Here is a 56,678-nt window from a genome sequence, read left to right as displayed (position 1 = left end):
CGTTTTTGATCAGGTTTACCAGAATCAGCAGCACCCGGTGCCGGTCCAGCGACAGCAGTGGCAAGTCGGCAATGTCCTTGACCACCGTCACCTCCTGATTCATCCGTGAGCCGGCACTCATGCGCCAGGCATCATCGATTAATTCCGAGACCGGTATTGTCTCGATGACACTGACGGCAACGGCATAGGACTGCTGGGCAGCGACAATGGTCTTGATGTGGTCAATGCCTTTGGTGAGTTGCTCGAGCTCTTCGATGATGCCCTGCTGCTCTGCCGCCACCGCCTGCGCCAGCTTGAGCAGGTAGTCGGGCAGCATCTTTCCCCTCTGGTCCTGGGTGAGAAAATCGCTCAGCTCATGGATGTGTTCGTTCATCATCTGCGCCACCTTGCCCAGGCCCTGGGCCTTGGAGGTGCGCATCTGGCTGCTGACCAACTCGGCCGAAACGTTCACGCTGTTGAGGACGTTGCCGACATTGTGCAGCACCGTCGTGGCGATCTCGGCCATGCCCGCCTGACGGGATTTCGCATTCAGTTCGGATTGCACCTGGCTCATGCGTAGCGCCGCGCGTACGCGAGCCTTGAGCTCCAATGGCGAGAAAGGTTTGGCGATATAGTCATCGGCGCCACTCTCCAGCCCGGAGATGCAAGCCTCGCTGCCGCCGCGGGCGGTCAACAGGATGACGGGCAGATGGGCAAAACCGGCGCTCGCCTTGATTCTGGCGGTCAGGCCAAAGCCGTCAAGCTCCGGCATCATCACATCCGAGAGAACGACATTGATCGGTTGACGCTGCAGCATGGCCCAGGCCTGCTCTCCATCAGCGGCGGTGACGACGCTGTAGTCGTCGCGCAAAAGCTCGCTGAGGTAGCCAAGCATTTCCGGGCTGTCATCGACCACCAGGACCCTGGACTGCGAGGTGCGTTCCGGGTGCTGCTCGTTGTCTGCATCGCCCATGGACGCCTGGTCGTTGCTACTGCCACGGCGGCCGTCGTCGAACAGCAAGTGGCGCTGCTCGGTTGTGATCATTGCGGTGGATGACGATCCCTCATGCAGATGACCGGCTTCGGTCGGCACCGTGTTTTGCTCGGTTCCTCGAGGAAATCGAACAAGGAAGCACGACCCCTTTCCAGGCTCACTGTTGACGCTGACTTCGCCCCCCATCAGTTCGACCAGATCCTTGACCAGGGCCAGGCCGATGCCTGTACCGCTGTAATGCCGCGTGGCGGAATTGTCGATCTGGGAAAAACGCTGGAACAGCAGGGGTAATTTGTCAGGCGCGATGCCAATGCCCGAGTCTTGCACCGCGAGCTCAAATCGGTCGTCATCAAGCGCAGTGACTGCCAGATGCACCGTACCGCCAGCAGAGGTGAACTTGATGGCATTACTCACCAGGTTGAGCAGAATCTTCTCAAAGTGTCGGGGGTCCAGGAACACGGTGCCGAGGGCAGGATCGATGCTGCAGGTCAACGTGCAGCCTTTGCCCTTGGCCACCATGGCGGCGTCCTCGGCCAGCACACCCACCGCCTTGTTCAAATCAACGGGCGCCGGACACAGCTCAAACTTGCCTGCTTCGGCCTTGGAGAAGTCAAGGATATCGTTCACGCGGTTCATCAGGCGCAGTGCGTTTCGTTGTGCGCGCTCGATTTGCACGCGCCAGTCCGCCGGCGGCGTGATCGCCACCGAGAGCTGCTCCAACGGGGCGAGAATAAGGGTCAAAGGGGTGCGCAGTTCGTGGCTGACCGTGGCGACGAAATCACTCTTTGCCTGGTTGGCCGTCTCGGCCTGGTTGCGCGCCTGAATAAGTGCAACCGCCTGCGCCTCCAGCACCTCGGTCTGTCGGTGCAGCGTGTCGGTCCGCTCGGCGACCATTCTCTCCAGAGAGGCCTGCACCTGCTGTCTTTCGGCTTCGGCCTCGGCCTCCAGCACCCGGATGCGCAAGGCATTCTCCTGGAACACCCGGACGGCGCGAGTCATGATCCCAATCTCATCGCCGCGTCCAGCACTGGCGATTTCGGCGGTCAAGTCACCGGCAGCCAGCCGGCGCATGACCGAAGCCAGGGCGACGATGGGCTGCGCGACAAACCGCGAGGTGCTCCAGGCGATGGCTCCGGCCAGCAGGATGGCGACGGCGCCAGCGACTATTGTCGCCAGCATGCCGCGATCCTTGTGGACCAAGGCGTCTGAACGCGCTTCGCCTGCGAAGCGCGCAACCAACAGGCCAGCGCTGCGTGCCTCGATACGAACCTGGTCGCGCGCGTCGCCCAAGGCGTTGCTCGCCTGATGGAACCCGGCAAATGCCGCCCGGTAGCCAGCAATCTGATCGCTGACCGTCAGGGGCGTAGCGCTGGCCTGCTGCCCCACAGACGAAGGCAGAACCCGGGCGAGACGGGAGAGTTCATCGAGGATGACGCCTACAGAACTGGCGACCTCGGCCGACGGCGCCAGGCGAAACGACAAGGTCTGCGCCTCCAGGGTGGCAACACGTTCGGCGAAACGCTTGGACAACGCGGCGGCGTTTTGCAGCAAACCGATGGCGGCCTGAATGTCACTGGCGTCATGGGCAATGTGCTCGTCCACTTCAGCCAACATGACTTCAAGGCGCTCTGCCACGCCTCCAACAGCCCCCAGATGCCGCAAAGCCTCGCCGCCCCGGAGCCTGGGAGACTCGCCAAGCTGCTCGAGCGCCAGGCTGGCTGCTGCCACCGCCGTCGCCAACTGTTCCAGGGTCTCCACCTGTTGCGGCGCCCCCATTAACTCACGCAATTGCTCGACCACAGGCGGCAGCGCCGCACAGGCGTTGCGCGCCGCAGTGGCGGCCGCATCATCACCGGTCACCAGCACCTGGGCCACATTGGCGGTAATGATACGTTCGCCGTTGCGCAGGATATCCAGGATGCGATGGGCGCTCTGGGCGTTGCTCACTCGCGCCTGGTGGTCGGCGGCGCGGGAGTCCAGGCCCTTCAGCCCAGCGGCGATGCCCTGCTCAACGAGGGCCGTCGCCTCTCGCATCCGAGCGTAATGGGCGGTCATATTCTCGGTTTCGCCATCCATGGTCAGCGTCGCCACCCGCAAGGACGCGATCGCGGCAGCGAGCCTATCCAGGCTGCCCTTGAGCGATTGCGCCTCTGCCGCCGGGATGGCGTTAAGGCCGTTGATAGCCGTCGCGACCAAGCCTTCGGCCTGGGACACGCTGTCCTGGTCGCGGGTGGCAATGAAGTTTTCCACCCGCCCGGTAGCCCCGTTGACCGAGGCCAGAATTTCCGCGGAATGGCTGGCGGAATCCACCGCACGAACCATGCCTCGCAGGCCGTAGAGGTTCACGAGCGATACCGCCAGCATCAGCAACACCAGTGCGGCAACCGCCAGGCCGATCCTGACGGCAATAGGCCTGGCCGTGGCTGATTTGAATGTCAACATGGGGCCTCGCCTCCTAGCCCGCCGCTACTGTTTCGTCACCTCCGGCAAAGGCGCCGGCGGCGCCGTATGGTTGATGGCCGCATCGATCATCGCCGCAACGGAAGCCTGGCCGTAGAACGGATTGGCGGCACCGCCCACCGGCATAGTGGCAAGCCAGGCGTCCAGGTCTTTGGCATCAATACGTACCAGCGGCACTTCGACGAACTTCGGCACCTGCTTGCCCGCCAGTATCTGCTGGGCCACCCAGAACCCCATCTGGGAGACGCTCGGGGAGGCAGAGACAGAGACGGTCTCGTAGCCATTGGCATCGCGTTCCTGTTTCCACAGGGCAAGTTCGTCCTGACGGTTCCCCATCACGATGATCGGTAAAGGGCGACCCGCCGCCTTGAACGCCATGGCCGCACCATATCCGTCGCCACCCTGGGTAGCCACGGCATCAATGGTGGGCAGCGACGGCAGCGCCAGCGTGACTTCCCTGCGGGCGACAGAAGCCGTCCAGTTCCCGTATACGGTCTTGACGAATTTCAGGCCCGGATAGTCGCTGGCGGCCTTGCGAATGCCATCGCTGATGTTTTTATCCGTGGCATCGCCAGCGATGCCGCGGATCTCCAGTAATGTCCCGTTGCCCTTCAGGCGCTCGGCGATGTAGTCCATTTCCACACGGCCCATGGCGGACCAGTTGTAATCCACGGTATAGACACAGGGCTCGGTGACCAGGCTGGCCATGACGACCACCACGATGCCGGCGTTGCAGGCATCGCGGATCACCCCGTTGAGGGCCGTGTCGGAGGCAGCGAGGATCACGATGGCATCGACGCCCTTGACGATCATGTCCTGGATATGAGCCGCCTGTTCCGAAGCCGAGTTATTGGCGCTGACGACGGGAGCCTCACGGATCAAGCCCTCCTTTTGCGCCTGGAGCGCAATTTCCTGCCAGTTGCGCACCATCACCTTGCGAAAATCGCTACCTGCGTAGGAATTGCTGAAGGCAATGCTGTAGCTCGCGGTAGGGCCGCTGGCGATGCCGTCGGCGGCAGCCTGGGCCGGATTGGCGGCAACTATCGCCAGCCCCGCCACGCAGCCGGCGAAGCGCCCCAAGGTCTTGTGGATCGACTGGGTGTTCATGCTGTTCTCCATCGTGCTTGGCATTTACCAACAGTCATCCACCCGTACCGGCTTACAGCCTGGATCGACGGCGTGTTCTGGTTGGAGCCGTTGGCCCCTACATTGGAGATTTTCGAGCAGGTGAGGTTTGAGGCAGGCATTGAACGTTTCCCTGTATGCCGCGTGCGGGTTGTTGCGTGAGCCGTTGAAAACGCCTGAAGCCCGCCCACCGGCTGTCTTGCCGATACAAGGCTGCTGGCCAACGTCAATGATTTTGCCAGGGTCGGTGCCCTTGGCGGCCGAACATTGAAACCCGTAGATGGCTCGCATTGGCAATGAGCATAGTATCAAAGTGCCCGCTTTGCTCGCGGTCTGTGAACGGATGCGGCGTTCCGAGCCATAGTTTTGTGTTTGACTGCCGCCCCACTCAACCCTGCCTGCTGTTCTACGCTTGTTGCTCGACCCACTTATCGGAGACCCGACATGAACCCACACACCACCGCCCTGGTCCTGATCGAATACCAGAACGATTTCACCACCCAAGGCGGCGTGTTCCATGACGCCGTCAAAGACGTCATGCACACGTCCAATATGCTCGCGAACACCGCCACCACGGTTGAACAGGCGCGCGCGCTCGGCGTGAAGATCATCCACCTGCCGATCCAGTTCGCCGAGGGCTACCCGGAGCTGACCACCCGCGACTACGGGATTCTCAAGGGCGTTGCCGATGGCAGCGCCTTTCGCACCGGCAGTTGGGGTGCCGACATCAGCGAGGCGATTACCCGGGAAGCCGGCGACATCCTCGTGGAGGGCAAGCGCGGGCTGGACGGTTTCGCCACCACGGGCCTGGACCTGGTGCTGCGCAACAACGGCATCCAGACCCTGGTGGTGGCGGGCTTCCTGACCAATTGCTGTGTCGAAGGCACGGTACGATCAGGTTATGAGAAGGGCTATAACGTGGTGACCCTGATCGATTGCACCGCGACCTTCACCGACGAACAACAACAGGCCGCAGAACGCTTCACGCTGCCGATGTTTTCCAGGACGTTGCAACACACCGAGTTTCTCGACGGGCTGAACGCCCGGTAGCCATCGCCCAGAAGGCGGCTTTACAGCCGCCTTCGGATTCCCAGCCACCTGCGACACCCCGGCCGGGTTCGTTGATCTGAAACACCTCAGTTGTCAGGGTGCTCGCTCGCCACTGAATCGGCAGCGTCCACATCAGACATATCCTCCTCAAGGGGTGCATCGTCGTCCGGCGGCAGCGGGATCTTATCCTCATCACGCTTCGGGTCGTGCCCTGTCTCGTTGTCCGTGCCGCGCGTAACAGCCTGCTGTGAAATGTTGCCCGGGGCATTCTCATTGATTTCCATGCTGGCTCTCCGTTCTTGGGCTCGGGATATCCGTGCTTAAGGTTGAGAAACACCATGCCCCCCAGAGTGCCGGGCAACAGACGAATGGACGCGCCCAAACTGGCACAAGGTGACACTGCCGGTGCGTGTTTCGATCCATTCGACGCCGTGGGTATTTGCTGGATGGCGCTGACGGCGGGGCGATTATCGATGCGATTGAAAGGTGATAGTGCTCGGAGGTCCTTCGTTCATTTGTCCAGATTCATTGGTTCATGCATCCGTTCGCCTATTATTGCGCGCAGCCATGCGGCATGAAATTCCATGTCTTCCAGAGAAGTCCCCTCAGCCAATCGATATTCGAACTCCTTGCCCCTCGGCCCTTGATACACGACGCTGAAATGTCCATGGCGGTCATAACTGGCGAGCAGGTAAGGGCTGATACAAATGATATCGCTAAAGGGCACCTGCACTTCGGCGGGTTTACGGCCGCGACGGGTGACGGTGAGAGTAAGCAGTTGCCGGTTTTCGTCAAAGGTGAAGGCCAGCACTCTGGACGCAGAGAACATCCACGCGAAAACCAGCCCCATGAGCACAACAAAACCAAGCATGAACAGGATGAGAGGCGACGTGGTGAGACTCGCCCCATCGCTGGACGATGCGCCTTGCATCGCTTCTAGGCCGAAAAAGATCAGCACCATCACCCCTATGACCGGCAGGAACATAAGCAGCACAACGCAGAAACCCAAAATGGCCGCCCCAGTGCTGCCGAGGGTGGGTAAGTCCGGATTGCCATGCCACATAGGTGGGTGAACGCGCGGTTTTTCAGTGCTTGACCCGGCTGCAGGCGTTGCGATGGGGTGAACTGAAGTTTGATGAGTCATCCAGCAGGCTCCGGGGGTGCTGCGTAGACAGTAGCACTATCGCCAGACAGTCTGGTCCGGTACCCACCGATAAACGTCACATGGCTCGCACTGCCGGCCGGCAGACTGGGGAAAGCCCTCCCGCAAATGCTCAAATCGCTGCCCGCAACTCACGGGGTGACAGGCCATAGTGTGAGCGAAAGCGCACGGCAAAACGTGAGGCCGAGGCGTAGCCGCAGGCGCCGGCAATTTCACCGATCGGGCGAGACGTTGTTTGCAGCCGTTGTAATGCTGTCGCCAGTCGAACGCCCTCCAGAATATTCCTGAAACTATTCCCTTCGTTCGCCAGTTGGCGACGCAAGGTCGACTCCCCCAGGTTCATGTGCTGTGCGATGCTCGCAACCGTCCAGTCTCTCTCCGGGCTGGCCATTACCAGCTGCTGCACCCGCTCGCACAATGGATCGTTGCGCCCCATCAGCAGAGGTCCGGCCTGGCCGCCAAGGCTTAGGCTCAGCAGCACCGCTTCCCCATAATGTGTGCAGAGTGCCTGCGGGGCGTTTGCATTGATGGCGACCAGCAACTGCTCCCATGCCTGGGTCGTGTGCCTGTCCAGGGGAACGCATAGATCGCTCTTCAGTGCACCGCGACCACTCTTGATCTGCTGGCTATATCGGCTGCTGAATTGACGCAATGTCGAGACGGGAAAGGTCACCGCATCGGCGATGTAGTGACCCTGAGGGCCGGGTAAGTTTGAGATACCCAGCTCGCGCCCGGCCGGCATCAGAATCAGATGCCGAGGCCCTGCGCGCATTTCCCGGTCATCCCATTGCAACAGTTTTTCCCCCTGCCGCACTCGACACAAGGTGGTCACGAACACCGGCACCCTGGGCAAGGTAAGGGCATGTCGCGCCCGTATGACACAGGCATCGATAATATTTTCCCGGTGCTGTATGCCGTCACAAGGGCGCATGGTTCTTAACGTCCGTAAGTTGAAGTAATGGTCGCTTTGGCCAGGACGTTGGCGTTGAGCATGTAACCGACCAAGGCTCCGCTGGCCTGGTTGTCGAGCGGTAGCTTATCGACTTTCAAGGCCCACACGGTGAATTGATAGCGATGGGGTTTATCGCCGACAGGAGGGCAAGCGCCACCGAACCCCGGCTGGCCATAATCGGTTCGCCCTTGTACTGCACCCGCAGGCAGGTTTGCCCCCACGCCGCTGGGCAAACTATGGGTGGAGGCTGGCAGGTTGACCACCGTCCAATGCCACCAACCGCTGCCGGTTGGGGCATCGGGATCGTAAACGGTGATCGCGTAGCTTTTAGTCCCTGCGGGGGCGTTTTTCCACGAAAGCTCAGGAGACGTGTTGCCACCTTCGCAACCGAAGCCCTGGAACACTTCGCGACGGGTCAGCGGGCGGTTGTCAGCAATATCCCGGCTGGTCAGTGAGAAATCCGCAGCGTAGCCACTGAGTGTGACGGCCATGGAGAGTGCAGGCAGGATTAATCTGATGTTCATTGCGGCTCCAGCTGAGTCTTGAAGTGAAGCTCGAGTCTAGGTTGAACAAAACCGGGAGACTGTGCCGAAATGCTCGATAACAGTGCCGAAATGCTCGATTGTCCGGACGAACGATGGTTCTCGACGTGCCCGACAGCCTTCAGATGCTCAAGAGCTCGCTGACGGGGAGTCGATGAGTGGTCTTCATCTCTCGCAGGGAGAGGTTCGAGCGAATACTTGAAACCCCAGGGAGCTTCCTCAGCACTGTTTCGACAAAGCGGCTATAGCTGTCCAGGTCCCGTGCAACCACCTCAAGTAGAAAGTCCGCCTCCCCCGTTGTGTTATGGCAACTCAATACCTGCGGGGCCGCCTGGATAATCTTTTCAAACGTTGCCGTGGCTTCTTCGCTGTGATCCGTGCAGGAGATCTGGACAAACGCCTTCAGGCCCAGCCCGAGTTTCTTTCGATTGAGAATGGCTTGGTATCCCTCGATCACCCCGCATTCTTCCAGCCGTCTTTGCTTGCGCCAACAGGACGCTTCGCTGAGGGACAGCTGCTCGGCCAGCTTGACATTCGACAGCTTGCCGTCCCGCTGCAAACGCTCCGATATTGCAATGTCCGCTTTATCGAGCTGCTCAACCATGAAATAACCCCTCAAATTCAGGCTTAAAAATGAAGGTTAATTTCAATTCTTGCGCTCGGTCAATTGCAACTTGAAAGGTAATTTCAAGGCGCTCATTCATAATGGCAATGCCTGAATCGCCCCTCCAAGCCGAGGTAATTTGAATGAAAGCAGTCGTCTACGAAGCCTTTTCCAAACCGCCGCGCCTGATGAACGTGGCCGATCCATCCCCGGAACGTCATGGCGTGGTGATCCAGGTGCTTGGCACCGGGGTGTGCCGCAGCGACTGGCATGGCTGGAAAGGTCATGACCCCGACATTGAACTGCCCCATGTACCGGGTCATGAGCTGGCGGGCATCGTGGCCGAGGTGGGCCACGGCGTCACGCGGTGGAAGGTCGGCGACCGGGTGACCGTGCCGTTCGTGGGTGGCTGTGGTGCCTGTGCGCAGTGCAACAGCGGCAATCAGCAGGTGTGCCACACGCAATTCCAGCCAGGCTTCACTCATTGGGGGTCTTTTGCCGAGTACGTCGGCATCCACCAGGCCGATCTGAACCTGGTCGCGCTGCCTGAGAGCATGGACTTCGCTACCGCCGCAAGCCTGGGTTGTCGCTTCGCCACCTCGTTCCGTGCAGTCGTCGACCAAGGCAACGTCAGCGCCGGTCAGTGGGTCGCGGTTCACGGCTGCGGAGGTGTAGGCCTGTCTGCGGTGATGATCGCCCAGGCCATTGGCGCGAACGTGATCGCCATCGATATTTCCCAGGAAAAACTCGATCTGGCGCGTGCCCTCGGCGCTGTCGCCACCATTAATGCCCAGTACGTCGCAGACGTCACCGAAGCCGTGCTGGAAATCACCCAGGGCGGTGCCCACGTCTCGCTGGACGCCTTGGGCCACCCAACCACCTGTTTCAACTCCATCAACAACCTGCGCCGTCGCGGCAAGCACGTCCAGGTCGGGCTGATGCTCGCTGATCACGCCACGCCGGCGATCCCCATGAGCAAGGTTATCGCCCATGAGCTTGAGATCTACGGTAGCCACGGCATGCAGGCGCATCGCTATGGCGCCATGATCGAGATGATCACCTCAGGCAAGCTGGCGCCTGAAAAACTCGTGGGTAAAACCATCAGCCTGGAACAGTCCATCGACGCGTTGACGAACATGGACCGCTTCGAGACGGCAGGGGTAACCGTCATAACCGCGTTTTAACCCATGACGCCACCCTGAGCCGCACTGAACAATAGTTTAGAAATCTCTGAACTATCTATTTGCACTTCCCTATTCTTTCCGCCAAGCGCCCCTCCCTACTATTGGCGGCAACAAAGGAGCCTTTCCACAGAGATGGGGCCCGAAGATTGCCTTTTCTGATTGTCACTGCCGTTTTTTGTGCGTTTCGGTCCACGCCGAAACGCCGCTGTGTCAATCATGCGAAGGCACCTTTGGAGCAGATCGATGAAATTGGAAGTATTCCGAACGTTGTGGGGCTACACCGCAAGCAAGGCACAAGCGCTCGAAGAGTTGCTTGAGGCCGGGTTCGATGGGATGGAAGCCCGCCTGCCCATGACCGCCAGCGAACGCGCCGAGTTCGCAGCCTTTCTACGCGCCAACCATGTCAGCTATATCAGTACCGTCTTCAGCGCCTACGATGTTCTGCCGCAACAATCGGCGAGCGTCGACGAACACCTTCTGGACCTCGATAAAAAACTCGCTTGGGCGGCTGAGTTGTCGCCGCGCTTCATCAACCTGCTGGCTGGCAACGACCGCTGGCCACTGGCACAGCAAGTCGACTTCTTTGGCCGCGCGATGGACGTCGCGCGCAAGCACGGCCAGGTGTGCGCCTTTGAAACCCATCGTGCGCGCTCGTTGTTCAACCCCTGGGTCACCCTCGAGCTGATCCGTCAACTGCCGGACCTGCGCTTCACCAGCGACATCAGTCATTGGGTCGTCACCTGCGAGCGTCTGCTCAACGATCCGGAAGATGACCTCAGCGCTTTCGTCGAGCGCGTTCACCACATTCAAGCCCGGGTCGGTTATGACCAGGGGCCCCAGGTTCCCCACCCCGCCGCTCCCGAGTACACCCAAGCGCTGGCCTTCCATCAGCAGCATTGGGAGGCCATCTGGCGATCCCAGGAAAGTCGCGGCTATCAGGTCAGCACGCTGACACCGGAGTTCGGTGCCGACGGCTACCTGCATCACCTGCCCTTCACCAATGTGCCGGTGGCCGACCTGTGGTCGCTGAATGTGTGGATGGCAAATACCGAGCGCGAGCATTTCCGGCGTTTCAGCGGCGCCTCAACCCGATAAGGAGCGTTACTTCATGCCTGACCAAACGCCAAAGGCCGCCAACTTCAATCGCATTCCGCTGGTGGACATCGCCGGGCTGTACAGCGACGACATCACACAGCGCCAGGCAGTGGCCGAAGAACTCGGTAACGCCGCACGCGCAGTGGGTTTTCTGTACATCAAGAACCACGGCATCGAGTCGTCGTTGATCGACGGCGTGCGTCACGCGGCGAAGGACCTGTTTGCGCAATCCCTTGCGTACAAGATGCAGCATTACATCGGCACCTCCCGCAGCCACAAGGGGTTTGTGCCTGAAGGCGAAGAGGTCTATGCCAAAGGCAAACCGGACCACAAGGAGGCGTTCGATATCGGTTTTGAAGTGGGCGAAGACGATCCGCTGGTCAGGGCCGGGACCCCCTTGATCGGGGCCAATGAATGGCCGGACCTGCCGGGTTTCCGTCCCGCCGTCGAAGCGTACTACGCTGCGGTGTTTGCGCTGGGGCGTCGCCTGTTCAAGGGCTTCGCGCTCGCATTAGGCCTGGAAGAGGACTATTTCGAGGCACTGGTTACCCGCCCACCGTCGAAACTGCGCCTGATTCACTACCCCTTTGACCTGGCCGCCCAAGACGCACCCGGCATTGGTGCGCATACCGACTACGAGTGCTTCACCATTTTGCTTGCAGACAAGCCAGGTCTCGAGGTGATGAACGATCAAGGCCAATGGATTGATGCGCCACCCGTGGACGGTGCCTTTGTGGTCAACATCGGCGACATGCTGGAGGTCATGACCGCGGGTACGTTTGTCGCTACGGCTCACCGAGTGCGAACCGTCAGCGAAGAGCGCTACGCCTTCCCACTCTTCTACGCGTGCGACTTCCATACGCAGATCAAGCCACTGCCACAGTTTCTTGAAGGCGCTTTTCTTGAAGGCGCTAGGGATTACCAGGAAATCACCATCGGTGAGCACATGTTCGGCCAAGCGTTGCAGACCTATCAGTACCTGCGCCGCAAAGTCGAACAGGGCGAACTCACGCTGTACGAGAAAGCGCGCAAGCCATCGAGTTTCGGTCACTTGAAGAGCCAGGCGCAGGACGCGTCCTGATGCAACCCTCAGCCTGGTCACACCGCCCTGTTTAACCACCCGCCCAACCCTACTTTACCGACGTGGAGTCATCGATGATGCGCAATCCAATCAATCATGCTGTCCGCTTGACCCTGCTGGCCGTCGCACTCCTTGGTGCGGCCGGCGCCCATGCAGCAACGACGGTGACGCCCGGCGTACTCAAGATCGGCATGGAAATCACCTATCCGCCCTTTGAGTCATACGACGAACATAAAAACGTCGTCGGTTCCGACCCCGAGCTGGCGCACCTGCTCGCCAAGCACCTGGACCTCAAGGCCGACTTCGTCGACACCAAGTTTTCCAACCTGATCCTCAGCCTGAACGCCGGCCACTACGACGCGATCATCTCCGGCATGTACATCACGCCCCAGCGGCAGACGCAAGCGCAAACCATCCCCTACGCCCAGACCGGCGCAGCGATCATGGTGCTGAAGGACAGCCCGCTGAAACCGAAAGTACCGGAAGACCTCTGCGGCCTGAAAGTCGGCCTGGAAAAAGGCACCACGTGGGTGACGCAGTTCAACACGCTCTCGACCGACTACTGCACCCCGAATAACAAGGGCGCGATTATGGTCAGCGAGTTCCCGTCCGCACCGGAGGTAACCCAGGCGCTGCTCTCCGGCAATGTGCAGGCTCAGGTGGAGATCGACGGCGCCGCCGGCATGATCGCAGAACGCACCAAGGGCCGCGTCGTGGTGAGCACCGAGCACTCGATCTACCAGCAGACGCTGGGCATTTACGTCAAGAAAGGCAACGACGCGCTCTATCAGGCACTGCTCAAGGCCTTTGAGGCGAGCAAGGCCTCCGGTGAATACGCCGCCCTGTTGAAGAAATACAACCTCGAAGAACCGACTAACTGACTCAGTGCAGCCCTGTGGGAGCGCAGCCGCTCCCACAGTCGGCGGCTTTCGCTTGACTGCCCGGCCCAGGTAAAGCCTGTGTCGACGCCAGCAGTTGGAGAGACACATGCAATTTGAATGGCCTTACTTTTTTTCTCTGTTTTCGCTCTCGGACTTCTGGAAAGCCTGCATTACGGTGGTGGAGCTCAGCACGCTGGCCTGGTTCATCGGCATGCTGCTGGGCTTCCTGCTGGCTTCGGCCAAGCTTTCGGCCGCGCGTTGGATCAGCGTGCCGGCGTCGATTTATATCTGGTTCTTTCGCAGCGTGCCGCTGCTGGTATTGGTGGTGTTCGTCTATAACCTGCCGCAGATGTTCCCGGTCACCCGTGGCGTCCTGTCCAACCCGTTCTATTCCGGCCTGTTGGCCCTGGTGGTCACCGAAGCAGCCTATATGGCGGAAATCCACCGTGGCGGCTTGATATCCGTGGTCAAAGGCCAAAAAGAGGCCGGCCGCGCGCTGGGCATCGGCCTGATCGGTTTGCAGCGCCTGATCGTGATCCCCCAGGCGTTCCGCATTTCCCTGCCGACGCTGATCAACGAATACATCACCGTGGTGAAACTGACCTCGCTGGTCTCGGTGATTTCCTTGACCGAACTGTTGACCGTGGGCCAGCGCCTTTACGCGCAAAACTTCCTGGTGATGGAAACCCTCTCGGCTGTGGCGGTGTATTACGTGCTGATCGTGACCGTGCTCGGCTGGTTGTTTCATTGGCTGGAGCACCACCTGGAACTCAACAACCGCATACCCCAGACGCTGGATGACACCAGCATGGGGCGCCTACGCGCATCACAACCCGCCCCTCCTTCGGCAAGCGCTCGGAAAACCTCCGGGCCTGGCTCGGCACCCGCCCTGCAACTGGTCGACATTCACAAGCGCTACGGCCAGCACGCTGTGCTCAAGGGCATCAACCTTGATGTAAATGCGGGTCAGGTGATTTCCATCATCGGCCCGTCGGGCTCGGGAAAAACCTCGCTGATCCGCACCGTCAACGCCCTGGAAAGCATCGACCAAGGCGAGATCATTCTGTTCGGCGAAAGCTATATCCACGCCGGTGATAACACCAACACGCAACAAGTACGCCGTGGGGTACAGCACATCGGCATGGTGTTCCAGGGCTTCAACCTGTTTCCCCATCGCACCATTCTCGACAACGTCACCCTCGCGCCGCGCTATCACGGCCGCGACAAGCTCATCAGCGAGCAGCGCGCCTACGCCCTGCTGGACAAGGTCGGACTGCTGGCTCACGCGCACAAGTATCCGCATCAGTTGTCTGGCGGTCAGCAACAACGCGTGGCAATCGCCCGCGCATTGGCCATGGACCCGCACATCATGCTGTTTGATGAGCCGACATCAGCCCTTGACCCGGAACTGGTGGGCGACGTGCTCAAGGTCATCGGCGACCTGGCCAAAGAAGGCATGACCATGCTGATCGTGACTCACGAGATGGATTTCGCCCTGTCCATTTCCGACCGGGTGATTTTCATGGAGGACGGCCTGGTTGCGCTGGATGCGGCGCCTGGGATGATTCGTGCCGATCAGTGCGGCGAGAGAATCAAGGCGTTCATGCGGGTTTGAAGCCAGCGTGAGTGGGGCCTGAAATTCGAAACGCAAGCGTCGCTGATCAGCGCCACTCACCGTACTCTCAGCGCCTGGCCTTGAGCCGGACACTGGCAAAGGTAGATTCCCCCCGCGCCTGCTCCAGGGCACTCATTGGCATCGTCACCGGTACGGCGCGAATCATCGGCCTCAACATGCCGGTTTGCTCGCCCGCCGTCACCAGGCGCTCGTCGCTGGGCGGCACGCCAAAGTATTCGCGGTAGCATTTGGAGAAGTGCGGCGTGGACACAAACCCGCAGAGCAAGGCCAACTCCACGATCGAAATGGGGGTTTGCTTGAGCAACTGGCGCGCGCGGATCAGCCGCAACCGCAGGTAGTAGCGCGAGGGCGAACAGTGCAGGTACTTCTGGAACATGCGCTCAAGCTGCCGGCGTGACAGGGCCACGTACTCGGCCAATTCATCCAGGTCGATCGGTTCTTCCAGGTTGGCCTCCATCAGCGCGACGATTTCCTGCAGCTTCGGTTGCTGGGTGCCGAGCATATGCTTGAGCGGCACGCGCTGATGGTCCTGCTCGTTGCGCATGCGCTCGTACACGAACATGTCCGAAATCGCCGCCGACAACTCATGCCCATGCTCACGGCCGATCAGGTGCAGCATCATGTCCATGGGCGCAGTGCCGCCCGAGCTGGTCAGGCGATCGCGGTCGAGGGTGAACACGCTGGCGCTGAGGCTCACCCGTGGAAAGGCTTCCTGCATGGCCGCCAGCCACTCCCAATGCACGCTGCATTCAAACCCGTCGAGCAGCCCCGCCCGGGCCAATACCCAACTGCCGGTACAAATACCGCCCAGGCGCTTGGAATAACGCGCCTGGGTCCGCAGCCACTTCATCAGCTCGTCGCTCAGGGTGTGTTGAATACCCGTGCCGCCGCACACCACGACGATATCCGCAGAGGGCGCAGCGGCTATGGAACAGTCCGGCGTGATGGGCATGCCGTCGCTGGCCCACACAGGATGACCGTCGACACTGGCGGTGTGCCAACGATACAACTCCTGGCCGGACAGTTGGTTGGCCATGCGCAGCGGCTCTACCGCCGACGCCAACGAGATCAGGGTGAACTGATCCAGCAGCACGAATACCAAACCGGTGACCGTCCGGGGGTTCATGGGCGCGAAGCCAGGGGGATCGATTTTTGGGTGCGGTCGGGCTGCCGCGCCGTGATCACGCCGACCAGGGAAATCAGCAAGGCCAGGCCGATGGTCGACGACACCTCAAAGCGGTGCTCGGGCGTCAACAGCATCACCGCCAATGCGCAACAGATGAAGACGATGACCACCCAGGTCAGCCAGGGAAACAGCCACATCTTGAACGTCAGGGTGACATTGCGGCGTTGCAGGACCTTGCGCATGCGCAGTTGCGACACGGCGATCACCAGGTACACCAGCAAAGCGATGGCGCCCGAGCTGGCCAGCAGAAACTGGAACAATCCGGCCGGCATGAAGTAACTGAGCAAGGTCACGCCAGCCCCGAGGATCGTGCTGGCGATCACGGCGGCCCTCGGCACACTCGCGGCGGAGGTCTTTTTCATCAGCGAGGGTGCATCCCCGCGCTTGCCCAGGGAATACAGCATGCGTGAGGCAATGTAGATGGACGAGTTCATGCAGCTCGCCACGGCAATCAACACCACCACGTCCACCAGTAACTTGGCATGGGGAATGTTCATCAGTTCCAGGGCGCGCTGATAAGAGCCTACCGACGCCAACAGCGGGTCATTCCACGGCACCACGGAAATCACGACGAAGATCGACAACACGTAGAACACGCCGATGCGCCACATCACCGAGCGCGTGGCCCGGGCGATATTCTGCGCCGGGTTATTGGACTCGGCAGCCGCGATGGTGACGGCTTCCGTGCCGATAAAGCTGAACATGATGGTGATGAATGCCCCGACCACCGCCGACAGGCCGTTAGGCGCGAAACCACCGTGTTCTTCCATCAGGCGACTCAAGCCGCTGGCCTCCCGCTCGGGAATCCAGCCCATCAGCACCGCGCCTCCCAGGCCGATGAAGCCGATGATCGCCACCACCTTGGCCATGGCAAACCAGAACTCGAATTCGCCGTACTTGGAGACGCTGAACAAATTGGTGACCACCAGCAAAAAGATCGACAACAAGGCGAACAGCCAAGCGTCGATCTGCGGGAACCACTGGTTGAGGATATGCCCGGCGGCCAGGGCTTCGATGGGAATCACCAGCACCCAGAACCACCAGTACAGCCAGCCGATCGTAAACCCGGCCCAGCGGCCGATGGCCTGGTCGGCGTAGGTCGAGAATGAGCCGGTGTCGGGGTTGGCCACCGCCATCTCCCCCAGCATGCGCATGACCAGCACCACCAACAGGCCGGAAAACAGATACGCCAGCATCACGGCCGGCCCCGCCGCCGCGATGGCGTGCCCGGAGCCGACAAACAGCCCCGCGCCGATAATGCCTGCAATGGAGAGCATGGTGACATGACGCGGCTTGAAGCCCTGCGCCAGCTGGCCGTTGGAGTCCTTGGAAATCAGGCTATTCATCGTTGTTTTTTATTCTCTGTGATCGACGTTAAGACGTACTGACTGGAAGGTCAGGCGATCATCGTTTCTTAATGACGGGTCACAGTACGCGGCCTGCGCGCCGCAAAAATAGCCTCATAGCGGCACGCCGGTGCCTGATATCGACATTGGCGGGCGGCCGCCGCTCATTGCCTCGGCGGGTCAAGGTTCGCCAGAAAGCCTGCGATCAGCGCGTTGAACACCGCGCCCTGATCGTCGTGCACATAGTGGCTCGCGTCGGCGACCTCCACCGTCCGCACATGGGGGTTGCTGGCCCTCATCGCCTGCAGCGTCGTCGGCGGCAGGAAGTCCGAGCGACCACCGCGAATGAACAGGCTGGGGCAATCCAGCGCACGCACCGCTGGCCACAGGTCCGTCGGCTCGATACTCAGGCGGGCCTGGGCAATCCCCTGCTGATCATGGCGCCAGCCAATCACACCGTCGCGTTCCTGCATCGAATGCGCCAGCCTCGACGCCAGGCCCTGCTCCGATAACCCCGGGCGCGAAGCCCTCCAGAACCCACGGGCTGCGTCCCAATTGTCGAACTGCAACGGCGTCTGGCCCATCTCGCGGCGGATACGTGCGGCGCCATCGCCCTGGGTTGAAGAGCCGGGGCCGATGTCCTCGATCAGCAACCCCAGCAAGCGTCCCGGATGTTTCCGCGCATACTCGAGGGCGTTGGCGCCGCCCAATGAATGCCCGAGCAGGACAAAACGCTGCAGGCCGACATGGGCGATCAGATCCTCAAGGTCCTCGACATAGGATTGGGTGTGATACGTGGAGGGCTCGGCCCAGTCGCTCAACCCACGACCACGCTGGTCGAGGGCATAGATGCAGTAGCCCTCCCCCAGGGATTGCACCAGCGACTCCCAGGTCTGGGCATAGGCGCGCAGGCCGTGCAACAGCACCAGGGGCACGCCACTCGATGCGCCCCAGCGCAAATAGTGCAGGCGCAGGCCCGAACGGTTGGTGAAGAAACAGCTGTCTGCAGGCATGGGCTTGCTCCTTTAGAAACGGTCGAAGCGATAAGGGCTTGGGTCAATGATCGGTGCATGCCCACTGACCAGGTCCGCGGCGAGATGACCCGCCGCCGGCGATGTACCGAAGCCGTGCCCCGAAAAACCGGTGGCCACGGTCAGCCCCGGAATCTGCGCGACCGGGCCGATGACCGGGTTGGAATCGGGTGTCACGTCGATAGTGCCGGCCCAGGCCTGGGCGATCCGTGCCTGTTCAAACACCGGCCAGGCCGCCATCAGGTTGTTCATCGCGTCGCTATTGAGGCGCGGGTTGGCCGCCGGATCCTGCACCCTGACGCGCTCGAACGGGCTGACGCTGTCGGCGCGCCAACGCCGCGCCAGGGCCAGGTCATTGATGAACGGCTTGCCCAGCGACACGTTCAGCACACTGCGTTGCGCACGGAACTGCGGCATGTATTGCTTGGCGAGCAGCAGATGGTCGAGGGTCAGGAACGCATCCAACTTACCCCGTTGGGTAATGATGAAACCGCCGTCCTGGTGCTTGCGAAACGAAAAGTCCGGCGCGCCGACCGCGATCTGCGTCGGCCCCTCCATGGGGTGGGTACGCAGTACCGAGCAGGTCAGGGGCAAGGTCGGCAACGCCACACCGAGGTTGCCCAGAAAGCGCCTTGACCACATGCCCCCCGCCAGCAGCACATGATCACAACGGATTTCGCCCTTTTCCGTGACCACACCGCTGACCGTGCCGCCGGACATCTGCAGCGTACGCACCGCGCATTGCTCGATGATCACCACGCCCCTGTCCATGGCGGCCCTGGCAATCGCGCTGCTGGCCAGCGTCGGTTCGGCACGCGCATCGGAAGGGGTAAAGATGCCACCGGCCCAGTCACCCGTGCCGCCTGGCACCAGCGCGTCGATCTCACGCTTGCTGAGCAGGCGTGAATCCAGCGACAAATGCTCCACCGACTTGAGCCAGCCCTCGTGCATTGCCATTTGCGCCGGGGTGCGCCCGACAAACATGATGCCTTCCTGGCGATACCCCACATCCGCCCCTACCCGCTCGGGCATCTGCGCCCACAAGCGGTCGGCGGCCAGGGCCAGCGGGATGTCGGCCGCGTGGCGGCTGGTCTTGCGCACCCAACCCAGGTTGCGGGACGACTGTTCGGCGGCGATCCGGCCTTTTTCCAGGACCACCACGGCGATATTGCGCTCAGCCAAGGTCAGCGCAGCCGTGAGGCCGATGATCCCGCCGCCAATGATGACGACGGCGGTCGCGCTGGGAAACACGGTGGAGGTTGTCACGGGCGCTATTGTCGGTGCCATGGTCAGGACTCGGTAAACGAATAAGGGCGGCCAGGCCTGTGCATGGCCGCGTGACGATTATTGCGACAGGCGAATGAGGTCGACCTGCGCCTTCGACGCGTTGCGATACGCCGTCACTTCCAGCTCTACCTTGTAGACCGTCGAGCCCAGTGGCGGGCAGGTCACGGTGCTGGCCGGGTCGACGCCGCGAAACTTCTCGCCGATCAGGCCCATCACCGCCGGCACGTCCTTGGGGTCCTGGATGAACACCCGCGAACACACCACGTCGGCCAGGCTCGAATCGACAGCCTTGAGGGCCGATTCGATGTTGGCGAACACCTGGTGCGCCTGTTCCAGGACATCCTCCGGGATCAGCTTGGTCTGGGGGTTGCGGCCGGCGGTGTTGGACACGTAGATCCAGTTGTCCACGCACACCAGACGCGAATAGCTGGCCTGGTCTTCGAATGGTGAACCGGTCTTGAGCTTGGTGATTTTTGTCATGTCGGATGCCTCGTCAAAGTGAATGAAGCTACGGCTCAGCGCAGCTCCGGGGTTTCCCACAGGTTCAAGGTCACGCCGATGCCGTGCTTGACGGCGTTGCGGTACACCACCGTGCCCCAGGCCACGTCTTCGACGGGCATGCCGCCCACCGACATGATGATGATTTCCTCATCGTTCCTGCGGCCAGGCGCGGCCCCGGCGATGATCTTGCCGATGTCTTCGACGTCATCGAGCTGCATCTTGCCTTCGGCAATCATGTCCATGAAGCGCACGCCAATGACCGGCACGTTGTGATGCGCAGGCTTGGGCAATTCCTCGAACCAGGCCTGGTACAGACCGGTGTTGTCGAGCACCTTGCGTACGTCGGGCTGCTCCATTCCCGCGTCGAGGGAGCAAGACGCCGGCATCGCGAGGAAGGCACCTGGCTTGACCCACTCACGCCGCACAATTGGGTAGATCGAGGGGTCGCCCGTGGCACCGGAGCTACAATAAGTAACAAGGTCCGAGTCGCGGACCACCGCTTCGAGGGTGTCGACCACTTCTATCGTGGTGATCTGCGGATACGTCTGTTCGACCCACGCGATAAAGTTGTCGAGGCTCTGCTGGCCACGGCCCTTGATCTTCAGGGTGTCGATATGCGGGCACACCGCGATGAAGGCCGCCAGGGTGGTCTTGCCCATCACGCCAGGGCCAAGCAGGCCGACGACTTTCGAGTCCTTGCGCGCCAGGTGGCGTGCGCCCACGCCGGGGATCGCACCGGTGCGGTACGCCGACAGCAGGTTGGCCGACATATGGGCCAACGGCGCGCCGGTGTCGGGGTCGTTCAGGGTGAACATCAGGATCGAACGCGGCAGGCCTTTTTCGCGGTTGGCGATATTGGAGCCGTACCATTTCACCCCGGCGGTGCAGAAGCTGCCGCCCAGGTAGGCCGGCATGGCCATCATGCGCCGATCCGCGGTGGGCTTGGGCATGTTCGGGAACGGCGAATCATGCGGGAAAATCACCATCGCGCCATGGGAATCATTGTTCGGGCCGGCCATGCGGTAGTCACCGGCATACAGCAGGCCGAACATTTCCTCCATGGTGTTCACGCAGGCCAGCATGTCGGTCACACCCGCGCGGATCATGTCCTGCTCGGAGAGGTAGATAAAATCGATTTTTGTAGTTGTAGACATAGTTATTCTCGGGCTGAAGGTGATATCGCTGCGGTAGGCGCAGCTCCACGCTGTCGAGATCGAGTATCGGGCGGGGGATGGCGGCGGTATTGTAAATTTCGGACATGCCGCCCAGTCGGGTATGACGATAGTTGGCGCGATTAATGCGTTGATTTTCCCCTGGCGCTGCCTGCCCAAGGAGCAACCATGATCAAACCGAGTGTGCCGACTCCCCGGCTCCACACCGCGAACGAACAACCCTGGTTCGTGCTCAACTCTTCACGCTATTCAGTGATGCCGTCCGCGCACCCGGCGATCTCGCATTTCTATGCCTTCGATGTGGCGCAATCGACCAACCTGCTGGCCGTGCCGGATGGCTGCGTGGATATCCTGTTCGACTGTGATGCGACGCGGCCGACTGCGCGCATCTGCGGCACCCCGCTGGTGGCCCAGGCGGTCGAGCTGCACCAGCACCACCACTATTTCGGCGTGCGCTTTTCGCCGGGTGTGATCCCCGGCTTCGTCAATGTACTGGCCGAAGAGTTGACCGAGCGGGAGCTCGATCTGCTGGAAGTCTCCGAGTTCGCCCAACGCCTCTTCGAAAGCATCGTCCAGGCACCGCTGCTGGGCGACCAGATGCGGCTGTTCAACGACTACCTGACCCCGCGCCTGATGGGCAAGACGTCACGACTCACCGCCATGATCATCCAGCAGACGCTGCACCATCGCGGCGATATCCGCATCCAGCAACTCGAAGACCTCAGCGGCTACACCAGCCGGACCCTGCACCGCCAGTTCAACCAGGATACCGGCATGTCACCCAAGGCGTTTTGCCGGATCATCCGCTGCCAGGCGGCCCTGGACACCCTCAATACCCAGCACGATGTATCGTTTTCGCAGTTGGCCCTCGACCTGGGGTTTTCCGACCAATCCCACTTCCTGCGCGACTTCAAGAAACTGGTCAGCACCACCCCCTGCGACTACCAGCGCACCATGACGCAAAACGCCTACAGCGACAGGATCAGCTACGCCTGATCACGCTGTTTGCGAATAAACCCGCGTCTCCATCGTTTCTCCATAAAACCTCCCATGAAAGCGCATGCTCGTGGTGCACAGTAGCCTTCGTCGCCCCATGGTAATTCGCCATACTGCGATGACCGAACAGCACGACCGAGCCGACCATGACTGAATCACACCCTGTATCGACACCGACGGACCTCGCGGCCCCACGCCAGGCGTTGGTACTGATCGCCGAAGACGAGCCGGAAATCGCCGACATCCTCGCGGCCTATCTCAAGCGCAGCGGCTTCCAGACCGCCCATGCCCTGGATGGGCGCCGCGCCCTTGAACTGCATCAATCGCTCAAGCCCGACCTGGTACTGCTGGACGTGCTGATGCCGAAGCTGGATGGCTGGATGGTCCTGGCCGAGATCCGCCACCGAGGCACCACACCGGTGATCATGCTGACCGCCCAGGACCAGGACATGGACAAACTCATGGGCCTGCGCATCGGTGCCGACGACTACATCGTCAAGCCGTTCAACCCCGCCGAGGTCGTCGCCAGGACCCAGGCGGTGCTGCGTCGCTCCCTCGATCATGGCTACGGCGCCCACCAGCGCGTGCTGCGGGTGAATGCCTTTGAAATCGACATCGACAGCCATGAAGTCAGCGTGCAGGTCGGTGCCCACACGCACAGGCTCAACCTGACGGTGACCGAGTTCAGATTGTTGGCGCAACTGGCCAAGGCCCCCAAGCGCGTATTCAGTCGCGCCGAGTTGCTGGCCCTGTGTTCGCCCGAGAGCGACAGCCTGGAGCGCACCGTCGACAGCCATATCAGCAAGTTGCGGCGCAAAATCGAAGACCTCGGCCTCCAGGGCGTACCGGCCAGCATCCGTGGGGTCGGCTACCGGTTCGGGAGCCAGCCATGAAGACCGCCAACAGTTTGAGCCGGCAGATCATCGTGTCGATGTCCGCCGTGGTGCTCTGCGTGATAGCCCTGGCCGTGGTCGGCTCCTACGTGTTTTATGCGTTGCTCTGGACGTTCTGGCCGCCGTCGGATCTGGACGTGGACGAATGGCTGCCCACCGGCATGGAGTGGGCCTGGATGGCGCTGATCACCTGCATCAGCCTGGCGGTGGGCGCCGTGGTGGCGATCAAACTGTCCCGGCGCATTCTGATGCCCTTGAACTCGGTCGCGGCCAGCCTTCGCCGGCTCGCCGATGGTGACCTCGATGCCCGGGCGACGGCGTCCGACCGCTCACTGGCAGAGGCCACCTTGCTGGTGGATGACTTCAACAGCATGGCCCAACGCTTGAAACGCATGGCGCAAGAGCAGTCGTTCTGGAACGCCGCGATTGCACATGAACTGCGCACCCCGCTGACCATCCTGCGCGGCCGCCTGCAAGGGTTGGCGGAAGGCGTGTTCACCCCGGACCAGGCGCAGTTCTACAGCCTGCTGGGCCAGGTGGAAGGCCTGACGCGCCTGATCGAGGACCTGCGGGTCGTGGGCCTGGCGGACAACGGCTACCTCGAAGTGCAGATCCAGAGTGCCGACCTGGCCGAGGAGATCAAGGCCGACGCCTGCCTGTTCGAACCGGGCCTGCAGGCCTGCGGGTTCGTGCTGCACCTGGACCTGCTCGAACGGCCTGTGCAGTGTGATCCGGCGCGGATTCGCCAAGCCTTGCTGGCCATGCTCGACAACCTGAAACGCCATGCAACCCCCGGCAACGTCACGGTGCGCCTGGGCAACCAGGATGGCCTGAATACCTTGAGTGTCGCGGACGAAGGCCCGGGGATCGCAGAAGCGTTTGCAACGCACATCTTTGAGCCGTTCCAGCGTGGCGAAAGCTCGCGCTCCCGCGCCCAGGGCGGCAGCGGCCTGGGGCTCGCCGTCGTACGCGCGATTGCCCTGTCCCATGGAGGTCGCGCGACCTGCCGGAACCTCGACAACGGCGGCACCTTATTCGAGCTGAGCTGGCCCGACCAGTTGGTCGCCATCTAACCCCCCCAGGTGAAGGCATGCGCCTCTGTATTTTCAGGGTCAATCGGTACCGCCACTTTGCCTTGCTCGACGCACAAGGACGTTGCATTGCTTTCAAGAGCTGCGAAGGGATTCCACAGAACGGCGAATGGGTGCAAGTCAACGAAGTCAACCTGGCCTGGTTGAATCGCGCGCTGCCTGCGCGCGCCTTGACCAGGCCACACACCCGCCTCTTGTAGTCAGCCTGGAATTGCCTGTATGCCTTTCAACTATCGTGATCGAAACGTGATTGACGTGGCGCTGCTTGAAGACTCGGTAAGGCTCTATAGCGCCAAGCTCAAGCGGTTGCAGCGCTTCTGGATTCCCCTGCAGAAACAGGCGCCACGCCTGGTGTTGTCACTGTGGGTCCTTGGGGTTGTCGCATCGCTGTTCAGCCAGTCCTATTACCACTGGTTATTTACCGCGCCGGCGATTTGCCTGCTGATCACCCTGGAAATCGTGATCGAAGAAGTGCAGATCGACTTGTTACTGATGACCGAGGAAACGCGCTATCTGCTCGACATCACCCGCGGTCTTTATACCGGGACCCTGAGTTCCCGCCCCCCTACTTTGCGTAAACCAGGTGGCCCATGCCCTCCGTCACACCTCCACTACTGATCGAGCAGAGCCGCAAAATCGGTCAACAATCCGCCAGCCAGACACTCAAGGCGATCGCCAAGGCCTACCCCGGCAAATTGTCCGCCACCCTGTCGCTGGTGGCGCTGGAAAACGCGCTGCTGCTGGCCTACCCGTTGTTTGCGGGGTTTGCCGTCGACGCGATTATCCGTGGCGACACCGGCAATGCCCTGCTCTACGCCGCCGTGGTCCTCGGGTTCTGGGTGGTGGGCGCCGCCCGACGGGCCCTGGACACCCGCACCTTTACGCGTATCTACGCCGACCTTGCCGTGCCGGTGATTCTTAACCAGCGCCTGCAACGCCACAGCACCTCAACGTCCGCCGCGCGGGTGGTACTGGCACGGGAGTTCGTCGATTTCTTCGAAAAACACGTGCCCACCATTGCGACGGCGCTGGTCTCGATCATCGGCGCGGCGGCCATGTTGCTGGTGATCGAACCCTGGGTCGGCCTGGCGTGCCTGGTGGCGCTGGGGCTGTGCCTGGTGGTGGTGCCTGGCTTTGCACGGCGCAACCAGCGCTTGCATGAGCGGCTGAACAACCGCCTGGAAAAGGAAATCAGCCTGGTGGAAAAGGTCGGCGCCCCCACGCTGCGCCGCCACTATCAGGTGCTGTCGCGGCTGCGTATCGGGCTGTCGGACCGTGAGGCGGTTGCCTTCCTCACCATCGGCATCCTTGCGGCCTTGCTGTTCGTGGTCGCCATCAGCCAGTTGGCCCTGGCGCCCGCAGTGAAGGCCGGCCATATCTATGCGGTGATGACGTACCTGTGGACGTTCGTCAGTTGCCTGGATGAAGCCCCCAGCGTGGTCGACCAATTGGCCCGGCTCAAGGACATCGGCAAACGCGTGGACCCGGGACTGGATGACACGGCGGCCTGACCCTTCGTCTATTCAGCCGATCGCCCGCTGGGTGTGCGAAGGCGATTCGCCAAACAACTCGCGGTAATGGGCGGCAAAGTGGCTCAGGTGGAAAAAGCCCATCGCCACCGCCACATCACCGACGTTCTGGCTGCAGGCCGGCGTTGCGATCAGGCGTCGACGCACCGCATTCAGGCGCAGGTTGCGCAGGTACTCCAGCGGACGCATGCCGGTCACCGCCTGGAAACTGTTCTGCAGGGTCCGTCGGCTGACCCGCAGGTGTTCGCACAGGTCGAGAATGCTCAGCGGAGTCTCGCCGCTGGCATCGATCAACTCCTGGCAACGCTTGACCAGGTAGGCACTCACGGCGAAGTTGCCGCGCCGGCAACGCACTTCGTCGGTGGCATTGCTGAACAGGTCGAGAAAGGCATTGAGCAACTCGTCTTCGAGCATGTTCTCGGCGGTTGCACTGATGGCCTCGGGTTGTTGCAAAAGGTGACGAAACAGCGGGTAGATACGCTGGCGTATCCGCAGCCGTAACGCGTCATCCACGCACAGCTGGGAGCGGGTGCTCAAGCGCTTGAGCTGGTCGCCGGACAACTCGAAGGCGGCGAGTTTGGCGAAACGCACCGTGTCGACGTTGAAAGCGAAGAAGTGCGTGCCTTCCGGCGCATGCAGCACAAACTCCTCGCAAGCGCGCAACAGCACCACACTGTGGGTGCCCACCTGCTGGCCCTGCACAACGGGCTCGCCGCCCAATGACATGGCCGCGCACAGTCGTCCCTTGGGCGCATGGCCGCGCTGCACCACGCGTTTGTCCAATACTTCCTGGAAGATCTGAAAGCGCTCGGCCGACAACTGGCGCAGCTCACTGGTCAGGCTGCCACGCCCCAGTTGGTCATACACCTGCTGCCAGCCCTGGATGGAACCGGCGTGCAGTTGAGGGTCATTGAAGGTTCGAACTTCGGCAAGCATGGTGGTCGTTCCTCGGGGGCCCCGTTGTTGTCATCGGCCTGAAGGGGACTGGAGTCATCCTTGACGGCAGCTAGGGCTCACACTGCGGCAGTGTCCGCAGTGAAAAGCAAAGCCAGTTCCGTGCCAAACATCTGCAGGCGGTAGGTGCAGGGCTGGATATTCATCGGCGCCAACAGCGCGCCAGACAGCACCACCTGCCCGGCCTCCACCGGTTGACCATCGGCCAGCAGCCGGCGTATCAGCCAGCACAGATTGGCCAGCGGTGGATCTTCCCGGCCCTGGGTCTCCCCTTCGCCGCAGATCGCGCCTGCGCATTCCAGGCGGAACGTCACGTTGGCATGTTCAACAGGGTCGAAAACGGTTCTGGGTCCCAGGCAATACAAGCCCGCTGCCGCGTTGTCGGCCAGAAAGGCCCCTACCCCGAACGTCCACTCCTGCCAACGGCAGTCGGCAATCTCGAACGCGGGTGCCACCTCGGCAATTGCGGCCAGGATCTCCTCATCGCTGTAGTCACCTGGCGCCAGGCTGCGACCCAGCACAATCGCCACTTCGATCTCCAGCTTGGGCTGGATCAACCGCGACAGCGCCACCGCCGTGTTCGGCTGCACGCACATCGCGTCGGTCAGGCCGCCATACACCGGTTCGTCAATGCCGAAGCGCCGTTGCGCGGCGCTGCCGGCGAAGGCGATTTTCCAACCGCTGAACTGTTCGCCCGCCGCCAGGCGCGCATCCAGCGCCTGGCGTTGCAGTGCGTAGCCGCCGCGCAGGTCCAACGCCTCGGGGGCCAGTGGCGCAATCGCTTGCACCGTACGCGTGGCCTGGTCTAACTGGCTCAATACGCCCGTATCGATGCTCATGACAGTTGCCCCGCTAACTTGCGTAATACCGCGTCAAGCCGCTCCGGCGTGGTGATGGCGGCAACAAACCGGTCAGGACGCACCACGACGATGCAATCGCGCACCCTGGAGAACCATTCGCCGAGGCGGTTATCCACATCCTCCACGCTGATGGCGTCCGTCGCCGTCAAGGGCTGGTGGCGGCCCAGGCCGCTGCGCGAGCGATTGACCTGGATAAAGCGCGTGTCCCAGCGCGCCCAGAACCTTGCCATGTCTTCGCTCAGTGGCTCACGGGGATTGACCCGGTAACCCAGCACCGCATAGGAATTGCCCAGCACGTCATCCAGGCGCCGACGCTGGCCCTGGGCGTCTTCGATAAACGGCTGCACAAACAGCTGGCCCACCAGGTCGTCTTCACGCAGTTCGGCACGTTCGTGATAGACCAGCCCTTTGGTGAGGGTGGCCTTGGGTTTGAACTTGAACTCCAGCAGGTGCGAACGCAGGTTATCGACGCTGTTCACCGCCTGGAACAACCAGTCACGCACGCCGGCCATCAACGGGTTGGTCAGCCCCAGTACCGTGCCCATATTGTCGGCCAGGGCCACCAGTTCCGTGGCGTGTCCGCGACGTTCCTGGTCGTAGCTGGCAAGGATCCCATGGGCCGCACGCCCCTGGATGATCGCGGCCAGTTTCCAGGCCACGTTGGCCACGTCGCGCAACCCGGAATTAAGGCCCTGCCCGGCCCAGGGTGGCGATATATGCGCGGCATCGCCGACCAGTGCCACACGCCCCTGGACAAACCGCGCCGCCACGCGCGAATGGTGGGTGTAGGCGCGGATACGGATGATATTCAGCGCGTCCACGGCGTCGCCGATATGCCCACGGATCAGGTCGCGAATGGTGTTCTCGTCACACATCTTCGCCTCGTCCTCGCCCTCCATCAGCATGAACTCCCAGCGCCGCTGCTGGTACGGCAGGTAAATGCACACGAAGGGCCGCTGCGGGTCGGCGTGCAGGGCGGTGTAAGGCGCATCCAGGGTGTCATTGGCGGTATCGACCACCACCCATTTGCGCGCATGGGTCAACCCCAGCAGTTCGACGCCCAGCTTTTTGCGTACGGTGGAGCGCCCGCCGTCGGCGCCGATCACGTAATCGGCGCTCAGCTGATACACCTCGCCCTGGGCATCGCGGACCTGCAAGGTCACGCCCTCCCCATCCTGTTCCAGCTCCAGCATTTCATGACCTTGGCGCAACACCACAGTGCTGCGCTGCCCCAGGGTTTCGCGCAGCGTGCCTTCGAGCAACTGCTGCATGAAGATGTTGCGCATCGGCCAGCCGTACTGCGCGGCACTTGGCTTGACCTCGGCAAAACACACGCCCCGCGCGTTGTAATAACGCAGTGGAACATCGCAGATCATGTCACGCACTGCCAATTCGGCGATGCCGATCGCCTGCAACACGCGCAGCGCTTCATCATCCATGCCCACCGCGCGTGGGTAAGGCAGTATGCAGTCGGCAAGCTCAAGGACGACGCAGTCGATACCGTACATCCCCATATAGTGCGCGGCCGTGATCCCATTGGGCCCGCCCCCGACAATCACAACCTGGGTCTTCTCCTGCTTCATCGCTGTTCACCGCTTTCTTGTTGTGGTTTTAAACCGGCGTTGCCAAGGCCGCACGCGTGTCATCAGCGCAGCCCGTCAACGCCCTGGATGTCTTCGGCACGCAGGCCACCCAGCCGTGCGTGCAGGCGCCCGCGCGTGGCGAAGGCCCAGATCACGATGACTTCGTCCGGCGCGGGGCCGTCGCCGAACATCAGCGACATGCTGTCGTAGTGGGAACGTACGTAGAGCGCATCCTTGTGCGCCAGGGGGACGTCAATGGTCGAACCCGGGCCGCCGCGCTTGCCGGTGGAAGGCACCCACGACTTGCCACCGCCCAGCGCGACGCGAATCGGATCGGCGGCCGGGTTGGTCAGGAACGCGTTGCCGTGCTCGTATTCGCCCGCGCTGCCGACCAGGATCGCCTTACCATAGCTGACAATCTCATGGGCACCGGCCAGTGCCTGTATGCGCCGGCCAAACTCTTCGCCCAGCAACGGCGAAGGATCGACCAGTTCGGCGAGCGACTCGCTGTAGCGACCGGCATAGGGGTTGGCGATCACGGCGGCGATCGCGTACTTGAACAGGGGCTCGCCATCGGCCAGTTGGCCGGTTTCGTTGGCCAGGGTTTCTTCGACAAAGCTGTACCATTTGCGGATGTGATACGTAGCAAAATTCGCGGTTTTCATCAGGGTTGCCTCAAAGTGGGTCGAGTGGATCCAGGTTGAAATGTCGGCTCGGCGCGCCGGCGGCCTTGAACCGGGCCTTGCCGCGCGCATCGTCGTGTTCGGTCTCGAGGAAGAACTCCATGCGATTGCCGTCGGGGTCGTTGAAATACACGCCATGGCCGATCTCGTGATCGGTGATCTTCACCACCTCGACGCCCTTGCCCAGCAACATGCCGTAGAGCTGGCGCAGGGTGGTCATGTCCCCGGCGATTTCCAGGCCGTAGTGCTGCAGGCCCAACCCGCCTTGATGGGCGCCGGGGTCGGCGCGAATCAGGGCGATGTCGTGGTGCTTGCCGCCAAATGCCATCATGACCCAGCTCTCGCCCCGGGCACTTTCGTGCATGCCCAGGATGTCGGCGTACCAGCGTGCCGACACGTCAGGGTCACTGACCCACAGCGATAAGTGAGTCCGCAGGATCTCGATCTTCATGGCGCTATCCCTCAGTGCTTTTTGACGATGGATTGATGCCCGGACTTGATCTGCGCTACCGCAGGCGTCCAGAGCACATCAGCGATCTCGCTGAATTCCCGCCAATGCTTCTGCCAGCCGTCACCGCCATTGTCGGAGGTGAACAAATGCCCGTACTTGGTGCCCGCCACGATCTGTCGCGGGTTGGCCGGGTTGAAGGCAATCGCCCAGACGCAGGAGTTGGGCTGCTGTGGCAGCGGCAGCACGTTCCAAGTGAGTGCGGCATCACGGGACACCAGGATCTTGCTGGTGGTGCCGGGGGTGCCATCGGAAATACTCAGGTACAGCTCGTTCTGCGTGCCCAACGGCGCGTTCATGGCGCGGATGTAGTACAGGCCGAAGGCTTCGCGACCGATGATGCCGGTCCAGGTCAGTCCCTCGTCCAGGCTGCGGTACACCGCATTGACGCAGACCACCACAATGACTTTCTCGCCGTGGTTGGGCAGCACCAGGATGTTGTGGACGTCGGAGTTGTAGTCCCACAGCAGCCGGTCGTCGACGCGGGTCCAACTGTCGCCGCCGTCACGGGAATGGAACAGCCCGCCCTCCTCCAGGCCGAACCACAGCTGGTTGCGGTCAGTGGGGTCATAGGCGAAGGCCAGCAGGCGTGGGCGGCTGACACCATCGCAGAACTCGGGGATTTCCACCGGCGCGCGATCCCAGCTCAGGCCGGCGTCGAGGCTGCGCCACAACACGGCGCGTGACGGTGCACCGGTGCCGACGAAGATCCGTTTGGCGTCCTGGGGGTCGACGGCGACTTTCCACACCGTCTCGCCGTTGAACGGCGAATCGACCCGCCGCCAATGGCCGCCGGTGTCGTGGCTGACGCACAAGCCCACGTCCGTGCCGGCGTAGATCACCTCGGGCGCGTCGGGGTGCAGGCTCAACGACCGGGTAATGGCATCGAACTCAAGGTCTTGCCCCAGGCCCAGGCGATGCCAGGTACGGCCATCGTCGGCACTGCGGATCACCGCTTGCCCGACGGTGGCGACCAAAAGGGTTCCGTTACTCATCACAGATGCTCCTCAGATATAGATGCCACGGGTCAAGCCACCGTCGATGCCGATGGATTCGCCCGTCACTGCGCCGGCTTTTGGCGATGCCAGGAAGCCGATCAGCCAGCCCATTTCAATCGGTGCGAGGGTGCGGCGAATCGGTGTCGCGTCGATGTAGGCCTGCTCGACCTGCTGCGCGGTCTTGCCTTGCTTGACGGCTTCGCGGTCGTACAGCTCCTGGATATGCGGGGTGTCCACCACGCCCGGGTGGATCAGGTTGACCGTGATCCCCGAAGGGCCGAGCTGGTCGGACAGGGTCTTGGTCATGTGTGCGATCGCCAGGTTGCGCATGCCCGAAAGCACCTTGCTGCTGCGCCCGGTGAGGCCGCCTATGTTGATGATGCGTCCGAAGCCGGCCGCCTTCATGTGCGGGGTCACGGCCTTGGCGCAGCGGAAGTAGCCGATTACCTTGGTGTTGAGGTCCGACAGCAGCTCATCGTCGCCGGCGTGTTCGATGTCATTGCGCACCACACCGGACGGCGCCGCAGCACCGTTGACCAGGATGTCGATGCGGCCGAAATGCTTGTGCGCCGCCTCGACCATCTCCGACACGGCCTTCATGTCATTGGTGTCGCAGAACAGCGGCAGCACTTCATTGCCGGTCTGTGCACTGATCTCTTCGGCCGCCAGCTGCAGGAACGCCATGCGCCGTGCGCAGATCACTACCTTGCAGCCTTCCTCGGAGAGAAAACGTGCGACTTCCTTGCCGATGCCCATACCGCCACCGGTGACAATGGCCACGCGGCCTTTCAATTCCAGATCCATAGCAATTACCTCGTGTGATTATTCAGTTCAGGCCAGATCGACAAACACGCTTTTGGTCTCGGTGTAGGCATCGATCACGTTCTTGCCCATTTCCCGGCCCCAGCCGGATTGTTTGTAGCCACCGAACGGTGAAGAGGGATCGACCACGTTCCAACAGTTGATCCATACCGAGCCGGCCTTGAGCTGTGCCGCCACGCGGTGCGCCGAGCGCAGGTCGCGGGTCCACAGGCCGGCTGCGAGGCCATACGGCGAATCGTTGGCGCGCAGCACCAGGTCGTCGATGTCGGTCCAGCTCATGACGGTCAGTACCGGGCCGAAGATTTCTTCGCGGGCCACGCAGGCGCGCTCGGCACGGTCGAGAAACACGCTCGGTTGAATGAAGTGCCCATGCTCCAGGTGTTCGGGACGGCCGCCGCCGCAGATCAGTTCGGCGCCCTCTTCCTGGCCCCGCTGCAGGTAACCCTTGACGGTGTTCAACTGCCGCGCGGACACCAGCGGCCCCATGCTGTTGGCCGGGTCCAGGCCATTACCCAGCACATAGGCGGCGGCATGGCGCTGCAATTCTTCGAGCACCTGGTCGAGCACACTGGCGTGCACATACAGGCGCGAGCCAGCCGTGCACACCTGGCCCTGGTTGTAGAAAATCCCATCGGCAGCCCCCTTGGCGGCGCGCACGATGTCGGCGTCGGGCAGGATGATGTTCGGCGACTTGCCGCCCAGTTCCAGCGAGACCTTTTTCATGTTGCCGGTGGCCGCCTGGGCGATCAGCCGCCCAACCTGGGTCGAGCCGGTAAAGGCGATCTTGTCCACGTCGGGGTGCTGTGCCAGCGGTGCACCCGTGTCGGCACCCAGGCCGGTGATCAGGTTGACGACGCCGGCGGGGAAACCTGCGGCCTCGATCAGTTGCACCAGGCGGATCGCGACCAGCGGGGTCTGCTCGGCGGGCTTGAGCACCGCCACGCAACCGGTGGCCAACGCCGGGCCGAGCTTCCACACGCACATGGTCAACGGGAAGTTCCACGGCACGATCAGCGCGCAGACCCCCACCGGTTCGCGCAACGTGTAGTTGAGCATTGGCGCGCCGCTGGCCGGGGATACGGGCAGCGTGCTGCCTTCGATCTTGGTGGGCCAGCCGGCGAAGTAGCGAATGATGTTTGCCGCGCTGGCCGCTTCACCGCGCGCGTTGGCGATAGGCTTGCCGTTCTCCAGGGTGATCAGCTGCGCCAGCTCCTCGCGGTGCTGGTCCAACAGATCGGCCAGGCGAAACAGCAACAGGCCGCGCTGCGCCGGTGACTGCAAGGCCCACGTGCCGGTAAAGGCTGCGCGGGCGGCCGCGACGGCCGCATTCACATCGCGTTCATCGCCTTGGGCGACTTCGGTCAGGGTCTGTTCAGTGGCCGGGTTTTCCACGGCGAAACGGCGACCGCTGGCGGCGTCCTGCCAGATACCGCCGATGAACAGACGACCGGGCTGCGCCAGGAACGCCTGGACGGCAGGTAATAATTCGAGCGGATGCATAGTCGACTCCTTCACAGCGCCATTTCGATCAGGCAAGGGCCACGGTCGGCCTTGGCATTGGCCAGGGCCCGTTGCAGTTCGGCATTGGTCTGGACCGTGCAGGCCGGTACTCCGTAGCCTTTGGCCAGGGCCTTCCAGTCGATACGCGGGTTGTCGAGCACGGTCAGGCGCAGGGCCTGGGGGTCCATTTCGGTCATGCCGAAACGGCGCAGTTCGTTCTGCAAAATCGCGTAACGATGGTTGGCGGCAATCAGGATCACCACCGGCAACTGCTCGCGGGCGATGCTCCACAGGGTCTGGATGGTGTACTGGGCACTGCCGTCGGATTGCAGGCAAAACACGCTATTGCCGCGTTCCGCCAAAGCGGCGCCGAAGCCCACCGGAATCCCCTGGCCGATCGCGCCACCGGTATTGGTCAATACCCGATGCCGCGCGGCGTTGGCGGAGGCGGTAAAGAAGGGGTAGCCGCAGGTGCCGCCCTCGACCGAGACAATGCTGTCGTGGGGCAGTGACGCGGCCAGCACTTGGCCAATGGACTGCGGTGTCAGTTCGGCATGGCCGGGCGGCAGTTCGATGCCCTCCGGCGTCGGCACGTAGGCCGGTGCAGCCAGGGCATCGGCCAGCGCCGTCAACGCGCCGGCGACATCGTCACCGACCTCGGCCAGGCTCAGCAGGCGCTCACGCTCGGCGAGGCGCGACGGGATGCCTTCGTAGCCAAAATAACTGATGGGCTCCGGCACGCCCGCACAGATGACCAGGTCGTACTGCTCAAGGATTTCAATCGCCACTTCAGGGAAATACGGCAGGCGATCCAGGTCGGGCAAGCCACCGCCACGGTAGCTCAGGCGCGGAAAGGTCTCGGCAAACAGGCGCACACCGGGCAGTTGCGCCAGGCGTCCCGCCGCTTCCAGGCCGGCGACCGACAAGCCCTCATCGCCGACGATAAACACCAGCCGCTTGCCGTCACGCAATGCCTGCGCCACGGTTTCGACCCGGTCACCGGCAAACCGACGAACCGGCGTGCGCAGAGGTGCGAATACACCGTTATGGGTCACTGCGTGGGCCTGCAGGTCCATGGGCAGGATCAGGCTGGCGATCTGGCCTTTGGCCTGCCAGGCCGCACGCACGGCTTCCTGCAGATCCTCACCGATACCGGCAGCGGTGCGCGAGGTGCGCACCCAGCCAGAGACGGTGCCGGCCAGGGCCTGGATGTCGCTGGCCAAGGGCGGATCGTAGTTGACATGCCAGGAGGCGTGATCGCCGATGACGTTGACGATCGGCGTATTGGCCCGACGCGCGTTGTGCAGGTTGGCGATGCCATTGGCAAAGCCCGGCCCCAGGTGGGTCAGGGTCATGGCCGGCTTGCCGGCGATCCGGCCATAGCCGTCCGCAGCCCCCGTGCAGACCCCTTCGAACAGCGACAACACCGGCTTGAGAGCAGGTGCGCTGGCCATGGCGGCCACCAGGGGAATCTCGGTGGTCCCGGGGTTGGCGAAGCAGTACTCGATACCGCTTGCCGCTGCCGCATTCACTATCAGTTGCGCACCATTCATTTTCAGCCCTCTTGCTTGAGCATTTGCAGTGCTGAGATTTATCACATACAAATCCGCAACCAACAAGCATTTTATGTATGCTTTTCTCATTTAATGAGATTAATGAGATTTTAATAGCCTCAAAAGCTAACCCGCGATTGCGTTTTTCTCTCACTGCGGTAGTGTTGCGCCAGCGCTTGGGCAACCGGGTCCCCGTGGGGACGCCACAAGCGCCCTTCCCTTTCTTTTAGGAACACAATGAGCAGCCTGAGCAAATTGCTGAGCATCCTCGACCTGTTCGGTCCGCAAATGCTGAAGATCGACCCCGACACCATTGCCGAGCGCATGGGCCTGTCACGGGCGACCGTGTACCGCTACGTCAAGGATTTGTGTGACGCCGGCCTGCTGACCCGCGTGGACGCCGGCAGCTACGGCCTGGGCCCGCGGGTCATCGAGCTGGACTGGATGATGCGCCAGTACGACCCGATCCTTCTCGCCGGGCGCGAGCTGATGCACGAGCTGTCGGCGCAAACGGGCCTGGCGGTGTTCGCCAGCGTGTTTTACGACGGTCGCATCATCAACACCTACATCGCCGAACCCACCGACACCTATCACTTCGCGTTCGGGCGCGGGCAACCGTTGCCGTTTTTCCGCGGGGCACAATCGAAGGTCTTGATCGCCTTCCAGAAAGGACGCCGCCTGCAACGCCTGTTCGACGAGCACATGGCCAACGACCCGGACAGCCCGTATGACTGGGCGGGCTTCTCCAGGGCCGCGAAAAAAATCCGCAAGGACGGTTACTGCCTGACCCACGACGAACTCAACCTGGGCCTGACCGGTATCGCTGCGCCGATCATCCAGGCGGACCTCGACGAGGTGGTCGGCAGCCTGTCGGCCGTCGGCACCACCCAGAACTTCAAGCTGCTGCGCCAGGAAACCGTGATCGAAATGGTCATGGACACCACCCGGCGGATTGCCGAAAACATGCGCAACCCGCCGAGCCACACCGCCCCCTAGTCGTCATGTTCAGAACGGCACGGCCACCGTCAACTGGCTGTACAGGTTGGTGCCGTTGCCGCCGACCTGATTGCCCCCGGTGGTCGCGTCCTGCCTGGGTGTGTACAGCCCCACCAGCGGGGTGATGATCAAGTGCGGGTTGACCGCCCACTCGGCATACACATCCAACTCACGGCCATCGAGGTTCAACGCGTTGCTTTTGCGCACGGTGGCGTAGTCGAAATACAGCGCGCCCAGGCTCAGGTTTTCCAGTGGGGTTGCCTTCAGCCCGACATGGTGGATGCGGGTATTGGTGTTGAACGGCCCGGCGTAGTTGCCGGCCACTTCGCCCTGGAACCAGGTGCCGTAGCCCGTGCTCTGGCCGGTGAACAGTGCGTCCCAGTTCTGCGAATAGCGGGTGTAGCGATACGTCACCTTGGGCGCCCAGGCGATATCGGCGAAGGTGTAGCCCGCTTCGCCGTACCAGGCTTTTTCTGGCCCGGCGTCCTTGTCCTGCCAGGCGTACTCGAAGGCCAGGCTGACGTTAGGGATACCCGCATCGCCCTCACCGCGCACGCTGTAGACATTCATGCCCTTGCGCTGGCGTTGAAAGTCGCTGGCCCATTGATCGTTCACGTCCAGGCCATGCACCCAGGTCAAGCCGAGCGTCCCCGGCTGGGCGGTGTAGTCCAGGGTCGCGGCGGCCAGCTCGGTTTCGGCCTGGATACGGTTATCGGACTTGAGCCACAGCACACTGCCGTGCAGGCCATCCTGCCCCCCCAGGCGCACCACCGCGGTTTGGTCGAACGCGTGCCGGGCCGCCAGGTAGTAGGCGCCCCCACGGTTCAAGGTGCCATCCGCCGGGCCCTTGCCCGGGTTCAGCCCATCGTCGTTGATCAGGAACCCTCGGCCGACCTTGACCACCTGGCGCCCGCCGGAAATATCCACGCCGTCTTGACCGAGCGCCGGGAACAGGTCGCCGGAGCGCCAGCCCAGGTAGGCGTCTTCAATCTTCGTGGTGCGCTCGGTGCCAACGCTGTTGCCACCCGGATCGCCATCGCCCCACGTGGCGGAGCTGACCAGGGCAAATGCCCCGTAGGCGCGGCCATTGCCGCCGAGTCCCTGGTCGCCACTCAAGCCATACTTGATAAAGCCTTCACGCCAACTGGAGCCGCCCGGCGTGCCGTCGTAGTTCTTGCGACTGTTGAACTGACCGAACACCGCGGTCATGTCGGCGTTGAGGTGACGGCTCTCATCGCTGTACAGCTCATAAGCGTGCACCTGACTGATAGCGCCGAGCGCCAGGGTGCACACAAGCGTGCAACCGAATACGGGATGACGGGATAGATAACGCATGGCTCAAACTCCTTCTTCGACAGCCTGCTTGCGCACAAACAACAGTTGCTGCCCCGTGAACTCCAGCAGCCCCTCCAGACCGAACTCGACACCGAACCCCGACATCTTACTGCCGCCAAACGGCGTGTTCGGCTGGATCTGAGCGTGGCAGTTGACCCACGCCACACCACTCTCCAGGCGACTGGCCAAGGCCTGGGCCTGCTCGACATCCGGCCCCCAGACCGAGCCGCCGAGGCCCATGTCACCGGCATTGGCGCGCTTCAGGACATCCTCGACATCCCGGTAGGCAATCAACGGCAACACCGGGCCGAACTGTTCTTCGTCCACCAGGCGATGGCCGTCGGTCACGTCCGCCACCAGGGTGGGCGGATAGAAGAACCCGGGGTGGTCCAGACGCGCACCGCCGCACAACACCCGCGCACCGTTGGCACGTGCGTCATCGACCAGGGCTTCCACCAGTTCCAGTTGCTCAAGGTTCTGCACCGGCCCGAAGGTGACACCGGCGTCCAGGCCGTCGCCCACGACCTGGCGCGCCGCAATATGCGTCAGCGCGTCGGCAAAAGCCTCGTACTGCGACTCATGGATATACAGGCGCTTGAGCGCAGCACAGGTCTGGCCCATGTTGAGAAAGGCCGCCTGGAAGATCGCCTCGGCCACCGCCTCCACCGGCGTGCCGGGCAACACGATGGCGGCGTCGTTACCGCCCAGTTCCAGGGTCAGGCGCTTGAGGTTGCTGGCGGCACCGCGCATCACGCTTTGCCCGGTGGCGGTGGAACCGGTGAACACGATCTTCTGGATCCCCGGGTGCGAGGTGATCGCACTGCCGAAGCCCTGCTCGCCGGTCACGCAGTTGATCACGCCACGGGGCACATGCCGGGCAATGATGTCGGCCAGGCCCAGGGTGCTCAGCGGCGTCAGGCTCGACGGTTTGCTGATCACGCAGTTGCCGGCACGCAGCGCCGGCATGATGTGCCAGACGGCGATCATGAACGGCCAGTTCCAGGGGGTGATCGACGCCACCACGCCCAAGGGTTTGCGGTGCAGCTCAATGCGCTGGGTGGGCGTTTCTTCCACCCGTTCCACCGCAATTTCCTGCCCGGCCGCGTAGCGGGTCCAGGCGGCGGCGCCCATGACCTCGGAAAAGGCCAGCTCCAGCGGCTTGCCCTGTTCCAGCACAATCAGCCGGGCCAGTGATGGGGCCTCCTGCTCGATATCGGCGGCAATCGCCAACAAACGTTCACAGCGATCAGGGTGGCTGCTGTGGCGCCAGCTCTTGAAGGCCAACTGCGCGGCGTTCACCGCCTGGTCGAGTTGCCCCAGGGAACCGGCCGGGCACTGAGCGAACACGGCCCCGGTGGCCGGGTTGATCACATCGAACCGGCCTTCTTCACCGGCCACCTGGATCCCATCGATGAGCATTTTATAGTTGTGCATTTGAAACCTTCCTTTCACACGCTGGCGCGCCATGCCGAGCAACGGCAGGCTGCGATTGTCTGGTTAGTCGAGCGATAAAAACGCGAGGGCCTTAAAGCTTGTGGCTGCCCAAGGCCAGGAAGCGTTGCGGCGAGCTGTTGCGCAGTCGCGCGGCGAGCACGATGCCGATGATCAAGGCCGCCGGAATAATCGCGCAGAGGCTGTAGGACAGCAGTTGGCTGGCACCGGTCAGCACATCGAAATGCACCACCGCCAACACCAGCACCATCACCAGCGCCAGGCACGAAATACCGGGCAGGATCCGTCCACGCAACAGCCCGACCTTCAGCTCGGGATGCCGATGGAAGTAGACGCACACCGACACCGAGGTCAGCGCCATCAACAGGATCACGCACAACGTGGCCAGGTTGGACAGCCAGGCAAACAGTTGCAGGATCGGATCGGCATCCATCGCGGCAAATATCAGCACCACGACCGCAGCGATCAAACTCTGCAACGCCGAGCCCATATGCGGGCTCTGGTGCACGCGATGGGTGGTGCCCAGCAGGCTGTGCAACAGACCGTCGCGGCCGATGGCGTAGAAGTAACGCGCGGCGGCGTTGTGAAAGGCCAACAGCCCGGCATAGATACTGACCATGAACAGCACGCGGATAATCTGGGTGAGTTGCGGGCCGACAAAGTGGTCGGACATGCCATAGATAAACGTGGTTGGGTCCTGCAAGGACTGCAGCAGCGGCACGATCTTGTCCGACCCCACCCCCACCACCATCGACCATACCGACAGCGCGTAGAAACCACCGATCAGCAACACCGAACAGTAGGTCGCAATCGGAATACTGCGCTTGGGATTCCTGGCCTCTTCACCGTAGATGGTCGTTGCCTCGAAGCCGATAAAGGCGGCGAAACAGAACAGCAAGCCGATTGACGGCGTACCACTGAACACATGACGGCTGCTGAACGAGTCCAGGTTGATGCCGCTGTCGCCGCCGGACTTGAGGATGGCGAAGTCCAGGACCAGGATCGCCAGGTACTCGGCGATCACCACCACCGACAGCACCCGTGCCGACAGGTCAATCTTGCGATAGCCCAGGATCGCGATGCTCACCATCGCCATCAGCGAGTAGGCCCACCAGGGCAGCACCAGGCCAAAGGCGACTTCCATGGTGCCACTGACCACGCCACCGAACATCCCGTACAAGCCGACCTGCAGGATGTTATAGGCGAACATCGCCAGCACCCCGGCGGCACCGCCCGCCAGGCCACCCAGGCCACGGGACGTGAACGCGTAAAAGCCACCGGCATTGGTCACGTGGCGCGACATGGTGGTGTAGCCCACCGAGAACGCCAGCAGCACCAGCAAGGCCAGGATCAGCAAAGCCGGGGTACCGGCACCGTTGCCCAGCATGATGCCGATCGGGAAACCGCCGGCGATCACACTGAGCGGGCTTGCCGCCGATATCACGAAGAAGATGATGAAGCCCACACCCAGGGCACCGCGCTTGAGCTCCGTAGAGCTGTTGACCGGGATAGATACACTCATGTTGTTGACCTTATTGTATGAGGCAGTCGCTTTAGGGTTGGCCCGACCACACCGCATCGGCACCGGTTAGCGTTTTGTTTTAGTTGCGCGCTGAATTTGATCCTATGCCCGCCCTGGAACGGCTCGCTATCCCAAATCGGTAGCATCCAAAGCCCCGCCCCAAAACAGGTCGGGGCCGCCCGATCCATCCTCGCGCTGTTGCCGATTTGGGATAGCCGCCCGGCCTGTCATGCCCGCACCCTAGCCTCACCCGTGCTATGCGCGGATGCCGCAACAAGAATAAGAACGCGCCCATCACAGCCAACGCCCCCCGTAGGAAGCCCCAGCCATGCGTCCAACCCATCTCACCCTCCAATGGCGTATCACCCTGCTGAGCGGACTTTGCCTGCTGGCAGTCGTGGGCGCGCTGATTGGCGCCAGCGCCTACCAGAATCAAACCAGTGCAAAGCTGCTTAAGGAGCAGAGCAGCGCGTTGCTGACACAGGCCGCGCTGGAACGCTTGCAGGCCCAGGCCGTGGCTCATGGCCAACAGGTGGAGCGTTTTTTCAATGAAACCGCGCTGTATGGCGAAGGGTTCGCCCAGCAGGCTCTGCAACTGCGCGAGCAAACCCTCAATGGACGCCTGACGGTCGTGCAATTGCGTCAAGCCCTGGTCGGCATCGCCCGAGAAGCCCTCAGGCAGCGCGAAAAAGTCCTCGGCCTGTACGTGATCATGCTGCCCGATGCCCTGGCCGGCAGCGACGCCGACTGGCGCGACCAACGCGCCCTGGCCGGCAATGAAACCGGGCGCTTTGCGCTGTACTGGTCCCAGAGCCAGCCGGGGCAACTGGTGCAGGAGGTGTTGAGCGAGGCACAAATCGCCGCCAACACAGCGCCCCCCGGCAGCGCACCGGCAAACGCCTGGTACGCTTGCCCTCAGGCGCAACGACAGGTGTGTGTGGTCGAGCCGTACACCATCGAAGTGGAAGGCCATAAAGCCCTGATGAGCAGCATTTCCATCCCCCTGATCGTCGACGGCAACGTGCTCGGCGTGGTGGGCATGGACATCAGCCTCGACACCTTGCAGAAACTGGCCGCCAACCTCAGCCAGGACCTGTACCAGGGCGACAGCCAGGTCACCCTGGTGTCGGCTTCGGGTCAAGTGGCGGGACGCAGCGGCGATGTCGCGGGGGAAACCCTGGACATCCGCCAATCCGTGCAAACGGCAGCGGGCACCCCAGCCTGGCAACTGCAGATCAAGGTCCCGCAGTCGCGGGTGCAGGCGTCCGCCCGGCAGATGCAGAGCGAACTGGACGACAAAAGCCGTGAGTCCAATTGGCTCAACCTTGGCCTGGGCATCCTGGCCAGCAGCCTTGGGATGCTGCTGATCTGGCTGGCGGCCTACGGCGTGACTCGCCCATTGCTGAAGATGGCCGAGCTGCTCGATGCCATTGTCGAAGGCGACGGGGACCTGACCCAGCGCCTGCCCGTCGGGCGACGCGACGAGCTGGGCCGCCTGGCCAATGGTTTCAACCGTTTCCTCGACACCTTGCAGCCGATTATTCGCGCCATCCAGACCGCGTCCCTGGACACCCGCGACAGCGCCGACACCTCGTCCGGCATTGCCCGCGAAGTCAGCGCCGGCATGCAGCGCCAATACCGCGAAGTGGAGCTGGCCGCCACCGCGCTGCACGAAATGAGCGCCAGTGCCCAGGAAGTCGCCCGTCACTCCCACAGCGCCGCCGACGCCGCCACCGCCGCCGAAAACGCGAGCCGCTCAGGCCAGGCGGTGTTCTCCACCGCCGAACGCAGCATCGAGGCCCTCGACCAACGCCTGGAAACCACCCTCCAGCAAGTCAACGCCCTGGCCGACAGCAGCAACCAGATCGGTCAGGTACTGGACGTGATCAGCGCCATCGCGCAACAGACCAACCTGCTGGCGTTGAATGCGGCCATCGAAGCGGCCCGTGCCGGCGAGCAGGGTCGCGGTTTTGCGGTGGTGGCCGATGAAGTCAGGCACCTGGCCAGCAACACCCAGAGTTCGGTCGAACAGGTGCGCACGGTGATCGAAACGTTGCAACAGTTGAGCCAGGCGGTGGTGCACAGTACCCAACTGAGCCGCGAGCAAGCCGGCGGCAGCGTGCTCCAGGTGCAACAGACCCGGGTGGCGCTGGGGCATATTTCCCAGGCCGTGGATGTGATCGAACAGATGAATCAGCAGATCGCCAGTGCGGCCCTGGAGCAGAGCAGCGTGGTGGACGATATCAGCCATCGCGTCAGCGACATCCGCGGTATCAGCGAAACACTCGCCGGGCGCATGCACGAGGCGTCGCAGGCCAGTGACGCATTGCATCAGATGGCCAATCACCAACAACAGCTGGTCGGGCATTTCCGCGTGTAATGGCGTGCCGCCTGACTGAGCTGCGGTGGCCGCCTTTCAACTCTCCAACATTGAGTTCCCCCATGATTTATCCACGCCGCTGGCTGATCCTCGGGATTATTTCCAGCGGGGCCTACTCGGCAGGCGTGGTCATTCCAGCCTGGTTGACCCTTCGACAGCCTTGACCACGCGCTGCTGGTCAGGCTGAGCAGGCAGGCACCACCGCCCACGCCTTAAAGCTTGTGGCTGCCCAAGGCCAGGAACCGCTGTGGCGACGCCTTGCGCAGCCGCGCCGCGAGGAATACACCGCCCAGCAACGCCAGGGGAATGATCGCGCAGAGGCCGTAGGACAGCAGTTGGCTGGCACCGGTCAGCACATCGAAATGCACCACCGCCAGCACCAGCACGGCCACGAGCGCCAGGCACGAGAAACCGGGGAGGATCTGCCCACGCCAGAGCCCGGCCTTGAGCTGCGGATGGCGCCGGAAGAACACCAGCACCGCGGCCGAGGTCAGCGCCATCAGCAGGATCACGCACAGTGTGGCCAGGTTGGACAGCCAGGCAAACAGCTGCAGGATCGGATCGGCATCCAGCGCCGCGAAAATCAACACCACCACGGCCGAGATCAGGCTCTGCAAGGCCGAGCCCATATGCGGGCTCTGGTGCACGCGATGGGTGGTGCCCAACTGGCTGTGCAACAAGCCGTCACGGCCGATGGCGTAGAAGTAACGCGCGGCGGCGTTGTGAAAGGCCAGCAGGCCGGCATAGATGCTGACCATAAACAGCACCCGGATAACCTGGGTCAGTTGCGGGCCGACAAAGTGGTCGGACATGCCATAGATAAACGTAGTCGGGTCCTGCAAGGCCTGCAGCATCGGCACGATCTTGTCCGCGCCCACGCCCACCACCATCGACCACACCGACAACGCGTAGAAACCGCCGATCAGCAACACCGAGCAGTAGGTCGCAATCGGAATGGTGCGCTGCGGGTCCCGGGCTTCTTCACCGTAGATGGTGGTAGCCTCGAAGCCGATAAAGGCGGCGAAGCAGAACAGCAGGCCGATTGACGGCGTGCCGCTGAACACATGGCGGCTGCTGAACGAATCCAGGTTGATGCCGCTGTCGCCACCGGACTTGAGAATGGCGAAATCCAGGACCAGGATCGCCAGGTACTCGGCGATCACCATCACCGACAATACCCGCGCGGACAGGTCGATCTTGCGATACCCCAGGATCGCGATACTTGCCATCGCCATCAGCGAATAGGACCACCACGGCAGCACCAGGCCGAAGGCGGCTTCCATGGTGCCGCTGACTACCCCGCCGAACATGCCGTACAAGCCGACCTGCAGGATGTTATAGGCAAACATCGCCAGCACCCCGGCCGCGCCACCGGCCAGGCCGCCCAGCCCACGGGCGGTGAACGCGTAGAAACCGCCGGCATTGGTCAGGTGGCGCGCCATGGTGGTGTAGCCCACCGAGAACGCCAGCAGCACCAGCAAGGCCAGGATCAGCAACGTCGGGGTGCCCGCGCCGTTACCCAGCATGATGCCGATGGGGAAGCCGCCGGCGATCACACTCAGCGGGCTTGCCGCCGATACCACGAAGAAGATGATAAAGCCCACACCCAGGGCGCCACGCTTGAGCTCCGTGGAGCTGTTGATCGAGTTGGATACACTCATGCTGTTGACCTTATTGTATGAGGCAGTCGCTGTAGGATCGGTGCAGCCGGCTGTCGACCGGTACCGAATAGCTTGTCGTTGTTGTTGCACGCTGGCATCGATCCTATGCCTGCCCGACAGCGTGCCGGTATCCCAAATCGGTAACGCAAGCGCCCACGGCGAAACACCTGCACATCCCGAGCGGACGACGCAGGCTGATTCCGATCTTGCTAAAGGCTTGGGTTCAGGCTCGCACGTTGCCGGTAATGGCGGCGCGGGTCGTGTGGGACGGCAACTGCGCGAACAGCTCCTGGTACTCCGCGGCAAAATGGCTCAGGTGATAGAAGCCCCACTGGGCGGCGGCATCCCCAATCGACAGCTCGGATGCCCGGGTAGACATCAAGGTTCGGCGTACGCCGTTGAGCCTCACTGAGCGCAGGTAATTCAGCGGTGTGGTCTCGGCGACCGAGCGGAAGCTGTTCTGCACCGTGCGCCGACTCACCTGGAGACGCTGGCACAAATCGATCACGCTGGGCACGTTGATCATTTCGGTCGTGGCCAGGCGATGACATTTCTCGACGATAAAGCTGCGCGTGGAACTGGGGCTGCGCTGCTGCTTGTCACAGGCCGGGTCGGTCATCAGTTGCAGCAGCTCGCCGAGCATGGCTTGTTCCAGCGCCGACTCACGCTCGCGCGTGTAGTCGAGGTCATCGTTTACCAGGGCCTCGGAGAACAATGCCAGCAATCGACGCCGGGCCTGGGCGAAACGCTGGGGCGACACCTTTATCACCGGTTGGCGCAGCAACCGATTGAGTTCTTTCGCCGACGCCGTCTGTTCCAGCGCCTCTTCGAACAATTCACGCTCAAAGGTAATGGACAAAAGCTCCATGCCCATCGGCATATGGAACATGAACTCCTCGCCACCGTGGAGGAAGAACAGGCTGCTGTCATCCACCTCGCGGCCCTGCATGCGAACCGAGCCGGGCACATTGATCGGCACCGCAAAGCACATCTTGTCGCGAGGCGCCACGCCGTTCTGCACCACACGCTGGTTGATCTGCTCGAGGAACAGGTGGCAACCGGTCGTCGTCAGTTGCATCAGCGAACTCTCGGCCGAACCGGCGGTGAGCTGGCTGTAGTCCTGGCTCCACTGCTGGATGGTGGCTGCGTGGACGTGGATATCGCGGAAATGGCTGATCGTCTGGTTTTTCATTGGGGGGGTGTGCCTCTACCAACATTCTTGTTTTTAGATCGCCGATGCCTTTGATACTCGCACATCGGTCACATCCTGCAAATTGTTTATGCGCTGGATTGCCCGCGTCTCATGTGCCGATTCGGGCTACCGGCCGGGAACCCGCGGCGGAGATGATCGGCACACTTAAATCGACATTCCAGAGAGACCGTCATGAGTGAAGCCAACTTTCAAGCCCTGCACTTCGCGGATGCCCCGCACATTGTCTCCGGCACACTGCCCGGCCCCAAGACCCGCGAGGCCCTGGCGCTGTCGGCGCGCACCGAGTCGATGGCACGCGGCGGCGGCCGCATGCCGGTGGCCATGGACCGCGCCTTCGGTGCGACCTTCAAAGACCCCGACGGCAACACCTACATCGACCTGTCCGCCGGCGTCGGTGTCAGCAGCGTCGGCCGCTGCCACCCCAAAGTGGTGCAGGCGATTCGCGAACAGTCCGAAGTGCTGATGCACGCCCTGGAAATCAACAGCACGCGGCGCACCGAATTGGCGGCCAAGCTCTCCGAGATCGCCCCCGATGGCTTGCGTGGCGACTGCGTGACCTTCTTCACCCAGAGCGGCAGCGATGCGCTGGAGGCCGCGATCAAGTTTGCCCGGCGCATTACCGGACGCCACCAGATCATCGCCTTCCATGGCGGCTACCACGGCGTGTGGCATGCCTCGGGCGCGCTGACCACCGGCACCGCCTACCGCAAGGGCTTCGGTGCCCAGATGGGGGGCGTGATCCACGCGCCCTACCCGTACGCCTACCGTTTCCCCTTCGACACCACCCACAAAAGCGCCGAGCAGATCGCCGGCGAGTACATCGACTACCTGTTGAACACCCCCTACACCGCCGCCGATGACGTGGCAGCCGTGATCGTGGAGCCGGTCCAGGGCGAAGGCGGCTACGTGCCACCCTCGCCGGAATTCCTGCAATTGCTGCGCCAGGCCTGCGACCGCAGCGGCACATTGCTGATTGTCGATGAAGTGCAATCCGGCGCAGGACGCACCGGCAAGATGTGGGCGGTCGAACATTCCGGCGTGAAGCCCGACATGCTCACCTTCGGCAAGGGCATCGGCAGCGACCTGCCCATGGCCGGGCTGATCATGCGTTCGGACCTGGCGGCCAAGATTCCCGACGGCTCGATGCCCAACACCTTTGCCGCCAACTCGTTGTCGGCGGCCGTGGCGTTGACCAACATCAGCATCCTGCAGGATCCACAACTCGACCTGCTCAACCGCGCCCACACGTTGGGGCTGGAAGCCCAGGCGCATATTCGCGGCTTCAACAGCCCGCTGGTCGGCGAAGTGCGCGGGCGCGGCCTGATGATCGGTATCGAACTGGTCGAGGATCCGCTCACCAAGGCGCCCCTGGCGGGCGAAAAGATCGGCCAGTTGATGGGCTACCTGCTCAACCACGGCGTGCTGATGATCCCCTGCGGCCGCTACAGCAACGTGATGCGCGTGATGCCCTCGCTGACGATCTCCCGCGAACTGTTCTTCAAGGCCCTGGACATCTTCGGCGACGCCCTGGCGTCCCTCAAGGCGTGAGCCTGCCCACTACTCGAGGACCGCAACATGACTGAGCACTTGAATCATTTCATCGAAGGTACGCCCTGCGAAGCCTTTGACCGTCGCCGTTTCGACCTGGTCAACCCCGTGACCGAGCAGGTGTATGGCAGCTCCGCCCGTGGCACCCGCGAAGACGTGGAACGTGCCGTGGCGGCGGCACGCCACCAACTGGAAAGGGGCGACTGGAGCCAACTCGGCGGCGCCCAGCGTGGCCGACTGTTGGCGAAACTGGCCGACTTGGTCGAGCGCGACAGCGAACTGCTGGCCGATCTGGACGCCAATGCCATCGGCCGCTCGCCCGTCGAACCGCGCCGGATGGACCTGCCCAACGCGATCGCCAACCTGCGCGCCGCCGCCGGCTGGGCCAACCAGCTCGAAGGTCGCACCATTCCCACCGGCGGTTACTTCGGCACCAAAACCCTGTCGTACACGGTGCGCGAGCCCGTCGGCGTAGTCGGTGCCATCGTGCCCTGGAACTCGCCGCTGATGATCACCGTGTGGAAGCTCGCCGCGTTGCTGGCGGCGGGCTGTACCGTGGTGGTCAAGCCTTCGGAGGAAACCCCGCAGTCGGCCCTGCACCTGGCGCTGCTGGCGCAGGAAGCCGGCTTCCCGGACGGTGTGATCAACGTGGTCACCGGCTACGGCAACGAAGTCGGTCGCGCCCTGTGCGAGCACCCGGATGTGGCCAAGATCAGCTTCACCGGCAGCCCCGAGGCCGGGCGTGAAATCCAGCGCACGGCCGGCGTGCTGTTCAAGCGCGTGGCCCTGGAACTGGGCGGCAAGAGCCCGCAGATTGTGTTCGACGATGCGTCCTTCGACGATGCCCTGCGCGGCTGTGCACTCGGCCTGTTCGCCAACCAGGGCCAGGTGTGTGCCGCCGGCTCGCGGATCCTGGTGCAGCGCAGCCTCGCCGAGCGTTTCGGCGCCGCGCTGGCCGAGGCCGCACACGCAGTGAACGTCGGCGACCCGCGCGAGCCCGGGGTACAGATGGGCCCGGTGGCCAAGAAAGCCCAGTTCGATCGCGTCAACCGTTACATCCAGCGGGGCATCGACCAGGGGGCAACCCTGCTGGCCGGCGGCGTCTCGACGCCCGAGCAAGGCTGGTTCGTGCGCCCGACGATCTTCGCCAACGCCCGCAACGACATGGACATCGCCCGGGACGAGATTTTCGGGCCGGTCGGCACGCTGATCACGTTCGACAGCGAAGACGAAGCGATCGCCCTCGCCAACGACAGCACCTACGGCCTGGCGGCCACGGTCTGGACCGGCGACCTGGCCAGGGCGCACCGTGTGGCGGCGGCGGTAAAGGCCGGCGCCGTCGGTATCAACTGCTGGAGCCCGCTGGACGCCAACCTGCCTTGGGGCGGCGTCAAGACCAGCGGTATCGGGCGTGAAGGCGGGTTCAGCGGCGCGCTGGCCTACACCGAGGAGAAAGTCATCACCGTGCTGCTGCCGGCCTGAGCACACGCGCTGTCCTGACCGAGCCACCCTCCAACGTCGAGGGTGGCCATTCCACCGTGCATCGCTCCCTGGAGAGCTTGATATGAACCCAATGGATCAACCGACAATCGATCGCTACCCGACGTCCCTGCGCCTGTTGCACTGGCTGCGGGCCGTGCTGGTGCTGGGCCTGCTCTGGGCAGGCTGGCATATGACCGGCATGAATGATGAGGTGGCGAGCAAATTCGAGCTCTATTACCCGTGGCACAAGTCCTTCGGGGTGTTGACGTTCCTGGTGGTGCTGACTCAGCTCGCCGTGCGCTTTCGTACCCCCAGGCTGCCGCAGCCGCTGGAAACCCTGGCCGGGTATGAACGCTTCCTGTCACGCCTGACGCAGCGCGTCATGTATGTCCTGCTGGTAATCGTGCCGCTGATGGGTTACTCCATGTCGAGCACCTTTACGATGAGCGACGGGGTGTTCTTTTTCGGGGTCAACCTGCCGGAGCTGTTGCCGAAGAATGACGACTGGTTCGCGGTGTTCCAGTGGCTGCACAAAGTCCTCGCCTACACGCTGCTGGTGCTGATCGTGCTGCATGTCGCAGGCGCCCTCAAGCACCGCTTCTACGACCGCGATCCGCGCAACGACGTGCTGCGCCGCATGCTCTGAATGAATCAGGCGTTGACGCGACACGTCAACGCCTGCGGGACCTGCAACAACCGTCAATGACGACTCAGAACGTCACCCACACAATGAACTGCAGGTACGCGTTGGTCGACGCGCTGCCGCTCTGCCCGCCACCGTTACCGAACCATTTCTCAGGCTTATAGAGGCCGATCAACGGTGACAACGTGACGTTATCCGTGACCATCCAATCCAGGAACAGGTCAACCTCCCGCGCCGCGAAATCCCGCTCATTGCGACGGGACAGCTGGTGGTAGTCGAAAGCCATCGCGTTCAGGGTCAATTTCTCGGTGGGCCGGACAGAGAGCAGCACATCGTTGATCTGCATGTTCGACGTCACCGAGCCGGCGTAGTTGGCTGCGATTTCACCCTGGTAGCGTTTGCGAAAGCCGCCCTGGAACAGGAAATCCCAGCCTTCGGAATAGCGCGAGTAGCGATAACTGACGGTCGGTTGCCATTGCACATCGGCAAAGGTGTAGCCGGCGTCGAAGAACATTGCCCGCTGCGAACCGGAACGTTTTTCCTGGCGAGCCACCTCGAATGCAAAGTCGGCGTTTTCAATCCCGGCGTTGCCCTGCCCGCGAATGCTGTAGACGTTCATGCCCTTGCGTTCGAGCCGATCCGCGAAGGCGTATTTCTCATCCACATCCAGGCCGTGAATATAGGTCGAACCGATCGAGCCAATGGGTGTGGTGTAATCGACAGTGCCTACCGCCAGCTCGGTCTTGGACTGGCCGGGGTTCTCGGATTTCAGCCATATCAGGCTGCCGTGCAGCCCCTCCTTGCCGCCCAGTTTCAGCACCGCCGTGTTGCCGAACGCCAGGCGCTGCCCAAGGTAAAAGGCGCCTCCACGGTCGAACCGACCATCGCGCACGCCCTCGATGGGGCTGAATGCCTTGCCGGGGTTGAAGCCATCGTCGGTGATCAGGAAACCGTCCACCGTGACCAGTTGGCGCCCAAACGAGAAATCCACGCCGTCCGGGCCCAGGGCCGGCAGCAGATCGCCGGACCTCCAGCCCAGGAAAGCGTCTTCCACCGCAGTTCTGCGCTCATTGCCCGCCGTGATCGCCCCCGGGTCCCCGTCCCCCCATGTACCGCTGCTGAGCAGGGCGAAGCCGCCGTATACGGAACCGGCGGTGATCTTGTCGGTGGTGCCGTTGAGGCCATATTTGGCGTAGCCCTCCTGCCAGCGCATGCTGCCGGGCCGTTTCTGCGGGTCGCCGATGTAGTTGCGGGTGCTGCCGAACCAGCCGAAGCCGGCGCCCAGGTCAGCGTTCAAAACGGTTGCACCGTCATCTTCGCTGTAGACCGTATAGGCCTGTGCCTGGGAGCCGGCGGCACAGAGTGCAACCAGCGACAGTAATGGCGCGTAGGGGGGAATGCGCATGACGTCTCTCCTGTTTTTATAGTTGTGAGGCGAGGCAGGAGTGTTCCGGCCAGGGCCGGGCATGCGGTAACCCAAATCAGCATGTGCGCGGGCCGGGGCGCCCACTCGTCGTTGCACACGGTCTCCACCGCACAAAACCGTCCGAGTGCCTTCAATGGTTGCCGTTTTGGGCTACGGCCTCGGAACGCACGCGTCCTATGCTGGGCCCATAAGAACCATAAAAACCCGAGGCACCGTCATGACCCTTTTGTCCCCCTTCCCGCTGCTCCGTCAGGGGCTTTGTCTTCTGACCCTCATCACCTGCAGCGCCTTGCCGCCTGTTGCCAGCGCCCACCATTCATTCGCGCTGTTCGACCAGACCCAGACGCTCACGATCAAGGGTGTGGTCGAGCGCTTCGCCTGGACCAACCCGCACATCACGATCTACGTCGACGCTCCCGGCCCGCCGGCCCAGCGCTTCAAGATCGAGACCGGCAGCGTCAACGCGCTGCAGCGCACGGGCTGGACGGCGGAGTCGATCAAGGCCGGCGAGAACGCCGAGGTGTCCTACAAGCCGTTGAAAAACGGTGAGCCGGGCGGGCTGCTGGTGGAGATCAAGATCGGCGACGTGGTGCTCACGGGCGGCGGCTGAACGCATCCCTCCCCGAGTGCGATAACAACAGAACTGGGCAAACCAGCAACGCGGAGATATTTCAATGAAACCAGCACGCACCGCCAACGCCGCCATGCTCGTCCTGGGTTTGGTCCTCGTGACATTCGCCGGGCTGAGCAACGCCGCCACGGCAGCGAAAACCCAGGCCGACAAGCACAGCGCCGCTACCCGGCCGGACATCAGTGGCACCTGGGAAAGAACCCCGGATGACTGGTTCGGCGAGAACCCCGATGACCCGGTTCACCCCGGCGGGCCGATGGACCTCAAGGCGCCCTACGCCGCCGAGTACGTCGAGCTCAAGAAGAAAGAAGCCGTGGCCAACGCAGCCGGCACGCCAATTGCCACCACCAGTTCCAGGTGCCTGCCCGAGGGCATGCCGACGATGATGGCGGCGCTCTTCCCGATCCAGATCATTCGCGATGACAAGCAAGTGATCATCCTCGGCGAGTATCTCCAGCAAGTGCGGCGGATTCTCCTGGACCAGGCCATGCCGCCAAGCGAAAAGCTCGACCCGTTGTACCAGGGCCATTCCCGCGGCCACTGGGAAGGCGACACGCTCGTAGTCGAAACCCAGCGCGTGCGAACGGACGTGCGTTTCTACGACGTGCCCCACGGGCCGGCGATGAAGATCACCGAACGCATCCGGCTGCGCGGGCCGGATCACCTGGAAAACCAGGTCCTGATCGAAGACCCGCAGGTACTCAATACCCCGTATCGCTTTACGTTTGAGTACAAGCGCTCCAACTACGCCATTCAAGAATACGTGTGCGAGAACAACCAGATCGTGATCGACAGCGAGGGCAAGGCATCTCTGAGCCTTGAGTGACGCCACCCATCCACCCCTGCTGGAGCCTTACCCATGGAACGCCTGATCCCCATCAGTATCAGCGTCGTGCTGTCGCTGCTGATCGCCTCCAACACCTTCGCCGAAGTGCCGCGCATGCCCACGGCCATCGCCGTGCCTCCCTCCGGCAAACCGCCGCTGTCCTCGGCAAAACGCCCGGGCACCGAATACAGCGACCTCGACCGGTACGGCTACGTCGAAGAGGAGTACTACCTGCAAGGCGTTGCCCCGGCCATCAACGCCGCCGGCCAAACCCTGCTGGAAGCGCCTTACACCACGCGTATCCTGATACGCAAACCGGCCGACCCGGCGCGCTTCAATGGCACGGTGGTCATCGAACCGTTCAGTTGGTTCGGCGAGCGTGGCGCGGGCTGGATCCTGACCCGCGACTATCTGCTGCGGCGCGGCTACGCGTACGTCGGCTACACGCTGAATGTGAACGCGCCGGCGGTGGATCCCAAGTTCATCGCCGATACCCCGGCAGCCGAAGCCGAGCAGATCGCCCAGTACGGAAGGATCGTCAACTTCGAGTTCATGCGCCGCTTCGACTTTGCCCGCTATGCGCCCCTGGGCACTTATTACGACCCGGCACACTTCACCCGCGGCGCAGCGCCCGATCCGTTTGCGCCCCAGTCCCAGGGCATCGGCGCACAACTGGCGTTGCTGCTAAAAACCAACGGCGCCCAGAGCCCGCTGGCAGGCCTCGATGTGCAGCGCGTGTATGTGAATAGCTGGGCCGTCACCGCGCAGGTCTGGATGGACTATCTCGACCAGGGCCGCCACCAGCAATGGCGCATGCCCGACGACACCCCGCTGATCGACGCCTATATGACCGGCCGCATGGCCTACGGCGAAGTGGGCGGCGACGTGATCCGAGTGCCACGGCAGATGCCCGAAGGCGTGCCCTTCGTGACGGTCTACAGCCAGTCCGAACTGATGCACGACGTGATCGAAGGCATCCCCCTTCCCCCGGACACCGACACCCCGCAGCTTCGCTACTACGAAGTGACCGGCATGCCCCACCTGCGCCTGGCCGACCTCGGCACCGAGCACACCGAACACCTCGCTGCCGACGTCGGCAAGGGCGACGACCCGCGCTGCCGGACGCTGTATGACGAACCGGTCGAGCTGGTGGTCGCGGCGCTGCTGGATGGCATGGACCAATGGGTACGCAAAGGCAAGCCCATGCCCACCGCCCCCCGGGTGGTGCGCGATGGCAAGGCCGCCGCCCGCGCGCCCGCCACCGGCAACCTGCAGGGCGGCGTGCGCCCGCCGTGGGTCCAGGTCCCCAGCGCCAGCTACCTCACCGATCAGGAGACCGGCTGCGGGCTGATCTACGACACCAAGGTGCCCTACTCGAAGGACGTGCTGGGCCGGCGCTATGGAAATTTCGGCCGCTACGCCCAGAAGTTCGAAGACGCCAAAGCCGTTTCGATCAAGGAAGGGTACTTGCTGCCGGAAGATGCGGCGGGCCTGCATCCGATCGCCACCCCCCAAGATTTCTAAGCCACTGCGGAAGAAAAGCCGATGTCCTCTTCACTCATCATTGCCTGGATCTATGCGTCGCCGTTGAGCACTGCCATCCGCGACATCCTGTGGGTCATCCCCACGGTGCAGAGCATTCATATCATCGCCATCACCGTGCTCTTCGGCTGCGCGCTGATTTCCGATCTGCGACTGGCGGGGGTATTCGCCGGCGACGAGCCCTTGCGCGGCGTCGTACGCCGTTACTACCCGTGGATGCGCAACGCGCTGATCGTGCTGCTGTGTACCGGGTTGGTGATGATCATCGCCGAGCCTGACCGGGTCCTCGTCAACTCGACGTTCTGGCTGAAGATGGTGCTGGTGGTGACGGCGTTCAGTGTGACCTGGCTGCTGCGCCGCCCCCTGCTGCGTCCTGCCGGCCAGGCCGGCGGCGACGCGTCGCGCCCGGTCAAGGCCTTTGCGTGGCTATCGATCGGCCTGTGGTGCGTCGTGATCATCTGCGGTCGCTGGATCGCCTACACGATCTAAGCGTTTTCAACCCACGTTCTCAGGTATTCGCCATGGATATTCAACCCCTGCTGCAAGCCGTCCAGGACATCCCGGTCGCGACGTTCATTCGCGAGTCAGGCTCGGCGTTCCCGATGCTGGAGTCGGTGCATGTGATCGGCATCGCCATCGTCTACGGCACCATTGCCGTGGTCGACCTGCGCCTGCTGGGCGTGGCCGCCCATCGGCGCGGCGCGCTGAAGCTGATCCAGGATTTGCTGCCGTACACCTGGGCCGCATTCGTGGTCTGTGTGATCACCGGCCTGCTGATGTTCTGCGCCAACGGCACCACCTATGTGCAGAACACCGCGTTCCTGTTCAAGATGGGCCTGTTGATGCTGGCGGGGATCAACATGGCCGTCTTCCACCTGGGGGCCTTTCGTCGAATCGCCGAATGGGACACGACGCTGCCACCGCCCGGCCAGGCGCGCATCGCCGGCTTCAGCTCATTGCTGTTGTGGGCCGGGGTGGTGTTCCTGGGCCGCTGGATTGCGTTCCTCTGATGGCGCGCCCGAGCACTGCAATCACACAGGTGCGCCCGCGCTCCGGCGGCTGGGAGTCCCTGGCCCTGGTGCTGGCGACCCTGGCCGTCGTCGCCGGTGTGGCCGGCTATGTGCTGCTGCGCCCGGAAAGAGTGGGCCCGCCCACCCCGCTGAGCTGGCAGGTGCGCTCCTTCGATGGCTTGGGTGCGGTCGACCAGGCGATTCACAGCGCGCTGTTGCCCGCCGGTGAAGAAATCATCTGGTCCAACAACGATACCGGCGGCTGGATCACCCTGGAGCGCGCGCAGAAACTGCTGTTGCCGCCCTTCTACCGTGACGCCTTCTGGAAGGCCAATGGCGAGGTGCACTGGCAATTGATCCTGCCCGGTTCCCACCTGGCCCATCAGGGTGGCGACGAGGATGCCCATGTGGCGGACCAGCCCGTCAGCGACGTGTCCCAGGCCACCCAGGGCCAGGGCGCGACGGTCTACTACGGCTCCGGCGGCCATGCACCGGGTCAGAGCGCCTACCTGCTGGTCATCGGTCACGCCCATGCCGGGGTGATGTGGGCCAACCAGGCGACGATCTGGGTCCACCGTGACCCGAACGCGCCCTACCCCGCCATCGTCAAGCCCGAATCCCTGGTCGGCGAAGGCTGGCGCCAAGTCATCCCCTACGACGGCGCCAGCGAAATCGAACACGTAAAAGGAACCCAGCCATGACTGTTGCCCTGAAACACCGCGCCCTGTGGCGCCGCTGCATCGCGCTGCTGGTGCTGATACCCGCCATCGCACTCGCCGGCCCGGCCTTCGCCTCGGCGAAGAAACTCAGGATCGGCATCACCCTGCATCCCTACTACAGTTTCGTGGCCAATATCGTCGGCGATCGGGCCGAAGTCATTGCGCTGATCCCGGCAGAGGCCAACCCGCACAACTACCAGCCGCAGCCCGATGACATTACCCGCGCGATGAATATCGATGTGCTGGTGGTCAACGGCATCGGCCACGATGAATGGGCCTTCCAGATCATCAAGGCTGCCGGCCGCACGCAGACGCTGCCGATTATCCAGGCAAATGCCACGGTGGCGCTGATTCCCATCGGTGGCGACCAGGAAGGCGTCAAGGTGGTCAACCCGCACACCTTCGTCTCCACCACGGCGGCGATACAGCAGGTGTTCGAGATCGCTCGCCGGCTCGGAGAGCTGGACCCGGACAACGCCGCGGTGTATCGAAAAAATGCCCTGGCGTATGCGGGCCGTATCCGCGAGCTGCGCGCCGGCTTCATGACGCGCTTCGCCGCGCTGGACCTGTCGTCGTTCCGCTGCGCGACAACCCATGCCGGCTACGACTACATGATGCAGGAGTTCGGCCTGTTCGTGAGCGCGGTGATCGAGCCGCGCCACGGCGTCGCGCCGACGGCACGCCAATTGGCCAACACCATCGAGGCGATCAAGAAGGCCAACGTCAAGGTGCTGTTCGCCGAGAAGAACTTTTCCCTCGACCTGGCCAAGCCCATCGAAGCCGCGACCGGCGTGAAGGTGTTCGCCCTGTCCCATATCACCGGGGATACCTACAGCGCTGACGAATTCGAGGTGGCGATGCGCGACAACCTCGAAACCCTGGCGCAAGCCGTTGAGTACACCCAGCAATGAATGCGCTGAAGGAGGACTACGGGATGCGCGGCCCCGCCATTGTGTTCGACAACGTCTCCCTGCGACTGGGAGGTACGCAGGTGCTCGACCAGGTAACGATGCGCATTGAAGCCGGCGCCTTGCACTGCCTGGTAGGCCCCAAC

General features: G+C 62.7%; 51 protein-coding genes and 4 pseudogenes (2 of these 55 only partly in view). 25 read left to right on the top strand and 30 right to left on the bottom strand.

Features of this window, described 5'->3' with window-relative positions; genetic code table 11:
* The 4 genes and pseudogenes from Q8X51_RS16200 to Q8X51_RS16185 form a co-directional block, all read right to left on the bottom strand.
* A pseudogene (locus Q8X51_RS16200) lies at nucleotides 1-34 on the bottom strand (ATP-binding protein) (its annotated part extends 311 nt beyond the left edge of the window); the annotation flags it as partial.
* 519 nt (nucleotides 35-553) lie between these two features.
* Nucleotides 554-889: pseudogene (locus Q8X51_RS16195) on the bottom strand (response regulator transcription factor); the annotation flags it as partial.
* 213 nt (nucleotides 890-1,102) lie between these two features.
* Nucleotides 1,103-2,152: pseudogene (locus Q8X51_RS16190) on the bottom strand (sensor histidine kinase); the annotation flags it as partial.
* Nucleotides 2,153-3,439: 1,287 nt separating this feature from the next.
* Nucleotides 3,440-4,540 carry an ABC transporter substrate-binding protein gene (locus Q8X51_RS16185; protein WP_141691311.1) on the bottom strand — a complete coding sequence of 367 codons (1,101 nt, stop codon included), beginning with the start codon at nucleotides 4,538-4,540 and terminating at the stop codon, nucleotides 3,440-3,442.
* Nucleotides 4,541-5,002: 462 nt separating this feature from the next.
* Between Q8X51_RS16185 and Q8X51_RS16180 the strand changes: the two genes are divergently transcribed.
* Nucleotides 5,003-5,608: a cysteine hydrolase gene (locus Q8X51_RS16180; RefSeq protein ID WP_137212282.1), complete on the top strand. Its 606-nt coding sequence runs from the start codon at nucleotides 5,003-5,005 to the stop codon at nucleotides 5,606-5,608.
* Between the two features lie 86 nt (nucleotides 5,609-5,694).
* Here the strand turns inward: Q8X51_RS16180 and Q8X51_RS16175 are convergent, their stop codons facing one another.
* From Q8X51_RS16175 to Q8X51_RS16155, 5 genes are all read right to left on the bottom strand, one after another.
* The gene (locus Q8X51_RS16175; protein ID WP_027606646.1) at nucleotides 5,695-5,892 is read right to left on the bottom strand and encodes a hypothetical protein; all 198 of its coding nucleotides are present in this window, start codon (nucleotides 5,890-5,892) and stop codon (nucleotides 5,695-5,697) included.
* A gap of 227 nt (nucleotides 5,893-6,119) precedes the next feature.
* On the bottom strand, nucleotides 6,120-6,752 hold the full coding sequence (locus Q8X51_RS16170) for a hypothetical protein (RefSeq protein ID WP_074846843.1): 633 nt from the start codon (nucleotides 6,750-6,752) through the stop codon (nucleotides 6,120-6,122).
* Between the two features lie 130 nt (nucleotides 6,753-6,882).
* Entirely contained in the window at nucleotides 6,883-7,701 is an 819-nt protein-coding gene (locus Q8X51_RS16165) for a helix-turn-helix transcriptional regulator (RefSeq protein WP_065946951.1), read from the bottom strand.
* 5 nt (nucleotides 7,702-7,706) lie between these two features.
* The gene (locus Q8X51_RS16160; RefSeq protein ID WP_065927455.1) at nucleotides 7,707-8,246 is read right to left on the bottom strand and encodes a kinase inhibitor; all 540 of its coding nucleotides are present in this window, start codon (nucleotides 8,244-8,246) and stop codon (nucleotides 7,707-7,709) included.
* Between the two features lie 139 nt (nucleotides 8,247-8,385).
* Nucleotides 8,386-8,868 (bottom strand): Lrp/AsnC family transcriptional regulator, encoded by a 483-nt coding sequence (locus Q8X51_RS16155; RefSeq protein WP_065927454.1) that lies wholly within the window; start codon nucleotides 8,866-8,868, stop codon nucleotides 8,386-8,388.
* Nucleotides 8,869-9,011: 143 nt separating this feature from the next.
* On the opposite strand from Q8X51_RS16155, the gene Q8X51_RS16150 reads away from it, so the two are divergent.
* From Q8X51_RS16150 to Q8X51_RS16130, 5 genes are all read left to right on the top strand, one after another.
* Nucleotides 9,012-10,052: a zinc-dependent alcohol dehydrogenase family protein gene (locus Q8X51_RS16150; protein WP_407694417.1), complete on the top strand. Its 1,041-nt coding sequence runs from the start codon at nucleotides 9,012-9,014 to the stop codon at nucleotides 10,050-10,052.
* Nucleotides 10,053-10,295: 243 nt separating this feature from the next.
* A complete protein-coding gene (locus Q8X51_RS16145) occupies nucleotides 10,296-11,147 on the top strand; it encodes a sugar phosphate isomerase/epimerase family protein (protein ID WP_065927452.1) in 852 nt (283 codons plus the stop codon).
* Nucleotides 11,148-11,160: 13 nt separating this feature from the next.
* A complete protein-coding gene (locus Q8X51_RS16140; RefSeq protein WP_065927451.1) occupies nucleotides 11,161-12,228 on the top strand; it encodes an isopenicillin N synthase family dioxygenase in 1,068 nt (355 codons plus the stop codon).
* A 77-nt stretch (nucleotides 12,229-12,305) separates the two neighbouring features.
* A complete protein-coding gene (locus Q8X51_RS16135) occupies nucleotides 12,306-13,109 on the top strand; it encodes an ABC transporter substrate-binding protein (protein ID WP_407694462.1) in 804 nt (267 codons plus the stop codon).
* Between the two features lie 106 nt (nucleotides 13,110-13,215).
* The gene (locus tag Q8X51_RS16130; protein ID WP_407694418.1) at nucleotides 13,216-14,724 is read left to right on the top strand and encodes an amino acid ABC transporter permease/ATP-binding protein; all 1,509 of its coding nucleotides are present in this window, start codon (nucleotides 13,216-13,218) and stop codon (nucleotides 14,722-14,724) included.
* A 67-nt stretch (nucleotides 14,725-14,791) separates the two neighbouring features.
* Here the strand turns inward: Q8X51_RS16130 and Q8X51_RS16125 are convergent, their stop codons facing one another.
* The 6 genes from Q8X51_RS16125 to Q8X51_RS16100 all read right to left on the bottom strand — a co-directional run bounded on the left by Q8X51_RS16125 (nucleotide 14,792) and on the right by Q8X51_RS16100 (nucleotide 21,250).
* Nucleotides 14,792-15,871: a GlxA family transcriptional regulator gene (locus tag Q8X51_RS16125; RefSeq protein WP_407694419.1), complete on the bottom strand. Its 1,080-nt coding sequence runs from the start codon at nucleotides 15,869-15,871 to the stop codon at nucleotides 14,792-14,794.
* Entirely contained in the window at nucleotides 15,868-17,277 is a 1,410-nt protein-coding gene (gene gabP, locus Q8X51_RS16120; RefSeq protein WP_074846849.1) for a GABA permease, read from the bottom strand. Before gabP ends, Q8X51_RS16125 begins: the two co-directional genes overlap by 4 nt.
* A 164-nt stretch (nucleotides 17,278-17,441) precedes the next feature.
* Nucleotides 17,442-18,290, bottom strand: coding sequence for an alpha/beta fold hydrolase (locus Q8X51_RS16115; protein WP_407694420.1), 849 nt, complete (start codon nucleotides 18,288-18,290; stop codon nucleotides 17,442-17,444).
* 12 nt (nucleotides 18,291-18,302) lie between these two features.
* A complete protein-coding gene (locus tag Q8X51_RS16110; RefSeq protein ID WP_065927446.1) occupies nucleotides 18,303-19,595 on the bottom strand; it encodes an NAD(P)/FAD-dependent oxidoreductase in 1,293 nt (430 codons plus the stop codon).
* A 57-nt stretch (nucleotides 19,596-19,652) separates the two neighbouring features.
* Nucleotides 19,653-20,075 carry a RidA family protein gene (locus Q8X51_RS16105; protein WP_027606668.1) on the bottom strand — a complete coding sequence of 141 codons (423 nt, stop codon included), beginning with the start codon at nucleotides 20,073-20,075 and terminating at the stop codon, nucleotides 19,653-19,655.
* 35 nt (nucleotides 20,076-20,110) lie between these two features.
* Nucleotides 20,111-21,250, bottom strand: coding sequence for a tyramine oxidase subunit B (locus tag Q8X51_RS16100; protein ID WP_065946945.1), 1,140 nt, complete (start codon nucleotides 21,248-21,250; stop codon nucleotides 20,111-20,113).
* 186 nt (nucleotides 21,251-21,436) lie between these two features.
* Between Q8X51_RS16100 and Q8X51_RS16095 the strand changes: the two genes are divergently transcribed.
* From Q8X51_RS16095 to Q8X51_RS16075, 5 genes are all read left to right on the top strand, one after another.
* Nucleotides 21,437-22,264, top strand: a complete 828-nt coding sequence (locus Q8X51_RS16095; protein ID WP_407694421.1) for an AraC family transcriptional regulator — start codon at nucleotides 21,437-21,439, stop codon at nucleotides 22,262-22,264.
* Nucleotides 22,265-22,410: 146 nt separating this feature from the next.
* Nucleotides 22,411-23,157, top strand: a complete 747-nt coding sequence (locus Q8X51_RS16090; RefSeq protein ID WP_065927443.1) for a response regulator — start codon at nucleotides 22,411-22,413, stop codon at nucleotides 23,155-23,157.
* A complete protein-coding gene (locus Q8X51_RS16085) occupies nucleotides 23,154-24,230 on the top strand; it encodes an ATP-binding protein (protein ID WP_065946943.1) in 1,077 nt (358 codons plus the stop codon). The genes Q8X51_RS16090 and Q8X51_RS16085 overlap by 4 nt, the downstream gene beginning before the upstream one ends.
* 237 nt (nucleotides 24,231-24,467) lie before the next feature.
* Nucleotides 24,468-24,866: a hypothetical protein gene (locus Q8X51_RS16080; RefSeq protein WP_065927440.1), complete on the top strand. Its 399-nt coding sequence runs from the start codon at nucleotides 24,468-24,470 to the stop codon at nucleotides 24,864-24,866.
* A complete protein-coding gene (locus Q8X51_RS16075; RefSeq protein ID WP_065927439.1) occupies nucleotides 24,839-25,759 on the top strand; it encodes an ABC transporter six-transmembrane domain-containing protein in 921 nt (306 codons plus the stop codon). Before Q8X51_RS16080 ends, Q8X51_RS16075 begins: the two co-directional genes overlap by 28 nt.
* 12 nt (nucleotides 25,760-25,771) lie before the next feature.
* Here the strand turns inward: Q8X51_RS16075 and Q8X51_RS16070 are convergent, their stop codons facing one another.
* From Q8X51_RS16070 to Q8X51_RS16030, 9 genes are all read right to left on the bottom strand, one after another.
* Nucleotides 25,772-26,713: a helix-turn-helix domain-containing protein gene (locus tag Q8X51_RS16070; RefSeq protein WP_065927438.1), complete on the bottom strand. Its 942-nt coding sequence runs from the start codon at nucleotides 26,711-26,713 to the stop codon at nucleotides 25,772-25,774.
* A gap of 77 nt (nucleotides 26,714-26,790) precedes the next feature.
* Entirely contained in the window at nucleotides 26,791-27,570 is a 780-nt protein-coding gene (locus tag Q8X51_RS16065; RefSeq protein ID WP_407694422.1) for a 2-keto-4-pentenoate hydratase, read from the bottom strand.
* A complete protein-coding gene (locus tag Q8X51_RS16060; protein WP_407694423.1) occupies nucleotides 27,567-29,174 on the bottom strand; it encodes a bifunctional 3-(3-hydroxy-phenyl)propionate/3-hydroxycinnamic acid hydroxylase in 1,608 nt (535 codons plus the stop codon). The genes Q8X51_RS16065 and Q8X51_RS16060 overlap by 4 nt, the downstream gene beginning before the upstream one ends.
* Nucleotides 29,175-29,236: 62 nt before the next feature.
* A complete protein-coding gene (locus tag Q8X51_RS16055) occupies nucleotides 29,237-29,839 on the bottom strand; it encodes an amino acid synthesis family protein (RefSeq protein WP_323146079.1) in 603 nt (200 codons plus the stop codon).
* 10 nt (nucleotides 29,840-29,849) lie between these two features.
* Nucleotides 29,850-30,308, bottom strand: coding sequence for a VOC family protein (locus Q8X51_RS16050; protein WP_012724261.1), 459 nt, complete (start codon nucleotides 30,306-30,308; stop codon nucleotides 29,850-29,852).
* Nucleotides 30,309-30,319: 11 nt separating this feature from the next.
* Nucleotides 30,320-31,360 (bottom strand): WD40/YVTN/BNR-like repeat-containing protein, encoded by a 1,041-nt coding sequence (locus Q8X51_RS16045; RefSeq protein ID WP_065927435.1) that lies wholly within the window; start codon nucleotides 31,358-31,360, stop codon nucleotides 30,320-30,322.
* A 12-nt stretch (nucleotides 31,361-31,372) separates the two neighbouring features.
* Complete coding sequence (locus Q8X51_RS16040; protein WP_027606679.1) at nucleotides 31,373-32,167, bottom strand: SDR family NAD(P)-dependent oxidoreductase; 795 nt, start codon at nucleotides 32,165-32,167, stop codon at nucleotides 31,373-31,375.
* Nucleotides 32,168-32,194: 27 nt separating this feature from the next.
* Nucleotides 32,195-33,685 carry an aldehyde dehydrogenase family protein gene (locus tag Q8X51_RS16035; protein WP_065927434.1) on the bottom strand — a complete coding sequence of 497 codons (1,491 nt, stop codon included), beginning with the start codon at nucleotides 33,683-33,685 and terminating at the stop codon, nucleotides 32,195-32,197.
* A gap of 11 nt (nucleotides 33,686-33,696) precedes the next feature.
* Entirely contained in the window at nucleotides 33,697-35,238 is a 1,542-nt protein-coding gene (locus Q8X51_RS16030; RefSeq protein WP_407694424.1) for an acetolactate synthase large subunit, read from the bottom strand.
* Between the two features lie 237 nt (nucleotides 35,239-35,475).
* Between Q8X51_RS16030 and Q8X51_RS16025 the strand changes: the two genes are divergently transcribed.
* On the top strand, nucleotides 35,476-36,234 hold the full coding sequence (locus tag Q8X51_RS16025) for an IclR family transcriptional regulator (RefSeq protein ID WP_065941646.1): 759 nt from the start codon (nucleotides 35,476-35,478) through the stop codon (nucleotides 36,232-36,234).
* 9 nt (nucleotides 36,235-36,243) lie between these two features.
* On the opposite strand, the gene Q8X51_RS16020 is transcribed toward Q8X51_RS16025, so the two are convergent.
* From Q8X51_RS16020 to Q8X51_RS16010, 3 genes are all read right to left on the bottom strand, one after another.
* Nucleotides 36,244-37,569, bottom strand: coding sequence for a hypothetical protein (locus Q8X51_RS16020; protein WP_315872465.1), 1,326 nt, complete (start codon nucleotides 37,567-37,569; stop codon nucleotides 36,244-36,246).
* Between the two features lie 3 nt (nucleotides 37,570-37,572).
* A complete protein-coding gene (locus tag Q8X51_RS16015) occupies nucleotides 37,573-39,003 on the bottom strand; it encodes an aldehyde dehydrogenase family protein (RefSeq protein WP_065927431.1) in 1,431 nt (476 codons plus the stop codon).
* Nucleotides 39,004-39,094: 91 nt separating this feature from the next.
* Nucleotides 39,095-40,543 (bottom strand): APC family permease, encoded by a 1,449-nt coding sequence (locus Q8X51_RS16010; RefSeq protein WP_407694425.1) that lies wholly within the window; start codon nucleotides 40,541-40,543, stop codon nucleotides 39,095-39,097.
* Nucleotides 40,544-40,871: 328 nt separating this feature from the next.
* Here Q8X51_RS16010 and Q8X51_RS16005 point away from each other — a divergent pair.
* Together Q8X51_RS16005 and Q8X51_RS16000 are read left to right on the top strand one after the other, a co-directional pair.
* Nucleotides 40,872-42,065: pseudogene (locus tag Q8X51_RS16005) on the top strand (HAMP domain-containing protein); the annotation flags it as partial.
* A 102-nt stretch (nucleotides 42,066-42,167) separates the two neighbouring features.
* Complete coding sequence (locus tag Q8X51_RS16000; protein ID WP_370671276.1) at nucleotides 42,168-42,923, top strand: methyl-accepting chemotaxis protein; 756 nt, start codon at nucleotides 42,168-42,170, stop codon at nucleotides 42,921-42,923.
* A 212-nt stretch (nucleotides 42,924-43,135) separates the two neighbouring features.
* Here Q8X51_RS16000 and Q8X51_RS15995 read toward each other — a convergent pair whose 3' ends face one another.
* Both Q8X51_RS15995 and Q8X51_RS15990 read right to left on the bottom strand, forming a co-directional pair.
* On the bottom strand, nucleotides 43,136-44,584 hold the full coding sequence (locus Q8X51_RS15995; RefSeq protein ID WP_407694426.1) for an APC family permease: 1,449 nt from the start codon (nucleotides 44,582-44,584) through the stop codon (nucleotides 43,136-43,138).
* A gap of 223 nt (nucleotides 44,585-44,807) precedes the next feature.
* On the bottom strand, nucleotides 44,808-45,776 hold the full coding sequence (locus tag Q8X51_RS15990; RefSeq protein WP_065927427.1) for a helix-turn-helix domain-containing protein: 969 nt from the start codon (nucleotides 45,774-45,776) through the stop codon (nucleotides 44,808-44,810).
* Between the two features lie 192 nt (nucleotides 45,777-45,968).
* Here Q8X51_RS15990 and Q8X51_RS15985 point away from each other — a divergent pair, with 192 nt between their 5' ends.
* The 3 genes from Q8X51_RS15985 to Q8X51_RS15975 all read left to right on the top strand — a co-directional run bounded on the left by Q8X51_RS15985 (nucleotide 45,969) and on the right by Q8X51_RS15975 (nucleotide 49,473).
* A complete protein-coding gene (locus Q8X51_RS15985) occupies nucleotides 45,969-47,345 on the top strand; it encodes an aspartate aminotransferase family protein (protein WP_065927426.1) in 1,377 nt (458 codons plus the stop codon).
* 27 nt (nucleotides 47,346-47,372) lie between these two features.
* Nucleotides 47,373-48,827: an aldehyde dehydrogenase family protein gene (locus Q8X51_RS15980; protein WP_065946934.1), complete on the top strand. Its 1,455-nt coding sequence runs from the start codon at nucleotides 47,373-47,375 to the stop codon at nucleotides 48,825-48,827.
* Nucleotides 48,828-48,909: 82 nt separating this feature from the next.
* Nucleotides 48,910-49,473: a cytochrome b gene (locus Q8X51_RS15975; RefSeq protein WP_027606691.1), complete on the top strand. Its 564-nt coding sequence runs from the start codon at nucleotides 48,910-48,912 to the stop codon at nucleotides 49,471-49,473.
* Between the two features lie 64 nt (nucleotides 49,474-49,537).
* On the opposite strand, the gene Q8X51_RS15970 is transcribed toward Q8X51_RS15975, so the two are convergent.
* Nucleotides 49,538-50,875, bottom strand: coding sequence for a hypothetical protein (locus Q8X51_RS15970; protein WP_065927424.1), 1,338 nt, complete (start codon nucleotides 50,873-50,875; stop codon nucleotides 49,538-49,540).
* 238 nt (nucleotides 50,876-51,113) lie between these two features.
* Between Q8X51_RS15970 and Q8X51_RS15965 the strand changes: the two genes are divergently transcribed.
* The 8 genes from Q8X51_RS15965 to Q8X51_RS15930 form a co-directional block, all read left to right on the top strand.
* Nucleotides 51,114-51,506 carry a DUF6152 family protein gene (locus tag Q8X51_RS15965; RefSeq protein ID WP_407694427.1) on the top strand — a complete coding sequence of 131 codons (393 nt, stop codon included), beginning with the start codon at nucleotides 51,114-51,116 and terminating at the stop codon, nucleotides 51,504-51,506.
* A 64-nt stretch (nucleotides 51,507-51,570) separates the two neighbouring features.
* Nucleotides 51,571-52,353, top strand: coding sequence for a hypothetical protein (locus Q8X51_RS15960; protein ID WP_407694428.1), 783 nt, complete (start codon nucleotides 51,571-51,573; stop codon nucleotides 52,351-52,353).
* A 33-nt stretch (nucleotides 52,354-52,386) separates the two neighbouring features.
* Nucleotides 52,387-53,877, top strand: coding sequence for an alpha/beta hydrolase domain-containing protein (locus tag Q8X51_RS15955; protein ID WP_407694429.1), 1,491 nt, complete (start codon nucleotides 52,387-52,389; stop codon nucleotides 53,875-53,877).
* Between the two features lie 21 nt (nucleotides 53,878-53,898).
* On the top strand, nucleotides 53,899-54,384 hold the full coding sequence (locus Q8X51_RS15950) for a DUF6644 family protein (protein WP_065927413.1): 486 nt from the start codon (nucleotides 53,899-53,901) through the stop codon (nucleotides 54,382-54,384).
* Between the two features lie 32 nt (nucleotides 54,385-54,416).
* The gene (locus Q8X51_RS15945; protein WP_407694430.1) at nucleotides 54,417-54,905 is read left to right on the top strand and encodes a DUF6644 family protein; all 489 of its coding nucleotides are present in this window, start codon (nucleotides 54,417-54,419) and stop codon (nucleotides 54,903-54,905) included.
* Nucleotides 54,905-55,606, top strand: coding sequence for a DUF6162 family protein (locus tag Q8X51_RS15940; protein ID WP_407694431.1), 702 nt, complete (start codon nucleotides 54,905-54,907; stop codon nucleotides 55,604-55,606). Before Q8X51_RS15945 ends, Q8X51_RS15940 begins: the two co-directional genes overlap by 1 nt.
* Nucleotides 55,603-56,535, top strand: a complete 933-nt coding sequence (locus Q8X51_RS15935; RefSeq protein WP_065927410.1) for a metal ABC transporter solute-binding protein, Zn/Mn family — start codon at nucleotides 55,603-55,605, stop codon at nucleotides 56,533-56,535. Before Q8X51_RS15940 ends, Q8X51_RS15935 begins: the two co-directional genes overlap by 4 nt.
* A gap of 23 nt (nucleotides 56,536-56,558) precedes the next feature.
* Nucleotides 56,559-56,678: the 5' end (the start) of a metal ABC transporter ATP-binding protein gene (locus tag Q8X51_RS15930; RefSeq protein WP_323146084.1), read on the top strand. 561 nt of this gene lie beyond the right edge of the window; only the first 120 of its 681 coding nucleotides appear in the window; the start codon lies at nucleotides 56,559-56,561; the stop codon falls past the right edge of the window.

The organism is Pseudomonas sp. Yb2C2 (genome assembly GCF_052112325.1).
Lineage (GTDB): Bacteria > Pseudomonadota > Gammaproteobacteria > Pseudomonadales > Pseudomonadaceae > Aquipseudomonas > Aquipseudomonas marginalis.
This window is presented reverse-complemented; position numbering and strand designations above follow the sequence as displayed.

Coding starts and splice junctions, on each gene's coding strand:
- Q8X51_RS15980 (WP_065946934.1), top strand. CDS start 47,373: ATGACTGAGCACTTGAATCATTTCATCGAAGGTACGCCCTGCGAAGCC.
- Q8X51_RS16050 (WP_012724261.1), bottom strand. CDS start 30,308: ATGAAGATCGAGATCCTGCGGACTCACTTATCGCTGTGGGTCAGTGAC.
- Q8X51_RS15985 (WP_065927426.1), top strand. CDS start 45,969: ATGAGTGAAGCCAACTTTCAAGCCCTGCACTTCGCGGATGCCCCGCAC.
- Q8X51_RS16155 (WP_065927454.1), bottom strand. CDS start 8,868: ATGGTTGAGCAGCTCGATAAAGCGGACATTGCAATATCGGAGCGTTTG.
- Q8X51_RS16140 (WP_065927451.1), top strand. CDS start 11,161: ATGCCTGACCAAACGCCAAAGGCCGCCAACTTCAATCGCATTCCGCTG.
- Q8X51_RS16090 (WP_065927443.1), top strand. CDS start 22,411: ATGACTGAATCACACCCTGTATCGACACCGACGGACCTCGCGGCCCCA.
- Q8X51_RS15950 (WP_065927413.1), top strand. CDS start 53,899: ATGTCCTCTTCACTCATCATTGCCTGGATCTATGCGTCGCCGTTGAGC.
- Q8X51_RS16135 (WP_407694462.1), top strand. CDS start 12,306: ATGCGCAATCCAATCAATCATGCTGTCCGCTTGACCCTGCTGGCCGTC.
- Q8X51_RS16010 (WP_407694425.1), bottom strand. CDS start 40,543: ATGAGTGTATCTATCCCGGTCAACAGCTCTACGGAGCTCAAGCGCGGT.
- Q8X51_RS16130 (WP_407694418.1), top strand. CDS start 13,216: ATGCAATTTGAATGGCCTTACTTTTTTTCTCTGTTTTCGCTCTCGGAC.
- Q8X51_RS16000 (WP_370671276.1), top strand. CDS start 42,168: ATGCAGCGCCAATACCGCGAAGTGGAGCTGGCCGCCACCGCGCTGCAC.
- Q8X51_RS16110 (WP_065927446.1), bottom strand. CDS start 19,595: ATGGCACCGACAATAGCGCCCGTGACAACCTCCACCGTGTTTCCCAGC.
- Q8X51_RS16025 (WP_065941646.1), top strand. CDS start 35,476: ATGAGCAGCCTGAGCAAATTGCTGAGCATCCTCGACCTGTTCGGTCCG.
- Q8X51_RS16015 (WP_065927431.1), bottom strand. CDS start 39,003: ATGCACAACTATAAAATGCTCATCGATGGGATCCAGGTGGCCGGTGAA.
- Q8X51_RS15945 (WP_407694430.1), top strand. CDS start 54,417: ATGGATATTCAACCCCTGCTGCAAGCCGTCCAGGACATCCCGGTCGCG.
- Q8X51_RS16175 (WP_027606646.1), bottom strand. CDS start 5,892: ATGGAAATCAATGAGAATGCCCCGGGCAACATTTCACAGCAGGCTGTT.
- Q8X51_RS16160 (WP_065927455.1), bottom strand. CDS start 8,246: ATGAACATCAGATTAATCCTGCCTGCACTCTCCATGGCCGTCACACTC.
- Q8X51_RS16070 (WP_065927438.1), bottom strand. CDS start 26,713: ATGCTTGCCGAAGTTCGAACCTTCAATGACCCTCAACTGCACGCCGGT.
- Q8X51_RS16045 (WP_065927435.1), bottom strand. CDS start 31,360: ATGAGTAACGGAACCCTTTTGGTCGCCACCGTCGGGCAAGCGGTGATC.
- Q8X51_RS15960 (WP_407694428.1), top strand. CDS start 51,571: ATGAAACCAGCACGCACCGCCAACGCCGCCATGCTCGTCCTGGGTTTG.
- Q8X51_RS16105 (WP_027606668.1), bottom strand. CDS start 20,075: ATGACAAAAATCACCAAGCTCAAGACCGGTTCACCATTCGAAGACCAG.
- Q8X51_RS16185 (WP_141691311.1), bottom strand. CDS start 4,540: ATGAACACCCAGTCGATCCACAAGACCTTGGGGCGCTTCGCCGGCTGC.
- Q8X51_RS16040 (WP_027606679.1), bottom strand. CDS start 32,167: ATGGATCTGGAATTGAAAGGCCGCGTGGCCATTGTCACCGGTGGCGGT.
- Q8X51_RS16165 (WP_065946951.1), bottom strand. CDS start 7,701: ATGCGCCCTTGTGACGGCATACAGCACCGGGAAAATATTATCGATGCC.
- Q8X51_RS16145 (WP_065927452.1), top strand. CDS start 10,296: ATGAAATTGGAAGTATTCCGAACGTTGTGGGGCTACACCGCAAGCAAG.
- Q8X51_RS16060 (WP_407694423.1), bottom strand. CDS start 29,174: ATGAAGCAGGAGAAGACCCAGGTTGTGATTGTCGGGGGCGGGCCCAAT.
- Q8X51_RS16150 (WP_407694417.1), top strand. CDS start 9,012: ATGAAAGCAGTCGTCTACGAAGCCTTTTCCAAACCGCCGCGCCTGATG.
- Q8X51_RS15990 (WP_065927427.1), bottom strand. CDS start 45,776: ATGAAAAACCAGACGATCAGCCATTTCCGCGATATCCACGTCCACGCA.
- Q8X51_RS16095 (WP_407694421.1), top strand. CDS start 21,437: ATGATCAAACCGAGTGTGCCGACTCCCCGGCTCCACACCGCGAACGAA.
- Q8X51_RS16020 (WP_315872465.1), bottom strand. CDS start 37,569: ATGCGTTATCTATCCCGTCATCCCGTATTCGGTTGCACGCTTGTGTGC.
- Q8X51_RS16115 (WP_407694420.1), bottom strand. CDS start 18,290: ATGCCTGCAGACAGCTGTTTCTTCACCAACCGTTCGGGCCTGCGCCTG.
- Q8X51_RS15955 (WP_407694429.1), top strand. CDS start 52,387: ATGGAACGCCTGATCCCCATCAGTATCAGCGTCGTGCTGTCGCTGCTG.
- Q8X51_RS16055 (WP_323146079.1), bottom strand. CDS start 29,839: ATGAAAACCGCGAATTTTGCTACGTATCACATCCGCAAATGGTACAGC.
- Q8X51_RS16030 (WP_407694424.1), bottom strand. CDS start 35,238: ATGAATGGTGCGCAACTGATAGTGAATGCGGCAGCGGCAAGCGGTATC.
- Q8X51_RS15970 (WP_065927424.1), bottom strand. CDS start 50,875: ATGCGCATTCCCCCCTACGCGCCATTACTGTCGCTGGTTGCACTCTGT.
- Q8X51_RS15995 (WP_407694426.1), bottom strand. CDS start 44,584: ATGAGTGTATCCAACTCGATCAACAGCTCCACGGAGCTCAAGCGTGGC.
- gabP (WP_074846849.1), bottom strand. CDS start 17,277: ATGAATAGCCTGATTTCCAAGGACTCCAACGGCCAGCTGGCGCAGGGC.
- Q8X51_RS16085 (WP_065946943.1), top strand. CDS start 23,154: ATGAAGACCGCCAACAGTTTGAGCCGGCAGATCATCGTGTCGATGTCC.
- Q8X51_RS16125 (WP_407694419.1), bottom strand. CDS start 15,871: ATGAACCCCCGGACGGTCACCGGTTTGGTATTCGTGCTGCTGGATCAG.
- Q8X51_RS16065 (WP_407694422.1), bottom strand. CDS start 27,570: ATGAGCATCGATACGGGCGTATTGAGCCAGTTAGACCAGGCCACGCGT.
- Q8X51_RS15935 (WP_065927410.1), top strand. CDS start 55,603: ATGACTGTTGCCCTGAAACACCGCGCCCTGTGGCGCCGCTGCATCGCG.
- Q8X51_RS16170 (WP_074846843.1), bottom strand. CDS start 6,752: ATGACTCATCAAACTTCAGTTCACCCCATCGCAACGCCTGCAGCCGGG.
- Q8X51_RS15965 (WP_407694427.1), top strand. CDS start 51,114: ATGACCCTTTTGTCCCCCTTCCCGCTGCTCCGTCAGGGGCTTTGTCTT.
- Q8X51_RS15940 (WP_407694431.1), top strand. CDS start 54,905: ATGGCGCGCCCGAGCACTGCAATCACACAGGTGCGCCCGCGCTCCGGC.
- Q8X51_RS15975 (WP_027606691.1), top strand. CDS start 48,910: ATGAACCCAATGGATCAACCGACAATCGATCGCTACCCGACGTCCCTG.
- Q8X51_RS16075 (WP_065927439.1), top strand. CDS start 24,839: ATGCCCTCCGTCACACCTCCACTACTGATCGAGCAGAGCCGCAAAATC.
- Q8X51_RS16100 (WP_065946945.1), bottom strand. CDS start 21,250: ATGTCTACAACTACAAAAATCGATTTTATCTACCTCTCCGAGCAGGAC.
- Q8X51_RS16080 (WP_065927440.1), top strand. CDS start 24,468: ATGCCTTTCAACTATCGTGATCGAAACGTGATTGACGTGGCGCTGCTT.
- Q8X51_RS16035 (WP_065927434.1), bottom strand. CDS start 33,685: ATGCATCCGCTCGAATTATTACCTGCCGTCCAGGCGTTCCTGGCGCAG.
- Q8X51_RS16180 (WP_137212282.1), top strand. CDS start 5,003: ATGAACCCACACACCACCGCCCTGGTCCTGATCGAATACCAGAACGAT.